We start from the raw sequence: 53,875 nt of genomic DNA, 5'->3' as shown, positions 1-53,875 counted from the left end.
GCCGAGCCGGTGATCCGCGCGGCAGGCCGCGCGGCGGCCGGGCGGCCCGGACCGCGGGCCGGCGGCCTGCCGCGCGGTCCTGCCGCGGGTCCGTGCCGTGCCGGGCGGCCCGGCGCGGTGGTGGACCGGTGGACCGCGGGATCAGGCGTCGCGGAGCATGAAACCGCGCTGTCCGGGACGGCGGTTGGGCACCATGCCGAGCTGGGCCAGCGTCTCGTCGGTGCTCGAGTAGGTCTCGCCGATCTTGTAGATCTTCCGGGCCTCCGCGCCGGTGGCGATGTCGCGGCCGAGCGCCTGGGAGATCTGCACCATCTGCTCGACCTGCTCGACGCTGGACATGCGCTCGCCCTTGCGCCGCCACAGGTTGTCCTCGTTGCCCACCCGGACGTGCACACCGAGCGCGATGCCGATCGCGTTCATGGGCGCCACGGCGCGCATGGAGCTCTCGATGGTGAGGACGGCGCCGTCGGGCACGCGACGGACGAACTCGATCAGGTCGGCGGGGTGGCGGCCCGCGAAACCGCCGCCGATCGCCACGTAGTTGAGGACCAGCGGGCCGGTGTAGACGCCGGACCGGATGAGCCGCTCCACGGTCTCGAGCTGGGCCAGGGTGGCGAGCTGGAAGTGCGGCTGGATACCGCTCTCGCCGAGGCGCTTGAGGTGCTCCAGGTAGAAGTCGGGACCGGCCTCCAGGTACATGTCCCGGTACGCCTTGTAGTAGTCGGGCTTGGCGATCGAGGTGCCCTCCAGATCGTCGTCGGTCATGATCTCGACGATGTTCATCTGGCTGGTGTTGATCGCGATGGTGACCTGGTCCGGCTTCGGGTCCAGGTCGGCGAGCATGTGACGGCTGTCGAAGTCGAGCCACTTGGCCTCGGAGCCCTCGCCCTCCGGGGCGAAGGAGATCGATCCGCCGATCTGCAGGACCATGTCCGGCACGGCCTCGCGCAGTCGGCCTATCAATTCGTTGAACATGGAAAGGCGCTTGGAGCCCTTGCCGTCGAGCTCACGCACGTGGATGTGGAGAACGGTGGCACCGGCGTTGTAGCAGTCGACGGCCGCCTGCACGTGCTCGTCCATCGTCAGGGGAAGGTCGTCGGCGTCGCCGGGAAGCCATTCGGGGCCGTAGGGGGCGGCCTGGATGACGAGTTTTTCCTGGTTCTCGGGGAAGAGCGAGTCGTCGTGGAAGTGCACGGTCCGTCTCCTTCGTCGGATCTTTGATCACTTGCCGGGGGCGTCGTCGCGTGCGGCGCGGGCCTCGGAGGTCCGGCGGGATCGATGCGGGGCACCGGTGACAGCGGGCGCGGGCCGGCCCGCTGCGATCGGCCGGTCCGGAGGGAGCCAGGGGGGAGTGGTTCGGCTCCCTCCGACGGCCGACCGCGTCTTCTGTGCGGTGGTGCAAAGGTAGGGCCGAGTCCAGGGACGTGTTTGTCGTCAGGGGACAGATGATTTGTCATTTGGGGACATCGGCGCTGCGGGACGCCGACGGGGGCGCCGGGGGGCAGGGGAACGGACCCCGCCCGTCCCTCCAGTCGCACAAGGGGAGTTGCTAGGAAGCCCTGCTTCCGCGCCACGCTCGCGGGCTGCATCCGAACTGCTCGCGGAACCACCGCGAGAACCCGCTCAGCGACGAGAACCCCAGGAGGTCGGAGATCTCCGTCAGCGGACGCCGGGGATTCGCGACGAACTGCTCCGCGAGGTGGCGGCGGGTGACGTTGAGGAGCGAGGAGAACGTCTCGCCCGACGCGGCCAGATGGCGGTGGACGGTACGCCGGTCGACGCCCAGGCTGCGCGCGACCTGCTCGATCGAACAGCGCCCCGTCGGCAGCAGGACCTCGATCAGTTCGCGCACCCGGTCCGCGGCGGTGGTGTCCTTCGGGACGGCGATCGCGTCGAAGTACTGGCGGGCGTACTCGCGCATCAGCGGGTCCGCCATGGCGTTGGGCGCGTCGAGGTCGTCGGCGTAGAAGACGATCCCGTCGATCTCGCGGTCGAACTCCACGATCGGCCCGAACGCGTCCTGGTGCGCCGAGGTGTCCGCCGGCGCGGAGTGCCGGAACCAGACGGACAGCGGCTGCCAGCGGGCGTGCAGGAAATCGCTCAGGATGCGGTGGTACGCGGCGACGGCCAGTTCCGTGGCCTGCCGGGACTCCATCGCCTCGCCGAGCCGCAGGTCCACCTTCAGCGTCGCCAGGCCGTCCCCCTCGGACAGCCGGGTGTGCAGTACCTCGTTGTACATGTACTGATGACGGATCAGCATCTCCAGCGCGCTGCGCACGTCCGGTTCCTCGCGGACGACCAGGCTGATGGGGCCGAGCGTGGAGAAGCGGCGGAACTCCGCCAGCAGCACCCCGAAGTCCTCGTGACCGGACTCGGCCGCCGACAGTTCCAGCACCTGCACGGCCGCCGTGCCCGAGATCCACCGGTCCTGGACGGTGAGGGCGGCGGTGTCGAGGCCCACCCGCTTCAGCAGTTCCTGAGGGTCGACCCCGAGGGAGCGGCACAGCTCGACGTAGCCGCTCAGGGCGGCGGTGCGGACCAGAGGTCTCATGGGCACGCTCCAGGGATGTCCCGAAAAGCCAAGTCTCCTGTCCCGCCATGACAAGCGCGGCGGTGGTCGAGGAACCTAGCATGACGCCGTTCACCGGCCGGGCCCGATCGGGGTGACCGCTCCCCGGCAGGTGAACGCGCGACGGATTGGAGGCGAACATGACAGGAACGACGGACGCGGACCGGGCGCCGCGGACGCCCGCGCCCCGCTCGGACACGGACCGGACATCGTCCCCGCCCACGCCCTGCTCGGGCCCCTCGGTGTGGAAGGGGCGCGAGCTCACGCGCCCGGAGGAGTGGCTGCTGCGCCTGTCGGAGGACCGGCTCGCCGAGATCGACTCCGCCCTGCGCGAGGCACGCAGGCGCGACCTCACCCTGCTGAGGCTGGCAGCCGCCGACTTCCCGCTCCCCGGTCTCGCCGCCGACCTGGCGCGCCTCTCCGGTGTCCTCGAGCACGGACGGGGGTTCGCGATCGTCCGGGGCATCCCGGTCGAGCGGCTCGGCGAGACGGCCGCGAGCACCGTCTTCTGGGGGATCGGCCGGCACCTGGGGCACCCGGTGCCGCAGAACGCCGACGGACTCGTCCTCGGCCATGTCCGGGACACCGGCCGGGGCCTGGACGACCCCGCCGCGCGCGGCTACCAGACCCGGGACGCGCTGCCCTTCCACACCGACCCCACCGATCTCCTCGCCGTGCTGCCGCTGCGCGAGCCCCGCACCGGCGGACACCTCTCCCTGGTCAGCTCGGCCGCGGTCCACAACGCGGTCCTCGACCTGCGCCCCGATCTCGCGGGGCGCCTGTACCGCACGTACCACTTCGACCGCCGCGGCGAACACGCCCCCGGCGAGCCGCCCTGCACGAGCGCCCCGCTGGTCTCCCGCCCCGACGGTCTCGCCGGCGCGCCGAGCATGCGGTACAACCGGTGCTATCTCGAATCCGCCCAGCGCTTCCCCGAGGTGCCCCGCCTCGAAGCGGCGGACCGGGAACTCTTCGACCTCATCGACTCCGTGGCCGCCTCCCCGGAGTACCGGCTCGACCTCGACCTCCGGATCGGGGACCTGCTGCTGATCAACACCCACCGGGTGATGCACGCCCGCTCGGCGTTCGAGGACCACCGTCCGCCGGAACCCGGGCGCCACCTGCTGCGTCTGTGGCTGGCCTCACCCCGGGGGACCGGTAGCCAGGACGCACCCCCCTGGGTCACGCTTCGCGATGTGATCCGACCGCGCGCCACCGCCGCGCCCCGCGCGACGAACTCAAGGAGATACCCGGCATGACCGACCTCGTCACCCTTCTGGCCGCCACCGCCTCGGCCCACGGCGAGCGCGTCGCCGTCCGCCACGACGACAGCACGCTCACCTACGCCGAACTCGACGACGCCAGCGCACGGGTGGCCGCGCTGCTGCGGGACCGCGGCGTCGCGCCGGGCGACCGCGTCGCGCTGACCATGCCCAACGTCCCGCTGTTCCCGGTCCTCTACTACGGCATCCTGCGGGCCGGCGGTGTCGTCGTCCCGATGAACCCGCTGCTCAAGGCCCGTGAGGTCGCCTTCACCCTGCGCGACTGCGGAGCGCGCGCCGCACTGGTCTTCCCGCTGTTCGCCGACGAGGTGACGAAGGCCGCCGCCGAGACGGGCACCGACTGCCTGGTGACCGACCCCGAGACCTTCGACGCCCTGCTGCGCGGCCACGAACCCCTGCGCGACACCCCGGACCGGGCCGAGGACGACGCCGCCCTGATCCTCTACACCTCCGGCACCACCGGAACGCCCAAGGGCGCCGAACTGTCCCACCGGAACCTGGCCCTCAACACCCTCACCACGGCCGAGACCCTCCTCCAGGTCGGGCCGGAGGACGTCCTCTTCGGCGGCCTGCCCCTCTTCCACGCCTTCGGCCAGACCTGCGCGCTCAACGTGGCCGTCGCCGCCGGCGCCACGCTGACCCTGCTGCCCCGGTTCGACCCGCGCGCCGCCCTGGAGGTCGTCGCCCGGGACGAGGTCACCGTCTTCCTCGGCGTCCCGACCATGTACGCGGCGCTGCTGCACGCCGACCTTCCCGAGGGCTTCGACGCCGGCCGGCTGCGCCTGGCCGTCTCGGGCGGGGCCGCGCTCCCGGTCGAGGTCCTGCACGGGTTCGAGCGGCGCTTCGGCGCCGCCGTGCTGGAGGGTTACGGGCTGTCCGAGACGTCACCGGTCGCCGCGTTCAACCACCCGGACCGTCCGCGCAAGGCCGGCTCGATCGGCGTGCCCATCCGCGGGGTCGAGATGCGGCTCGTCGCCGAGGACGGCGGCGCGGTCGCGCCCGGAGAGGTCGGCGAGATCGCCATCCGCGGCGAGAACATCATGACCGGGTACTGGAACCGCCCCGACGCCACCGCGGAGGCGATCCGCGACGGATGGTTCCACAGCGGAGACCTGGCCCGCGTCGACGAGGACGGTTTCTACTTCATCGTCGACCGCAAGAAGGACATGATCATCCGCGGCGGCTACAACGTCTACCCGCGCGAGATCGAGGAGGTGCTGTACGAGCACCCCGCCGTGGCCGAGGCCGCCGTCGTGGGGGTGCCGCACCCCCTGCACGGTGAGGAGGTCGCGGCCGTGGTCACGCTCAGGCCCGGCGCCGAGGCCACGGCCGAGGAGATCCGCGCCCACGCCAAGGAGCGGGTCGCGGCGTACAAGTACCCCCGTGTCGTCGAGATCGCGGCCGAGCTGCCCAAGGGACCCACGGGCAAGATCCTCAAGCGCGAGATCGTGGTCGACGGCGCGTGAACCGCTGAGGGGGCGGGCCTCCGGGACGGCGGCGGCGACCCCGCCGCCGTCACCGCTCCCCGCCGCCCCGCCCCCTCTGCCGCGGCCCCGCGAGGATCAGGCTCTCGACGCTCTCGTACGCCCCGCGCTCCCGTTCCGCCGCGCGGCGGCCGGACAGCATGCTGCCGAGCCAGCCGAGGACGAAGCCCAGCGGGATGGACACCAGTCCCGTGGTGGTGAACGGGAACCAGTTGAAGTCGGCGGCGGGGAAGGCGGACGTCGGGGAGCCGGACACCAGTCGGGTGCCGGGCATCAGGACCAGGACGGCGAGGGTGCCGCCGATGAGCGTGCTCAGCAGACCGGCCCGGGTGTAGCGGCGCCAGAAGAGGCTGTAGACCAGGGCCGGGGCGATCGCCGAGGCGCCCACGCAGAAGGACAGGGTGGCCAGCGGCTGGAGGCTCCGGTCCTGGACGAGGACCGCGAGGGCGATCACGGGCGCGCCGACGACCAGGGCCGAGCCGCGGGCGAAGGCCGTCTCGCGCTGGGACGACATGGCGGTGCCGCGGTCCGCGAAGACGTCGTGGGCCAGCGAGTTGGCGCAGGCGAGGGTCATCCCGGCGACCGAGGCGAGCAGGGTGAGGAAGATCGCCGTGGTGACCGTGGTGAACACGAGGGTCTCCGCCCGGGACACCACCGGACCGAACGCGGCCCGTGAGCCCAGGAGGTAGGCGGTGTGCCCGCGCGGATCGGCGGCGGTGACGCCCGCCCGGCCGAGCATCGCCGTGGCGCCGACGGCGACGACGCCCGCCACGAGCATGAACAACGCCACCGAGGACACCGCCCAGGACATCGAACGCCGCACCTGGCGCGCGCTGTTCGCGGTGAACATCCGCATCGTCACATGCGGCAGACAGGCACCGCCGAACACGATGGCGAACTGTGTACTGATCATGTCGAGCCGGGGATGCGGGCCACCGGCGAACTGGAGCCCGCCGTGCAGGAACGCGTCCGGCGCGCCACTGCGCCGCGCGGCCGTGGTGAACAGCTCACCGGGGTTCCAGTGGAACCGGCTGAGGATCAGCACCGAGACGGCGATCCCGGAACCGAGGAGCACGACCATCTTCAGGAGCTGGATCAACGCGGTGCCCCGCATGCCGCCGATGGCCGCGTACGTGATCATCAGGGCGCCGACCCCCACGATGCAGCCCGTCTTCATGGAGCCGTCCGTGAAGCCGAGGATGAACGCCAGCAGCTGCCCCGTACTGGCGAGTTGGACGAGCATCATCGGTACGAGAGCGGTGATCGTGACGGCGCACCCGGTGATCCGTACGGCACGTCCGGGCATCCTGCGGGCCAGTACGTCGCCCATGGTGAACTCGCCCGTGTTCCGCAGGGGTTCGGCCAGCAGGAACATCAGCACCAGCAGGGACAGCAGGGTGCTGAGAGCCAGGACGACACCGTCGAAACCGCACAGGGCGATCACGCCGCCGATGGTCAGCACGGTCGCGGCGGAGATGTAGTCGCCGGCGATGGCGAGTCCGTTGCGCAGCGGGGAGAGCGAGCGGTAGCCGGTGTAGAACTCGGCGAGATCGTCACTGTCGGGGCCGGTCAGCACGCACAGCAGCAGGGTGACCGTGACGGCGATGGAGAAGGCGACGAGGGACCAGGACTCGGTGGAGCCGGCGAAGCCGTTCACCGCTCACGCTCCTGCTCGCCGCCGGCCCAGGGGACACTGCGGTTCACGCGGCGGGCGAGGGGGTCGACATAGCGGCGGGCGGTGCGCTCGTAGACGAGTACGGCGAGCCAGGTGGCGGGGATCTGGGAGAGGGCGATCACCAGGCCCGCCGAGAGGCCTCCGGTGACGGGACGGTCCATCAGGTCGGGACGGCCGGCGCACAGGCCGAGGAAGAGGGTGAAGCAGCCGAGCACCGCGAAGGTGGTCACGCGCCGCTGACGGCGGTAGGCGCGGCGCAGGATGCGCAGATCACGGTGGTGCCCGGTCCGGGCGCGGGGCGATGCCCCGCCGCGTAAGGGTTCCGCCGCGGCGGGGTCCGGGACGTGGTCGGCGAAGGAGTTGTGGTGTCCCCGCGGCGGTCGCGCGGGCCGTGGGTCGGAGCTGTCGTACGACATGCCGGTCTCCTGATGGGTGCGGGCCCGGCGTGCACGGACCGCGGGACGGTGGGGGAACGGCTCGGGTCCTCGCACGCTATTCGGCTCGTCGGTCCGTGCGAAGGGCTTTCCTTCAACTACCTGGTCGGAACGTGTCCACGCCCCTGACCTCGTCTGTTGTCGGAGAAACCGCTGTTGCGCCCGGGCTCGGAGTGAGGACTGAGGTGTGGGTGGGGCGGGCGTGCGGTGCGCGCGGATCCATGGCGGTCCCACCGTGGGGCGGGGCGCCCGGGGCGTGCGCGTCGGTCGACGAGGCGGTCCGGGAAGGAGGTCCGGGAGGAGGTCCGGCGGGGGTGTCCGGTACGGGACCCGCGGGATGCGGGATGCGGGATGCGGGATGCGGGGTGCGGGATGCGGGGTGCGGGGGCCCGTGCGGGCTCAGGGCGAGTCGCCCAGTTCGTTCAGCGGTGTTCCGTGCGCCCAGCGCCGCAGGCACGAGCCGTCGATCAGGCGGACACCGCCCTGGCGCCGCGCCCACTGCACGTCACGCCGGGTGAAGGCCCCGCGGTGCACCACGAGACGGAGCGGCGGGCCGGGTCCGCCCGGACGTCCCGGACGCGAGGGGACGTCCTCGTCGGGCAGCGGCTCGGCCACGGGCCGGAAGGCGACCTCCAGCCGCCGCCCGTGACCGTCCCGCGCGCGGACGCGGACGCGGGCCTCGCTCCTGCGGGGAGGGAGCACGCGCCAGCCGTCCCGGCGCAGCATCCGGGAGACGGCCAGGGCCAGTCCTTGCGTGTCCAGCTCCGCGAGTTCCTCGGGCGTGTAGAAGCCGAGGCGCCGGCGGGCCGGCGGACGGCTCCGCCGCACCGCGACGGAGCCGGTGAGGGCCAGGGCGGCCAGAGCGCCGAGGGGGACGCCGATACCGGCCACGCGGTAACCGACGGCGAGGCCGGCGACGACCGCGCAGAGGACGACGGCGACCGCCGCGAGGGCGGGCAGCACTTCACCGAGTGCGGGTCCGCAGGCCCCTTCCGCGCGTGACCGGCGGACGGCCGACCGCCGCCGCGCGCGTCCTGACAGGTGTTTTCCCGGTGTCCGCCCCCGCCAACTCACTCGGGCCAGCTCCCCCCAACCCCCACACGCTTCGGCGTGTTCGGGTAGGGCTACCCCTCGCGGCGGGGCCGGTCTCCTGGTGTACGGGATCCGGCCACGAATCCGGCCGAACTCTTTCGGGGCCCCGCGACGTGCGGGGCCCGATCGGCTTCGGTGGCCGCGGGGTCCCATGCGGCGGACCGCCGGGCGGGGGCGGTGGGCGCGTCACCCGCCGCCCCCGCCGGCACGTCTCCGCGGGAGGGCCCCGCCACCGGCCGTCGGACGGCTCAGACGGTGCCGCTCTTGGAGACGACGATCTTCTTGGAGGTGGCGCCGGAACCGCTGCCGAGCGCCTCGATCGCCTTCACGACGTCCATGCCCTCGACGACCTCGCCGAAGACGACGTGCTTGCCGTCCAGCCAGCCGGTGACGACGGTGGTGATGAAGAACTGCGAGCCGTTGGTGTTCGGGCCCGCGTTGGCCATCGACAGCAGACCCGGCTTGGTGTGCTTGAGCTTGAAGTTCTCGTCGGCGAACTTCTCACCGTAGATGCTCTTGCCGCCCGTGCCGTTCTGGCGCGTGAAGTCGCCGCCCTGGAGCATGAACTCCGGGATGACGCGATGGAACGGCGAGCCCTCGTAACCGAAACCGTGCTGGCCGGTGGCGAGCTCACGGAAGTTCTGCGCGGTCTTCGGGACGACGTCGTCGTAGAGCTTGAACTCGATGCGGCCCAGCGGCTTGCCGTCGGCGGTGACCTCGAAGAATACGTTCTGGCTCATTGCTCTGCTCCTCATGGATGCGAAGGTTCGCCACCGAGCATAGAGAAGCCGGAGCGGTGGGCGCGTGACCGGGGGTGATCATTCGGCACATGGTCCGGGCGGGCGGGACGACGGGCCGCCGGTGGCACGCGTCCCGGAAACCGCGCGGGACACGGCGGCCCCCGGTGAGCCCGACGGAGTTCGCGACCGCACACGGGAGCGAACCCGGGAAGGCCCCGGCCCCCGGCGTGACACGGGTCGGGGGCCGAAGGGCGCGCCGTCGGCCACCGGCGTGGCCGACGTGCCGGTCTATTCCACTTTCGCCCAGTCGAGCGTGCGCTCCACCGCCTTCTTCCAGTCCGCGTACCCCTGCTGACGCCGGTCCTCGGACCACTCGGGCTCCCAGCGCCTGGACTCCTGCCAGTGGGTGCGCAGTTCGTCGGTGTCCTGCCAGAAGCCGGTGGCCAGGCCCGCCGCGTACGAGGCGCCGAGCGCGGTCGTCTCGGCGACCACGGGACGGCTGACGGGTACGCCGAGGACGTCGGCCTGGATCTGCATGCACAGGTCGTTGGCGGTCACGCCGCCGTCGACCTTGAGCACGTCGAGATGGACTCCGGAGTCCTGCTCCATCGCCTCGACGACGTCGCGGCTCTGGTAGCAGATCGCCTCCAGCGTCGCCCGGGCCAGGTGGGCGTTGCTGTTGTACCTGGCGAGTCCGACGATCGCGCCGCGGGCGTCGGAGCGCCAGTAGGGGGCGAACAGGCCCGAGAACGCCGGGACGAAGTACATCCCGCCGTTGTCCTCCACGGTGCGGGCCAGCGTCTCGCTCTCGGCCGCGTCCTTGATGACCTTCATCTGGTCGCGCAGCCACTGCACCGCGGATCCGGTGACCGCGATGGAGCCCTCCAGTGCGTAGACGGCGGGATCGCCGCCGAACCGGTAGGCCACGGTGGTCAGCAGCCCGTGCTGCGAACGGACCAGCTCCGTACCGGTGTTGAGGACCAGGAAGTTGCCGGTGCCGTACGTGTTCTTGGCCTCGCCGGGCGCGTAGCAGACCTGCCCGACGGTGGCCGCCTGCTGGTCGCCGAGCACCCCGGTGACGGGGATGGGGGCGCGCAGCGGCCTGGAGGTGCGCGCCGTGCCGTACGCCTCGCGGTCGGACGAGGGGTTGATGCTGGGCAGCATGGCCCTCGGCACACCGAAGAAGCCCAGCAGTTCGTCGTCCCAGTCGAGGGTCTCGAGGTCCATCAGCATGGTGCGGCTGGCGTTGGTCACGTCGGTGGCGTGGATGCCGCCGTCGGGGCCGCCGGTCAGGTTCCACAGGACCCAGGCGTCCGTGTTGCCGAACAGGGCGTGCCCCTGCTCCGCCGCCTCGCGGACCCCGTCGACGTTCTCCAGGATCCACTGGATCTTGCCGCCGGAGAAGTAGGTCGCGGGTGGCAGCCCGGCCTTGCGGCGGATGACGTCGCCCTGGCCGGAACGCTCCAGGGCCGCGGCGATGGAGTCGGTCCGGGTGTCCTGCCAGACGATGGCGTTGTAGTAGGGACGGCCGTTGCGCGGGTCCCACACGACGGTGGTCTCCCGCTGGTTGGTGATCCCGATCGCCGCCAGGTCCTCGGCGGCCAGGTTCTTGTGCCGCAGGGCGTTCTGGATCACCGAGTTGGTGCGCTCCCAGATCTCCACCGGGTCGTGCTCGACCCACCCGGAGCGAGGGAGGATCTGGGCGTGTTCCAGTTGGTGCTTCGCCACCTCGTTGCCCGCGTGGTCGAAGATCATGAATCGGGTGCTGGTGGTTCCCTGGTCCACCGCGCCCACGAAGTCAGCCATGAGTTGCCGCCTCTGCCGGGGGTGTCAGTCCTTGGGGACCGGGATGCGTCCCGCGGGCTCGGGTTCCGCCGTCGGCAGGAACCGGCCGACGAAGAGCTTGTACGCGCCTGCGCCGAGCACACCGCCGATCAGCGGACCGATGATCGGCACCCAGAAGTAGAAGTTGCCGTACTGATCTCGCCATGCCCCTCCGTATCCCGTGAGGAAGCTGGCCAGCCGCGGTCCGAAGTCGCGCGCCGGGTTGATCGCGTAGCCCGCGAGGGTGCCCCACGCCATGCCGATGCCCACGACCAGCAGGCCGATGATGAACGGGCCCAGGTTCGCGCCGGGCGGGGTGTTGAGCAGGTCCGTGACGGCCAGGATCACCAGCAGCAGGATCGCGGTGCCGATGATCTGGTCGCGGAACGCGCCCCACTCGTGGACCGGCAGGTTCGGGTTGCCGTTGGCGGGCAACGTGGAGAACACGCCCTGGGTCTTGATGGTGTGGCCGGGGTCGGCCTTCGCCAGGGCCTCCGTGTAGTTCCACCGCACGATCAGGGCCGCCACGAAGGCGCCGATGGTCTGGGCCACCACGTAGGGCGCCACCTTGCGCCACGGGAAGCCTTTGAACGTGGCCAGCGCGAGGGTGACCGCCGGGTTGAGGTGCGCGCCGCTCAGCCGTGCCGCGACGTAGACACCCATCGTGACGCCGATGCCCCAGGCCCACGCGATGCTGTCGTGGTTCCCGAGGCCGCCCGGGGGTGTTGTGAGTGCGCCGCCGGCGACCACCTGGGCCACCACGCCGCAACCGAAGAGGATGAGGATCATCGTGCCGAGGAACTCGGCGGACACTTCGCCGATCAGCCCCGACTTCTTGAACCGCTCAGTCATGGAAGCCCGCTTCCCGCCGGTGCAGGACCGGCCGTTGACCGCCGCCCGCGCCCTCCTCGTATCAGAATAGGATGATCAAGGGCGAAGTGCATTAAAAATAAACAAGTCTCTTCAAATGCTCCATACTCGGACAAAGACGGGAAACGGAGAGGTGTGGAAGGGTTCCCGAGAACTCGTGCCGAAAACTTACCGAGGCTTATCCTTGTCCGTACCTTTTGTCGCCTGTCGGAGAAGGTGAGTTCCGATGGCCACACGCTTCAGCGCCCGGCGCCTGCTCGCCGGTGCGGCCGCGACGGGCCTGCTGGCCTCGGGGGCCGCCCTGGGGGCGTCCGGCGCCGCCGCCGCGACCTCCACGCCCTCGCCCACGCCTTCCGCGACGGCCCCGGCCCATCACGGTCACCACGACCGCTGCGCGTGGGTGAAGGGGCACTGGGAGAAGAGGTGGGTGCCCGGACACTGGGTCAAGAAGTGGGTCCACCAGGATTCCTGGCGTCACGGTCACCACCACCACGGCTGGGTGGTGAAGTGGGTCTACGTCCCCGGCCACTGGGACCACGTCTGGGTCAAGGGCCACTGGGACTGTCGGCACCACCACGGCGGCTGAGCGCGCCGGAAACGTGGTGGAGCGGGGACGATCCCGCCCGTTAGGCTCGCCCGATGACCACACGCACTTTCCGCATCACCGTTCGCGGTGTCTTCGACGGGCTCAGCGCCGACCAGCGCGACGGACTTCTGGCGCGCGCGCCGGAACACGACGTCCTGCGGGCGGCCTTCACCCCCGAGGGGCACCTCAGCTACGACGTGGCCGCCCGCCCGGCCTTCACCTTCCGCTTCCTGGACTCGGGGGAGGCGGAGGAGGACGTCCTGGAGGCGGTCGAGCGCGCCGAGGCCGCGGCGACGGCCTGGCTCGCCGAGCGCGGCTACGGCTTCAAGAGGCTCAAGTCGCAGGCCGAGGATCTTTCCCAGGCCCCCCTCGGCAAACGGCAGCGACGGGCCGCCGCGCAGAACACCCCCTGATCCTCCGTGCTCCGGGAGGGCTTGCGCTCCGGATATGCTTGAGTAGTCAAGGAGATGTCAATGAGCGAAGGGCTGGACGCGGTACTGCGTCTGATGAGGGCGCAGGCCGCCCTGGTGAAGCGGTTCGACGCGAGCCTCGGCGGACTGCACGGAGTGAGCCTCGCCGACTTCACCGTGCTGCTGCGCCTGTCCCAGGCCCCGGGCGACCGCATGCGCCGGGTGGACCTGGCGGAGGCGCTGGGGCTGACCGCTTCCGGTGTCACCCGGGGGCTCGTGCCCCTGGAGCGCATCGGTCTGGTCGGGCGGGACACGGACGCCCGTGACGCGCGGGTGGCCTACGCGGCCCTGACGGAGACCGGCCGGGAACGACTGGCGGACATGCTCGTCACCGCCGGGCACGTCGCCGGCGAGGTCTTCGCCGAACCGGCGTGGACGGAGGAGGAGGTCACGCGACTCGCCGGCCTCCTCGGCCGACTCGGCGGCACCGGGTTCACCCGGCGCGGACCGGTCGGCCCCTGAGCCCGCACCCGCCCGCCGACCGGTCCGGCCCCGGACGGGGCGTCCCGAGGGACGCCCCGTCCGGCACCGGCGCCGCCGGGACGGCCACCGGGCCGGGCGCGGATCCGGGGCCGACGGAACCGTCCCGGGGGTGCGAAGAAGGGGACGGCGAGACGCATGTCCCGGGGCCGGGAAGGCGAGGCGCATGTCCCGGGGCCGGGACGGCGCTCCCTCGCCCCGCCTGCCCGCGAGGGCGCGCCCGAGCCCCGAAAACGACGCGCGCCGTGCGGGCCGCCTTCGGTACGGTCCGGCAATGGCGATCGACGATCAGGACGGCTACTTCGGCGAGCGTGTCGCTGCGGGCTACGACGAGTCGTCGGGGGAGATGTTCGAGCCGGGCGTCATCGGCACGACCGTCGACTTCCTCGCGGACCTGGCCGGAGGCGGCCGGGCGCTCGAACTGGGCATCGGCACGGGGCGCGTCGCGTTGCCCCTGGCGCGACGCGCGGTGCGGGTCCACGGCATCGACCTGTCACGGGCGATGGTCGCCCGGCTGCGCGCCAAGCCCGGCGGTGACGCGATCGGCGTCACGATCGGTGACTTCGCGACGACGAGGGTGGACGGGACGTTCTCCGTCGTCTACCTGCTCTACAACACGATCATGAATCTGACGACGCAGGCGGAGCAGGTGGCCTGTTTCCGCAACGCGGCGGCCCATCTGGAACCCGGGGGCTGCTTCGTCATCGAGGTCATGATCCCCGAACTGCGAAAGCTCCCGGCCGGGCAGAACGTCGTGCCCTTCCACGTGAGCCCGACACGCTGGGCCTTCGACACCTACGACGTCGCCACCCAGGCGACCAGCTCGAACTACGTCGAGGTCGTCGACGGCCGCGGCGAGTACAGGTCGATTCCCTTCCGGTACGTCTGGCCCTCCGAACTCGACCTGATGGCCCAGCTCGCCGGACTGCGGCTGCGCGAGCGGTGGGACGGATGGACGGGGGAGGCCTTCACGAGCGAGAGCGCCCGGCACGTCTCGGTCTGGGAGAAGCCCGCCGGCCGACCGTGATCGTTCGGACCTGGACCCCGGACCCCGGGCCCGCGGAGGCGGCGATCCCGTGAGCGCGGTGGTGGCGGGTGAGCACCGTGTTCCGGCCCGCCGCGGGACGGGGCGGAGGTCCTGTGACGTCTTGCCTGTCCGGGGACCTCGGCGCACGCTGGTGGCATGGGAGCTCGGGACGGGCCCACGCTGATCACCTCCGTTCAGCGGGCCTTCCGTCTGCTGGAGGCGGTGAGCGCGCACGAGAACGGCGCGCCCGCCAAACAGCTGGCACGCGAGACCGAGCTGCCGCTGGCCACCGCCTACCACCTGCTGCGGACCCTCGTCCACGACGGATACGTACGCAAGCTCGACGACGGCGGGTTCATCCTGGGCGACAAGATGCAGACGCTGCAGACCCAGGGCCGCGGACAGGCGCTGCTCAGCCGCGTCCGCCCCACGCTCGCCGCCCTGCGCGACGAGCTCGCCTCGGCCGCCTACCTCACCTTCTACGAGGAGGGCGAGATCAGGGTCGCCGAGATCGTCGACGGACCCAGGGCGCCCCGGGTCGACCTGTGGGTAGGGTTCGAGGACGCCGGACACGCCACCGCGCTGGGCAAGTCCGTGCTGCGGGAACTGGACGAGGAGTCCCGCAACGACTATCTCGCCCGGCACGCCCTCGCCGATCTCACTCCGCGGACGATCACGAGCCGGCGGCAGCTGCTGCGGAGCCTGGCCTCGTCGCCGATGGCCCCGGCCGTCACGGACCTGGAGGAGTACTCTCTCGGGACGGTCTGCGTCGCCGTACCCGTCTACAGCGGGGACACGTTGGGCTCGCTCGGCGTGTCGCTCCCGGCCGAGCGGCTGCCCCGGCTCGACGAGGTCCTGACCCGGCTGATCCCGACCGCGAACCGGGTGACCAGGAGCCTGTCGCTCACTATTTGAAATCCCCGCGCTTGTGGAGCTTGCTCCGAACGTCTTTCCTGAACCAATCGGACATTTCAGCGGATCAACCCAGGTGAGGACTACGCACGCGCATGAGTCGGGCCCGAGAGCACGGTAGCGAGCACTGGCACGGACGGACGTTCAGGAACCGAGCCGCGTGTTTCGGGGCTGCGGGTCGCAAGCACGCGTCCCGTCTCGCCCGCGGCACGTCGATACTCCCCTTTCTGTTCGTCGCCGCCGTCGTGCTCGTCGACCTGGCCGGCGGCGCGGGCATGATCTGGCTGCCGCTGCTGGCCGCCGGACCCGCGCTGGCGGCCACCACCAGCCGGCCGTGCGGGGTCCTGGGCGTCGGCTTCCTCGCCGCGGCGCTGAGCGCGGTACTCGGCATCCGGGACGGCGTTCCGGGCGGCGAACTCACGGCCGTCCTGTCCGCCCTGGGGGCCGTCACCCTGGCGAGCGCCCTGACCAGCGCGCTGCGCTGGCGCCGCGAGCGGGTCCTCGCGGCCGTCCGTTCGGTCGCGGAGGCGGCCCAGCACGCCCTCCTCGCGCCCATACCGGCGAACGTCGGACCCTTCCAGGTGGCCGTCCGCTACAGCGCCGCCGCCGCGGAGGCCCGGATCGGCGGGGACCTCTACGCGCTGGTGCCCACACCGTACGGCGTCAGGATGATCATCGGAGACGTCCGGGGAAAGGGGCTGCCGGCCGTGGGTACGGCCGCGCTCGTGCTCGGTGTCTTCCGCGAGGCCGCCTACGACGAGCCCGACCTCCTCGACGTCGTCGCCAGGATCGAGCGGAGTCTGGCCCGCAACCTGGGCCACGACGACTTCGTGACCGCCGTGGTCGCCGGGTACCCGGAGCCGGGCCGGCTGGAGGTCGTCAACTGCGGACACGCGCCCCCGCTGCACGTCCGCGCGTCCGGGAGCGTCGTGTCGGTCGACCCCGTGGACCCCGCCCCGCCCCTCGGGCTGCGGGCCCTGACGGGGGAGTCCCCGAGCCTACAGGTGCTGCCGCTGGCCGACGGCGACCAGCTCCTGCTGTACACCGACGGGGTCACCGAGGCCCGTGACCACGGCCGCGAGTTCTACGCGCTCGCCGAAGGGCTGGCCCGGCACGTCTCCGACGAGCCGGCGTCCACCCTCGCCGCGCTCGAAGCCGAACTGCAGGACCACGTGGGCGGCCGGCTGCACGACGACGCCGCGCTGCTCCTGCTCCGCAAACCGGCCGCCGCCGATCCGGCACCCGTGGCCGTCGCGGGTGGCGGATCCGTCGTCGTCCCCTCCCCGCCCCAGTCCCCCGCCGCGGGTGTGAGCTGCGGCAGGTGCCCGGGGTAGTCGCGCTCGGAGAAAGAGGGGCGGAGTCCGGCGTGCGACGGCGGGCGGGTCCCGCGGGCCGGCTCAGTGCCGGGCGAACTGGAGCCGGGTCGGCTGCACCGCGTCGGGGCGCAGCGCGATGCCGTCGACGGTCAGGCGTTCACCGTAGATGTCGGTGACCCTGATCGTGCCGCCGCATCCGCCGCCGTCCTCGGCGAGGAAGTAGTTGTAGTCGGTACGGGGCAACCGCCGCCATCCGCCCCCGGCGCGCAGTTCGAGCCGGGCCACCGGATTCCGGTGGCCGAGCACCTGGACCGCGCACCAGTATCGGCTGGACCCCGTCTTGTAGCGGAGTGCGAGCGTGCCGGAGTCGCCGGGGCTCAGCAGCTCCCAGGTGACCGGGATCCGCCCGGCCGCCGGGTCCGCGAGCCGGGCGAACGCCTGGGCGCTGAGGTCGAGCTGCCCGGGGGCGCAGCCCGCCGGGCATTCGTTGGTGATCCGGACGGTGACGGTCGCTCCGCCGGCCGCGCGCACCAGCACGTACGCCCCGCACGCCTTGGACACCTCGTAGTCGGTGTGGTTCATCGCCGCGGTCATGAGGTCGTCGCTCGGACCGTAGGAGCAGGAGCCGCCGTCGCCGGTCCCGGCGTCATAGGTGGTCGCCACTCCCCGGTAGCCGGTCCCCGGGCGGATCCGTCCCGCCAGTGAAGCGGTCGTGGTCGTGGTCCGGGAGGTGCGCGCCGCCGACGGCCGCGCCGGGGCGGCGGAGGGACGGGCCTTCGCGGTCGGAGCCGGGGAGACGTCCGGGCCCGGCGACCGTGTCGCGGCGGGGGACGCGGACGCGGCCGAGGCCGAGGACGCCCGGCCGGGAGCCGCGGTCACCCGCGGACCCGCGACCGCCGTGGCCGTGGTGTGCTCCGCGTCGGCCCGGTGGCCGGGCCGGAACACCACGGCCAGGCAGACCAGGGCGCCTGTCGTGACCAGTGCGGCCGGGACGAGGGCCCACGGCCCCGGCCGGTGTCCACGCCGCCGCGCGGCCTGCCTCGTTTCCTTCATGCGCATCCGTCCGGGAGATCGAGCCGTTCGTGTGCCCGTCAGTGGCCGCCGGGAGCGAAAAGGTTGCCGCCCGCTCTCCGCGGGCGCCGGACCGCACGGGATGCCGAGCCCCGCTTCGGGCACCGGCCGTACCCATGGGGACGGTGGCCGCCCCGCCCCGGGGTCAGTCGCTGTGGGGCGCCCGGGTGCCCGCCACGCCCCGCGCGCTCCTGGCGGGGTGGGGAAGGAGCGCCGCCGCGGTGAGTCCGAGCAGCCCGAGGACGGCGAGGGTGACCATGGCGGCGGCGTACGAGCGAGTGGTGAAGCCGGCCACGAGGATCGTGCCGGCGACGGCGGTGCCCAGCGAGGAGCCGAGGTTCGACACGCTGCGGGACAGGCCGGAGATCTCGCCCTGCCGGTCCTCGGTGAAGCTCGACTGGACGATGTTGACCGAGGGGGTCAGCATCACCCCGAGCCCCAGTCCGACCAGGAGGAGACCGGGCGCGAAGGCCCAGGCGCTGGAGAAGCTGTCGACCATCGCGACGAGGACGACGATGCCGGCGACGGTGACGTCGAAGCCCATGATGATCAGGGTGCGCTGCGGGCGGCGTTCGGCGAGACGCTGGGCGGCCAGGGAGGTCGTGAGCAGACCGAGGGTGGCGGCCGTGAAGATGACACCGGTCTCGATGGCGTCGTAGCCGCGTACCACCTGGAGGTAGGCGGCCACGGTGAACGAGGTGCCCATGAGCAGCAGCCACTGGATGTTCTGGGTGATGAGCCCCAGGTTGGAGGTGCGGTCACGGAACAGGCTGACGGACAGCAGCGGTTCCTCTCCCGCCGACTCGAGGGCGCGTACGTGGCGGAAGAACCACAGCAGGACCAGGGCGCCGAGGACGAGCAGACCGGCCATCAGCCATACGTCGTTGTCTGCGGCCAGGATGCCCATGACGACGAGGACCAGTCCCGCGGCCGACAGCACGGCCCCGACGGTGTCGAAGGACCGTCTCGGGTCCGCCGGCAGGGGGTCCTCGAGATGCCGGCTCAGCACGATGATGAGGGCGATGACCAGGGCCTGGAACACGAAGGCGGCCCGCCAGCTGATCCACGAGGTGATGAGTCCGCCGATCAGCGGACCGGCCGCGGCGCCGATCCCGCCGAGCGCCATGATGGCCCCGAAGGCCCGCGCGCGGGAGGTCATGTCCTCGAAGAGCAGCGTCGTGAGGATGTAGACGGGCGGGATCAGCAGGGCCGTTCCGATGCCCTCGAGGATCGAGTTGCCGAGGATGAGGACGCCGAGCCCGGGGGAGACGGCGCTCAGCAGGGCACCGACGCCGTACACCGTCAGACCGGCGAGGAAGCAGCGCTTGCGGCCGTATCGGTCCGTCAGTTTCCCGCCGGGAATCATCAGCGCGGCCATCACGAGCAGGAAGACCGTGATCGCGACCTGCACGCCCTGCACGGTGGTGTCGAGGTCCTCGCTGATGTCGTTGATCATCACGTTCATGTTGGAGCCGGCGAAGCTGCAGATGAACTGGGCGAGGGCGAGCGGGGCGAGCACGCGGCGCTGCGCCGCCGACGGCCGTTTCGCGGGGCCGGTTCCAGCCATCGTCATCCTTCAGGCCGCCGGACGTGTGGTGTGGGTGTCGGGCTTCTACGCTCATAGCGTGCGCCGGACGCCGGTGGACCGCACGTGGACGGGGCCGACGGCGGACCCCCGCGGGGGTGTTCCGGGCATCGGACGTGCGTCGGTTCCGGGGATGGGACAGAGTGATGCCATGGGTCGTCTGTGGATGACGTGGTCGATCGAAGGCGTCGGATCGGCCGGCCAGAACGTGGCCGACGTGGAAGCGGCCTGCCGCGCTCTGATCGGCTCGGTGGAGCGGTCCCGGCGTGCCTTCGAGGTGCAGGAGCCGTGGGAGGAGCTCCGCGAGTCGGCGCTGATCATCCAGGAGCAGATCCTGGAATCGGGCCGCGAGGCCCTCGACCAGGGCCGGCAGTGGACCTCGACGCTGAAGGGCGTGAGCATCCTGCTGGTTCCGCGCGAGTGAACCGTCCGGGCGCCGGGGCCGGTGCGCGGACCCGGCGCTCGCCGACCGTGCGAGCCCGGCTCACCGGTCCGGCCGTGCGAGCCTGGCTCACCCGCCCGGCCCGACGGGGACGGCGCCCGGCGGTGCGCCGCCCGTCCTGTCCGTTCGTGGGCCGGGCCGGGACCGGCGGACGACGCGTCTCCCGTCCGCCCCGGCAGCCCGTGGCCCCGCCCGGACGCGTGGCGCTCCCCGCCGCCGGGCGTGCCGCGCCCCGGGTCCTGCCGGGAGCGTCAGGCGTCCGCCGTCAGGGGCACCACGTCGTTCCCCCACCGGAAGGCGGGGTGGTCGCCCAGACGGCGTACGTAGTCCTGGAGTCGGGGATACGAGCGGAGGGCGCCCGACCGGACCGGCCCGGTCAGCGCCACCCACACGTCCACGTCCGCCGCCGTCAGGCTGTCGCCCAGCACGTAGGAGTTGCAAGCCAGTTGACGGTCCAGCAGCTCCAGCGCCGCCGCGAGCTCCTGCGGCCGGGCGGACGGAGTGACATCGCGGTCCAGCAGATCGCGCAGGGCCTCGATGTCGGCGCCGAGGGACGGGGGGCGGAGCACGGAAGGACGTGCCGTGGTGTGGCCGGAGAGCAGTCCGGCGAGATCGCGGAGGATGTCGGGCGTGTGGTTGCTGACGATGCGACCGCTCCAGCGGTCGCACAGCGCGGGCGCCGTCAGCGGTCCGTCGAAGTGGTGCTCGGTGGCCTCGTAGGCACGGCGCAGCGAGGCGAAGGCGTCGGGCGTGCGCGCGGGGTCCGCGAGGAGCGTGGTGGCGACCGAGTCCTTCAGGCCCAGCAGCCCGAGGGTGATGGCGATGCGCAGCGAGAGGGGACAGCTCTGCGACAGGTACAGCTCATAGCGGTGCGGAACCGGGTAGAAGCCGCCGGCGAGCCCCACACCGATACGGCTGTGGACACGGTGGGGGAGACCGGGCGACGTCGCCGACGGCTGGAGACGCAGGGTCGAGGGGAGCGAAATCGGCTCACAGGGGCGTGAGTCGGTGGTGCTGGACGTGCGCGAAGCTGTCTCGGGCATGACTCTCCCTGGGGGAAGAAGGAAGCCACCGCCGCGTTGTGGGCACCGGCGGCCGGATGTGGAACGACTGCGCTCGTCGCGCCGGTCCGGATCGAACGGACCGGCCGCGGATCAGTAAGCGCTGGAGACACGCAACAGGTCGATGTGCAGGCGCCTCGTCAAGCCGTTCCTCGGCATTCCCACCGGTCCCCACTCCAGGGCTCGCGAGACGCGAGACCGCGCTTGCCCCGCCGCACCGGCGGGACCTGGTCGTCACCCGGGGCACCCCGTCGCAGCGGAAGGGTTGCCTGCCAGCGGGCCGGGGCCGATGACCACTGGAGGGGGTTCTACCCGCACCGTGGGCGCTGACAATCGTGACCGTCCATGTCAGTCTCGGGGCGCTCTGTTGCGCCGTCAAGAAGGCGGTACGAGCGGTCTCACCTGGTGGGCACGCGCATTGACATTCTTTTCGGGGCGGGCCTAACGTGCGGCCCACCAGGGGATGCCCTCCGACCGGAGAAGAGATGGTGACGGTGACGCACGCTGCTGAGGGGACGGCCGCATGGCGGCGCCTCGGCCGCGATGTGCTGTGCGCCGACCGCTCCGTGGACCTGCTGCGCGTCAACAGCGCGCTGTGTACGGGCCCGTGCCGCTCCCTCAGCCAAGGCTGACGGTTCCTCCGAGTCCTTGACGACCACCGCTGCCGCGGTGCGTCCTTCGCCGTCCAGCCCCCGTCGTACGTGTGACCGCGCACCGCCTCGTGCCGAGCCGTTTCCCGCTCGGCGCGGCGCCGTCCGCCGCACGGACGCGGGGAGTCCGAATCCGCTGGAGCTCTCCATGAGTCAACCTTCCGGCAGCGCCGTGTCCTTCGGACCGGCGACGCCCGCCGAGGCGATCCCCCGCACCGGCTTCCCCGCCCCGCCCGAACCCGTGGCGGCCCAGCGGGTCCTTCCGCTCCGGCGGCCCGGCCGCTGGATCCTCACGGCCGTCGTGCTCGTGCTGGTCGCCCAGATCGCCCACGGCCTGGTGACCAACCCCTTCTACCAGTGGGACCGCTTCCGGTACTGGTTCCTCCGGCCGGCCGTTCTCGACGGCCTGCTCATCACCCTCGAAGTCGCCCTCTACAGCGCCCTTCTGGGCCTGCTGGGCGGGATCCTGCTGGCCCTGGCCAGACTCTCCCCGAGCCCGGTGCTCCGCGCGGTGAGCTGGGTCTACACCTGGCTGTTCCGGTCGGTGCCGCTGATCGTGGTCCTGCTGTTCCTCTACAACTTCAGCGCGCTGTACCAGACGCTGAGCCTGGGTGTTCCGTTCGGGCCCGCCTTCCTCACCTTCGACGAGTCCCGCCTGGCCACCGACATGGCCGTCGCCGTCGTGGGACTGAGCCTGAACGAAGCGGCGTACGCCTCCGAAGTGGTGCGCGGCGGCCTCCTCTCCGTGGACCAGGGGCAGCACGAAGCGGCCTCCGCCCTGGGTCTGCCGAAGCGGTACCGGTTCGTGAGGATCGTCTTCCCGCAGGCGCTGCGCTCCATCGTCCCCAACTACGTGAACCAGCTGATCGGTCTGATCAAGAGCACCTCGCTGGTCTTCTACGTCTCCCTGCTGGACCTGTTCGGCTCCGTGCAAAGCATGGGCAGCACCTACCCCGGCGACATCGTGCCGCTGCTCCTCGTCGCCACCACCTGGTACCTGATCCTCACGAGTGTCGTGTCCGTCGTCCAGTTCCACGTCGAGCGGTACTACTCGCGGGGCGCGCTGCGCACCCTGCCGCCGACCCCGTTGCAGAAGGCGCGAAGCGGTCTGCGTGACCTGCGGGCGCGGGTCCGGAGGGAGACGGCGACATGAGCGGCGCGACGAACGGTCCGCGGCCCGCCGCGGTCGAGGTGCACGACGTCCACAAGTGGTACGGCGCCCAACAGGTCCTGCGCGGTGTCCGGTTGACCGTGCGGCCCGGGGAGGTGACGGTCGTCGTCGGTCCGTCAGGATCCGGCAAGTCCACCCTGCTGCGCGTGATCAACCACCTGGAGAAGCCCGAGGCCGGCCACGTCAGTCTGAACGGCGAGCTCATCGGCGTACGCAGGCAGGGCGAGCACCTGAGGGAGCTGAGCGAGCGGGCCATCCTGACCCAGCGCAGCCGCATCGGGTTCGTGTTCCAGAACTTCAACCTCTTCCCGCACCTGACCGTGCTGGACAACGTGGCCGCGGCTCCGGTGGCGGTCGGCAGGCTCTCCAGGCCCGGGGCCCGGGAGCTGGCACGCGATCTGCTCGCCCGGGTGGGGCTGGCGGACAAGGTCCTCGCCTATCCACGGCAGTTGTCGGGCGGGCAGCAGCAGCGTGTGGCCATCGCCCGCGCCCTCGCCCTGCGGCCCGGGGTCATCCTCTTCGACGAACCGACGTCGGCGCTCGACCCCGAACTCGTCGGCGAAGTGCTCGCCGTCATCAAGGACCTGGCCCACAGCGGCACCACTCTCGTCATCGTCACCCACGAGATCGGCTTCGCCCGTGAGATCGCCGACCGGGTGGTCTTCATGGACGACGGCCGGATCGTCGAACAGGGCACGCCCGCGGAGGTGTTGGACCATCCGCGACAGGAACGGACCAGGGACTTCCTGAGCAAGGTGCTCTGAGCCCGCGCGGGACGAGGCGTCCCGCCCGAAGAACCGCGGCCCGCCGGGACCGCGCCCCCACATCCCACCGCACACCCCAGAAGGACAGTCATGCGCGCCATCAGCCCGAACAGCAGAGTCCTCCGCGGCGTCACGGCCGCCGTCGCCGTCGCCTCCCTCGCCGTCTCGCTCGCCGCCTGCGGGGGAGACAGCGACGCCGCCACCCGGACGCGGACCGACGCGGCCGGAACCGTGACCGTGGGCGCGCTCTCCAACGGGGCCGCGGAGGAGACCACGCTGAAGGTGTCCGAGGTGAAGTCGATCAGCGCCGAGCTGCCCAGGTCCATAGCCGAGAAGGGAACGTTGGTGGTGGGAATCGGCGCGCTGCCCGCCGGCTCGCCGCCGTTGAACTTCGTCGGCGAGGACCAGAAGACGCTCACCGGCAGCGAACCCGACCTCGGCAGACTGGTCGCCGCCGTCCTCGGGCTGAAGCCGGTGGTCAAGAACTCGACCTGGGAGAACCTGTTCGTCGGGATCGACAGCGGCAAGGTCGACGTCGCCTTCTCCAACGTGACCGACACCGAGGAGCGCAAGAGGAAATACGAGTTCGCCTCCTACCGTCAGGACAACCTCGCCTTCGAGGTGCTGAAGAAGAGCTCCTGGAATTTCGCCGGCGACTACCGGAACCTGGCGGGCAGGACGATCGCGGTGGGCGCCGGCACCAACCAGGAGAAGATCCTCCTGGAGTGGAAGACGAAGCTGGCCGAGGAGGGCAAGAAGCTCACCGTCAAGTACTACCAGGACAACAACGCCACGGCCCTGGCCCTCAGGAGCGGGAAGATCGACGCCTCGTTCGGCCCCAACCCCGCCGTCGCCTACCACGTCACCCAGAACGCCAAGTCCCCCGCCCCGACCCGCAACGCGGGTCAGTTCTCGGGCGCGGGCGCGACGATCCAGGGACTGATCGCGGCCACCGCGAAGAAGGACAGCGGGCTCGCCGAGCCGGTCGCCGACGCCATCGACCACCTCATCGAGAACGGTCAGTACGCCAAGTGGCTGGCCGCCTGGAACCTCTCGAACGAGGCCGTGAAGACCTCCGAGGTCAACCCGCCCGGCCTGCCGCTCGACAACTCCTGAACCACCGTCCGCACATCGATCCGCCGCGGGTCGCCGGCGCGCTCTGCCGCCCCTGACCCGTTCCCACGCGGCCGCGCCCCGCTCGCCGGGGCGGGCTTCCCCGTACGGTCGATCAGGAAGGCACCCCGTGTCCTCGTCATCCTCCCCCCTGCACCTCGCCGTCGCGCTGGACGGCGCCGGCTGGCATCCGGCGGCCTGGCGCGAGCCCGTGGCCCGCCCCCACGACCTGCTGACCGCCGGCTACTGGGCCGACCTGGTCACCGAGGCCGAGCGCGGTCTGCTCGACTTCGTCACCATCGAGGACGGGCTCGGCCTCCAGTCCTCCTCGCCCACCGGACCCGACGGGCGCACGGACCAGGTCCGCGGCCGCCTGGACGCCGTCCTCGTCGCGTCGCGGGTTGCGCCGCTGACACGCCGCATCGGCCTGGTGCCGACCGTCGTGGCCACCCACACCGAGCCGTTCCACATATCCAAGGCGATCGCCACCCTCGACTACGTGAGTTCCGGCCGTGCGGGCCTGCGCGTGCAGGTCAGCGCGCGCCAGAACGAGGCCGCGCACTTCGGGCGGCGCACCTTCCCGCCGTTCCGCTTCGAGGACCACGACACGCCCGCCGCGCAGGAGCTGGTGACCGAGCTCTTCGACGAGGCCGCCGACCACGTCGAGGTCGTGCGCAGGCTCTGGGACAGCTGGGAGGACGACGCCGAGATCCGGGACGCCGCCACCGGCCGCTTCATCGACCGAGAAAAACTGCACTACATCGACTTCGAGGGCAGGAACTTCCGCGTCAAGGGTCCCTCGATCACGCCCCGGCCCCCGCAGGGACAGCCGATCGTCAGCGCCCTGGCCCACGCCACCGTCCCGTACCGGCTGGTGGCCCGGGCCGCCGACGTCGGCTACGTCACCCCGCACGACGCCGGCCAGGCCCGTGCCGTCGTCGAGGAGATCCGTGCCGAGCAGACCGCGGCAGGCCGGGCGGACGAGACCCTGCACGTCTTCGGCGACCTCGTGGTCTTCCTGGACGACGCTCCCGGTGCCGCCGAGGCCCGCCGCGAGCGACTGGACGCCCTCGCGGGTCGCCCGTACCCGAGCGACGCCCGGATCTTCACCGGAACACCGGTCCAACTCGCCGATCTGCTCCAGGAGTTGAGTGAGGCGGGGCTGTCCGGCTTCCGGCTGCGCCCTGCTGTCGCCGGGCACGACCTCCCCGCGGTCACCCGCGCCCTGGTGCCCGAACTCCAGCGCCGGGGCGCGTTCCGGCGGGCCTACGAGGCCGACACCCTGCGCGGGCTGCTCGGACTGCCCCGTCCCGCGAACCGCTACGCCACGACCGCCTGAGCCGGAAGGACCCCGACCCATGAGCAAGCCGCTCAAGCAGATCCACCTCGCGGCGCACTTCCCCGGCGTCAACAACACCACCGTGTGGAGCGATCCCGAGGCCGGCAGCCACATCGAGTTCAGCTCGTTCGCGCACTTCGCGCGGACCGCCGAGCGCGCCAAGTTCGACTTCCTGTTCCTCGCCGAAGGACTGCGGCTGCGCGAACAGGGCGGAAAGATCTACGACTTGGACGTCGTGGGCCGGCCCGACACCTTCACCGTCCTCGCCGCGCTCGCCGCCGTCACCGAACACCTCGGTCTGACCGGCACCATCAACTCCACCTTCAACGAGCCCTACGAGGTGGCCCGCCAGTTCGCCAGCCTCGACCACCTCTCCGGCGGACGCGCCGCCTGGAACGTCGTCACCTCCTGGGACGCCTTCACCGGCGAGAACTTCCGCCGCGGCGGCTTCCTGCCGCAGGAGGAGCGCTACTCCCGGGCCAAGGAGTTCCTGAGCACGGCGAACGAACTCTTCGACTCCTGGCGCGGCGACGAGATCGTCGCGGACCAGGGGACGGGAACCTTCCTGAGCGACGCCAAGGCCGGAGCCTTCGTCCACGGGGGCCGGCACTTCGACATCGAGGGGCAGTTCGACGTTCCGCGCTCCCCGCAGGGCCGCCCGGTGATCTTCCAGGCCGGCGACTCCGAGGAGGGCCGCGAGTTCGCGGCGTCGAGCGCCGACGCGATCTTCAGCCGGTACTCCACCCTCGAGGAGGGCCAGGCCTTCTACGCCGACGTCAAGGCACGCCTCGCCCGCCACGGCCGCCGCCCGGACCAGCTGCTGATCCTGCCCGCCGCGACCTTCGTGCTCGGGGACACCGACGCCGAGGCCGAGGAACACGCCCGCGAGGTGCGACGCCTCCAGGTCAGCGGCGCCACCGCCATCAAGCACCTGGAGTTCGTCTGGAACCGCGACCTGTCCGCGTACGACCCGGACGGACCGCTGCCCGAGATCGATCCCGACCTCGGCGAACACACCGTCTCCCGCGGTCGCGCCCAGGTCCGCATGTACCGCGACCCGCTGGCCACCGCCCGGGAGTGGCGGGAGCGGGCGGCCGCCAACAACTGGTCCATCCGCGACCTCGTCATCGAGACCGGGAGCCGGCAGGCCTTCGTGGGCAGCCCGGAGACGGTCGCCCGGACCATCGACCACTTCGTCCAGGCCGACGCCTCCGACGGCTTCATCCTCGTCCCGCACATCACGCCGGGCGGCCTGGACGCCTTCGCCGACACCGTCGTCCCGCTGCTCCAGGAGCGCGGCGTCCACCGCACCGAGTACGAGGGCGCCACCCTGCGCGACCACCTCGGCCTCGCCCACCCCGACGCCGGGACCCCGGCCGACCGGGTCGCCTCATGAGGCTCCCCGCCCTCACCCGGGATCCACAGCGCGGCAGCCCCGGACCACCGCTCACCACCGCACCCCTGTCCGCCGACCGCTGAGGAGGCCCCAGCACATGTCCGACATCCCACTCGGCGTACTCGACCTGGTTCCGGTCTCCTCGGGTTCCACGGCCGGTGACGCGCTGCGCAACTCCGTCGACCTGGCCCGGCGGGCCGAGAGCCTCGGGTACGCCCGCTACTGGTTCGCCGAACACCATCTCAACCCCGGCGTCGCCGGCACCTCGCCCGCCGTCGTCATCGCGCTGACCGCCGCCGCGACCTCGACCATCAGGCTCGGTGCCGGTGCCGTGCAACTCGGCCACCGCACCGCCCTGTCCACCGTCGAGGAGTTCGGCCTGATCGACGCGCTGCACCCCGGGCGCCTCGACCTCGGCCTCGGGCGCTCCGGCGGCCGGCCGTCCGGCAGGCCGGCCGCCTCACCCGCGACCGTGACCCCGGTGGTCGACGGCCGGGCCCCGAACGGGCTCCGCATCCCGCCCCGGTTCTCCTTCGAGCACCTTCTCGGCTCACCGCGGGTCGCCCTGCAGCGCACCCTCCTCCAGCAGCCCGGCGCCGAGTCGCAGGAATACGGCGAGCAGGTCGACGACATCCTCGCGCTGCTCGCGGGCACCTACCGCTCGGCGGAGGGCGTCGAGGCGCACGTCGTCCCCGGCGAGGGCGCCGACCTGGAGGTGTGGATCCTGGGCAGCAGCGGCGGCCGGAGCGCCGAGGTGGCGGGCCGGGGCGGGCTCCGGTTCGCGGCGAACTACCACGTCAGCCCGGGCACCGTACTGGAGGCGGTGGACGGCTACCGCGCCGCCTTCCAGCCCTCCGACGTCCTGGAGAAGCCGTACGTCAGCGTCTCCGCGGACGTCGTGGTCGCCGAGGACGACGAGAAGGCCCGCGAACTCGCCACGGGATACGGCCCCTGGGTCCGCAGCATCCGCACCGCCGAGGGAGCCATCCCGTTCCCCACCCCGGACGAGGCACGCGCCCATGTCTGGTCGGAGGCCGACCGGGCGCTCGTCCAGGACCGCCTCGACACCCGGTTCGTCGGCTCGCCCCGGCGCGTCGCCGACCACCTGGCACAGCTCCAAGAGGCCACTGGCGCCGACGAGTTGCTCATCACCACGATCACCCATGGACACGAGGACCGGGTGCGGTCGTACGAGCTGCTGGCCGAGGAGTGGCACCGACGCTGAGCGGCCGGCCCCGTCGGCCCTCCCATGATCGTCTCCCAACCGGTAGCGTGCGCCCATGTTCTGGCAGAGACCGACTTATCGGACGGTGGACGGAGAGAGGATCGACGGGGCCTGGTGTCACGTCTGGCGGCGGCACCGGCTCGACAGCCGTCACCACGTGGAGGACTTGACCGTCTACGCGGACGGGACGATCAGCTGCGGAGGGCGCACGGACCTGGACGGCCTCGGGAAGCTGCTGGCGAAGGGCCTGCTGGCGGTGACCGACCCCGAGGCGCCGCCGTTCCCGCGGGAACCCTCGAAGTGGGCTTCCCGGAGCGGTGAACCGCTGACACCGGAGGGGTTCCTCCAGGAGGTCTCCGACTGCGTCGAGGAGCTCAACGGGCGGCCGACCGCCGCGCAGCGCTGCCGGGACGCGATCCGGAGTTTCCAGCGAGAGCCGGGCGAGGCCGGCCGTGAACGTCTCCGGGCGGCCTATCTGGCGGTCCCGCCGCACCTTCGGATCTATGTCCTCGGCGACATGGACCGCCAGGACCGGCCCCTGCGGATCCTTTTCACGGACGTCGGAGAGCGGGCCGACGGCGACGGCCCCGTGGTGACGGCGGAGATGCACCAAGGGGTCCTGGAGTACTTCGACCAAGGAGACCGGGGAGTCGAGAGCGAGCGGGAGCGGCGAGCCGTCCAGCATTCCGACGACCCGTCAGGGCCCGGCCGGCCGGCAGTCGTCTCCCACGAGACCGTCCACCCCCGCGGCCGGCCCGAGGAGCCGGGGCTGTTCATGCTCCGCAACGACTTCCCGGCGCGGATCGAGTTTGCCGGCGCCTCGTACGCCTCCGTCGTGCACGCCTACTGGGCGCTGGCGGCGGCCGAGGACGCGGACAGGGAGAGGATCGGCGGGGCGGCCACCGGACACGAGGCACGGGACCTGGGCGGTGCGGTGAGGCACCGGAGCGACTGGGCGGACGTTCGCCTCGCGGTCATGGCGGGGCTCCTGCGCGCGAAGTACACCCAGCATCCCGGACTCGCCCGGGTCTTGCTCTCCACCGGCGACGCCAGGATCAGCTACACCGGCCTGTGGGACGCCCCCTTCTGGAGGGACGTCCCCGACGGCCGGGGACGGAACTGGGTGGGGCGGCTGCTCGAACTGACCCGCGCCGAACTCCTCGCGGAGCAACTGTTCCGCTCCGAGGAGCCCGGCGCGGCCGCCCCCTAGCGGTCCGCCCGGGCCCTGGAACGCGGTGGAGGTTTCGTGCCGTCGGGCCGGTTCAGGCGGTCGACGCGAGCGCGGTGGTGCGGCCTCCCAGCGCGGCCGAGAAGGTGTCCGTCACCTGTTCCAGGGCCCGGGCGGAGGCGGGCGCGATGACAGGGGTGCCGTCGGCGCCGAGCGTGACGTCCTTGTCGAGCGTGAACCAGCCCGGAACGATGTGGGACGCGCCCATGGAACTCAGCACGGGACGCAACGCGTAGTCGATGGCGAGGACATGGGCGGTGCTGCCGCCGGTGGCGAGGGGCAGCACCGTCTTGCCGGCCAGTGCGTACTGCGGGAGCAGGTCGAGGAGCGACTTCAGCAGGCCGGAGTAGGCCGCCTTGTAGACCGGAGTGCCGATCACGACACCGTCGGCACCCTCGAACAGGGCCGCCGTCTCGACGATCGCCGGATGCCGGAAGTCGGCGCCGAGCAGCGCGTGGGCGGGCAGCGTACGCACCTCCAAGGGGGTGACCTCGTGCCCCTGGCGGCGCAGCCGCTCGTCGAGGTGGCGCAGCAGCCTGGTGGTGCGGGAGGTGGGAGAGGGACTTCCGGAGACGGACACGATCGTGGCCATGGGGGACCTTCCGGGTCGGGACGCGGATACGTGAAGCAGGAAGAAGGACTGCGGCGGAAGAGAGGGGAACCGTCACCAGGCGCTCGACCGCACGGTGATCAGCGGCCGCGGGTCACCGCCCCGCAGTGCTTCGAGGAAGGTGACGATCTCGGCCGCCACCGAGCGGTGCTGGAGGTCGTTGAGGACGTCGTGGTGGGCGCCGCGCACGACCGAGAGACGGGCCAGGGGCAGGGACTTGACCAGGCGGGCGAGCGCTTCGTGGTCGGCGAGGGGATCGGAATCGCCGACGAGCAGCAGGGTGGGGAGCGATGCCCCGCTGTCGTAGGCGGCGCCGAGCACGGGGCGCGGGACCGGGGCGTCGAGCGACCCGCGCCGTACCTCGGGGTCCTGGGTGAGACTGCCCCGATGGGTGGGGCACGAGGTGCGGACGTCGAGCTCGTCGTCCCACGTGCCGACGGCGGTGCCGGTCTCCGCGGACGGGCCGGGAAGGCCGGCGAGGACCAGGGCGTCCGGCGCCCAGGCGGCCGGAGCGCGGTCCCCGCCGAGGAGCGCGGCGAGCGCGGCGGCCCCCGAGTCGGCCCCGACGAGGACGACCGGCCGTACGACACCGTCCGTCGAGACGGTGTCCTCGACGGCCTCGGCGAGCCGGGCCTCCAGTTCGGTCAGGGACGCGGCCGGGTCCCCGGCGTCGAGGTCCGGGGGGTCGATCACCCGGACGCGGTAGGCGTCGGCGGCGAGCCTCGCGCCGAGGCGCGCGTAGGTCGCCCGGCTCTCGCCGCGACCGGGCACCACGAGGATCGTGCCGCGGACCAGCAGGCCCTCGGGGCCGTGGTGGTCGCTGTGCTGGGTCATCTCATACTCCTGCGGATGCGGGATCGTCCGTTGCGTTGCGTTGCGTTGGGTGCGGGCGTCCGGGTGTGCCGGGCGGGGCGGAGGACCGGACCGGGGCGGGGGTGCGCCCGCCCCGGTCGCCGGGGGCCTCAGCCGTCCGCGAGCCGCGGCTCGCGGGTGTGCCGGTTGGCCGGGACGGGCAGGCCGAGGTTGCCGCGCAGCGTGTCGGCCGCGTACTCGGTGCGGAACAGCCCGCGCTTCTGGAGGATCGGGACGACGCCGTCGACGAAGAGGTCCAGTTCGTCCTCGGTGCGGAAGGCGAGGTTGATGCCGTCGAAGGTGCCGGCGTCGAACCACTTCTCGATCGTGTCGGCGACGGTCCCGGGCGCACCCACGAACGGCGAGCCACGGAACTGATTGACGGACTCGGCGACCTGGCGCAGCGTCAGGTTCTCCGTCCGGGCCCGCTCGATGAGGGCCGCGGCGCCGGTGCGGCCCCCCTTCTCGGCGAGGTGCGCGACATCGGGGAACGGCGCGTCCAGGTCGTGCGCGCCGAAGTCGTAGGCGCCGAAGGAGCGGCCGAGCAGGGCGAGGTTGCGTTCGAAGTCGTTGTCCTCCTCGAAGATCTCCCGCTCGCGGCGCCGGGCTGCCTCGTCGGTGGCGGCGACGACCGGGCCCCCGTGGATGAAGATCTTGACGTGGTCGGGGTCGCGGCCGTAGGAGGCGGTGCGCTTCTTGATGTCGGCGTAGTACTCCTGGGCCTGCTGGAGCGTGCCGCCCGGGGCGTAGATGCCCTCGGCCACCCGCGCCGCGAGGTCGCGTCCCTCCTCGGAGACACCGGCCTGGAAGATCACCGGCTGTCCCTGCGGGGAGCGGGAGAGGTTCAGCGGTCCCGCCACCTTGAAGTGCTCGCCCTCGTGGTCGAGCGCGTGCAGCTTCGCCGGGTCGAGGAAGACGCCCCGCTCCACGTCCGCGGGGAAGGCGTCGTCCTCGTAGGAGTCCCACAGGCCCCGGGCCACCCGGACGAACTCCAGCGCGCGTCCGTACCGGGCCGTGTAGTCGAGGTGCTCGTCGAGGCCGAAGTTCCGGGACGTACCGGTGTCGAAGCTGGTGACGACGTTCCAGCCGGCCCGGCCGCCGCTGATGTGGTCCAGGGAGGCGAAGCGGCGGGCCAGGTTGAAGGGCGAGTTGTAGGTCGAACTCGCCGTGCCGACCAGGCCGATGTGCCGGGTGTGGGTGGCGACCGCGGACAACAGGGTCAGCGGTTCCAGGCGGTTGAGGTAATGCGCCGGATAGGTGGCGTTGATGAACTGGCTGTCGACGATGAACAGGGCGTCGAACAGGGCGTGTTCGGCCGCCTTGGCCAGCCGGATGTAGTAGTCGATGTCGATGCTGGCGTTCTTCGCGACGCGCGGGTCCTTCCACAGCCCGTGCTGGCCGGGCCCGCCGACGCCGTAGGGGTGCAGGGCGAGATGGATGGTTCGGGTCATGGCTCTTCTTCCTGTCTTTCGAGGCTTCAGGCGGGCAGCAGGGCGCGCAGGGCCGCGCGTTCGGCCCGGTCGGCCGGGGCGGAGCGCAGCGTCGGGGCGGAGCGGACGAGCAGCCGCGTGTAGGGGTGCCGGGGCCGGCCGATGACCTCGCGGGCGGCCCCGGTCTCGACCAGTTCACCCCGGTACAGCACGGCGATCCGGTCGGCGATTCCGGCGACGGAACCGAGGTCGTGGGAGATGAAGACGAGGGACACGCCGTCGTCGCGCAGTTCCTCGAGGATCCTCAGGATCTGGACGCGGTTGGCGGCGTCCAGGGCGCTCACCGGTTCGTCGAGGATGACCAGCCGGGGTTCGGTGACCAACGCCCGTGCCACCGCCACGCGTTGGCGCTGTCCGCCGGAGAGCTCACCGGGCAGCCGGCCGAGCAGGTCCTCGGTGAGGTGGACCCGGGCGAGGAAGGCGCGGACCCGCCGCGCGGTCTCGGCGCGGGACACACCCCGCACGAGCAGGGGTTCGCCCAGCGAGGCCTCGACGGTGAGATCGGGGTCCAGGCTGCGCAGGGGGTCCTGGAAGACGTACTGGACCACGCCCCGGCGGCGCAGCGCGCGCCACTGCCGACCGCCGTGGGCGGTCACGTCCTCGCCGTCGAGGACCACGGACCCCGCCGAGGCGCGCACCAGACCGAGCACGGCCCGGGCCAGGGTGGACTTGCCCGAACCCGTCTCGCCGATGATCCCGACGGTCTCGCCCGGCGCGACGCTCAGCGAGACGCCGCGCAGCGCGTGCCGGCGGCGTCGGCGCGGTCCGTAGCGCACCTCGAGGCCGCGGACCTCCAGGACGGGCCGGGTCGCAGGCTCGGAGCCGGTGGTCTCCGGGGCCGGACCGAACCCGGCGGTGTCGTTGCTCATGCGTCCTCCTCGGGCGTGCGGAACTTCTCCAGGCCGTACTGCTCGTGTTCGGCGATCAGCAGCCGGGTGTACTCGTGCCGCGGGTGGTGCAGCACGTCCTCGGCCGAGCCCTGTTCGACCACCTCGCCGTGGCGCATGACGAGGACCTCGTCGCACAGCTGGGCGACGACGGCCAGGTCGTGGGAGACCACGACGAGGGCCAGTCCGGTCCGCTCGCGCAGGTCGGCCAGCAGGTCGAGGATCTCGGCCTGGACGGTGACGTCGAGCGCGGTGGTGGCCTCGTCGGCGATGAGGATCCGCGGTCCCGCGGCGATGGCCACGGCGATCAGGACCCGCTGGAGCATGCCGCCGGACAGCTCGTGCGGGTACTGGGAGGAGACGAGTTCCGGATCGCGCAGCTGCACCGACCGCAGCAGTTCGACCGCGCGGCGCCGTGCCGCGCGCCGGCTCCGTCCCTGCTTGACCCGGACCACCTCGGCAATCTGGGCCCCCACGCGGATCGAGGGGTTGAGGTAGGAGGCGGGGTCCTGGAAGACGGCGCTGATCGTGGCGCCCCGCAGGTCCGTCCACCGGGCGGGGAACAGGCCGGCGATGTCGTGCCCGTCGATCTCCACCGAGCCGCCGGTGACCTCGAACGGGGCGGGCAGGATGCCCAGCGCGGCCCGGCAGGTGAGGGTCTTTCCGCTGCCGGACTCGCCGACGATGCCGACGGCGCTGCCGGGTGTGAGCGTGAGACTCACACCGTGGACGATCTCCCGGCCGCCGGCCCGGTCCCCGATGCGCACGTCGCGCAGGGCCAGCACCGGGGACGGCGGACCGGACGGGCTCGCGGGACCTGCGCCGGCGGTCCGCGCGGCCTCGGTGGCCTTCGGGGTCTTCTCCTGAGCCCGCTCGGCCCGCTCGGCCTTCGCGGTCCCGGTGAGGAGCTTCTCGGACAGGGGTGGCATCACACACCTCCGGAGGGAGCGGGGGCGGTCTCGGAACGCTGGTCGGGGCGTGCCCCGGGGCGGCCGGTCAGTGCGCGGCCCGCCTCGCCGGAGACGTCACGGACGGCGTCGGCGAGGAGGTTGCAGGCCCAGACGGTGACCATGATCAGCAGGGCGGGGGCGAGCGGCGCCCACGGCTGGTGGCCGAGGTAGCCCAGATCCGAGGCGAGCAGACCGCCCCAGGTGGGTGCGGGAGGCTGCACCCCGATGCCGAGGAAGGTCAGGCTCGACACGATGACGAAGCCGACGCCGACGGTCTGGGCGAGCGCGACCGCGATCGGCGGGAGCACCTTGGCCCACACGTGACGGCGTACGATCCAGCCGGTCGAGGCGCCCGAGACGATCGCGGCCTCCACGTACGGCGAACGGGCGACGGCCAGGGTGGCGGCGCGGGCCACGCGGTAGAACAGGGGCGACACCAGGGCGCCCGTGACCAGCATCGCCTGGGTGAGCCCGTTGCCGAGCAGCGCCACCACGGCGACGGCGAACAGCAGGAACGGCAGGGCGACGAGGGTGTCGGCGAGCCGGAGGGTGACCCATTCGAAGACCCGGCCGAGGTGGACCGACAGGATGCCGGGGACCGCGCCGACGGCCAGGGCCGTGAACGCGACCTCGAGCGAGCCGAGGACGCTGACGCGCGAACCGTCCAGGAGCCGGCTCAGCACGTCACGGCCGAGGTAGTCCGTGCCCAGCCAGTGGGCGCCGGAGGCGCCGGCCAGCGGGTGGTCGCCGGTGGCCAGGGGGTCGTGCGGGGCGAGCAGGGGCCCGAACAGGGCGAGCACGGCGATCGCGGCGAGCACGGCTGCGGCGATCCGGCCGGAGGCGAGGGCGAGAACACGGCGCGTCATGCTCACACCCCCCGCCGCGAGGCCGGCGTGACGCGCGCCAGCACCAGGTCGACGAGCAGGTTGAAGGCGACGACCAGGACGATCGACACCACGAGGACGCCCTGCACTGCCGGTACGTCACCGGCCTGCGCGGAGTCGTTGGCGAACCGTCCGAATCCCTGGAGCCCGAAGATCCACTCCGTGACGACGGAGGCGCCGACCAGGGCGGGGAACTTCAGTCCGAGGGTGGCGAGCGCGGGCCCTAGGCCGTTGCGCAGCACATGGCCGAAGAAGATCCGGCGCGGGCTCAGCCCGCGGACCACCGCGCCCGTCACGTAGTTCTCGCGGTAGGCCCCGACGAGGCTGCCGCGCAGCTGGCGGGCGACGTCGGCGACGACGTCGAAGCTGAGCGCCACGGCGGGGAGGGTGATGTGGGCGAGCCAGGGCCCCAGTCCCTGCTCCGCCGGGACGTACCCGGCGGAGGGGAACAGGTGCAGTCCCACCGAGAAGACGGTGACGAGCACGATGCCGACGACGAAGGCCGGCATCACCGAGATCACCGTGACGAAACCGGTGATCGCGCGGTCGACCCAGGTGGTGCGGCGCAGTGCCGCGACCGTGCCGAGGGCGAAACCCGCGACGACGCCGATGAGCAGCGCGAAGGCCGCCACCGACAGGCTCACGGCGAGGCCCAGGCCGATGAGGGTGGAGATGTCGGCGCCGTTGGTCCAGCTCGTGCCGAGCCGCCCGTGCAGGACGTCGCCGAACCAGTCCCCGTACTGGACGAGGAAGGGCCGGTCGAGACCCCACTGCGCCTCGACGCGGGCGACCGCCTCGGGCGTCGCCTCCTCGCCCAGCTGGATGCGGGCCGGGCTCAGCCCGCTCAGCGACCGCAGGGCGAAGGTCACGAACGTCGCGACCAGGAAGACGGGCACGAAGATCGCGGCCGACCGGGCGAGGGCGGCCAGGACGCGGCCCAGGGTGTGCCGGGTCCGGGCCGCGACGGCCGGGAGTGGGACGCCGTACGGGGCCGGTGCCTCCGTCGTCGTCATGGGTTGCCCCCTCTCTGTCGTGGGCGGGGTGTCAGCTGCCGCCGGCGATGGTCACGCCGGTCCAGTCGATGTGGGCGGGGTTCTTCGGCAGGGCGGAGACGGACTTGCTCTTGGCGATGAGGTTGGGCGAGGAGTACGTGAACACCAGCGCCTTGCTCTTGAGACCGGCCCGGGTCGCCGCCTGGAGGACCTCCGCGTAGTCCGGCGAGTCCAGCGGGGTGCGGCGGACCTTGGCGATGGCCGCCTCGAAGCCGGCCGGCTCGTAGGGCGAGCTGAGGTTGAGCGGACCGTCCGGGCCGAAGTGCGCGGTGAGGGTCTGCGCCGCGGAGTCACGGCCCGTGGTGCCGTACAGGGAGAACGTCAGGTCCTTGGCGAAGAACGGTGTGGCCCAGTTCTTGTCGATCTTGATGGTGACCTTGATGCCGACCTTCGCCAGCTGCGCCTGGACGATCTCGGCCTGGGGGTCCTCGGCCGGGACGACCAGGTCCAGCTTCAGGGAGCCCGGCTTGTGACCGGCCTCGCTCAGCAGCTTCTTCGCCTTCGCGGGATCGTGGGCGTACGCGTCCTCGGACCGCGGGTCGTAGGCGACGTACCCCTTCGGGAAGGGCTGGTCGGTCACCGAGCCGTAGCCGAACGTCAGCTTGTCGACGAACTCCTGACGGTCGATCGCGTAACGGACCGCGTCGACGACCTTGTCGTCGTCGAACGGCGCCTTGTTGGTGTTGAGGCTGAGGTTGGAGGCGTTGAAGCCGGGCTGCACGAAGACGTCGAGCCCGGCCTTCTTGGCCGCCTCGGCCTGACTCGGGGCTATGTCGGCGAAGTTGTAGACGCCGGTCTGGAGTCCGGAGACGACGGTGGAGGCGTCGGGGGCGGAGCTCAGTTCGACGTGGTCGATGTGGATGTTCTTCGCGTCCCAGTAGTCCGGGTTCTTCTCCAGGACCGCCTTGGTGCCCGGGACGAGCTGGGTGACGATGAACGGTCCGGCGCCGACCGGGTTCTGGTCCAGCTTTCCGGGGGACGCCGCCGCCTTGGGACTGGCGATCTGGAGGACGCGCTCGCCCAGCAGCTGGGGGATCTGGTAGTCGACCTGGCTCAGGTGGATCACCGTGTCGAGCCCCTTGGCGTCCACCGTCTTTATGGACGTCAGGTCCCCGAACAGGGCGGAGTTCTTCTGCTTCTTGGCCCGCTCGATGGCGGCCTTGACCGCGTCGGCGTCGACCGGTGTGCCGTCGCTGAACTTCAGGTGGGGGCGCAGATGGAAGGTGATCACATCGCCCCGGGCGTTGTAGTCCCAGCTCTCGGCCAGGTCCGGCACGGCCTTTCCGTCCTCGTCCGTCCGCGTCAACGAGGCGTAGACCAGGGCCAGTTCACGGAACTGGGCGCCGCTGCCGCTGACGACCGGATCCCAGTGGGCGGGAAAGTAGGAGGAGGTCCATTTCAGGGCGGCGGAGGAACCGCCGGCCGAACCTGCCTCGCCGCCGCAGGCGCTGAGCGCGGGGACGAGCACCGAGGCGAGGGCGGTTCCCAGGGCGGCGGCGCGCAGCCGGCCGGGCCGCCGGGCGGGGCGGAAGGTGTCTGCGGGGGTGCGGGGCGTGAGGCGTCCGGGCATCGGATTGCTTTCTGCGAGGGCTCCGGCCCGCGTCGGGGCGGCGGGCGGGGGAGCGGAGGACGGCACGTCCTCGCGGCCGGTGACGCGCAGCCCGAAAACGGACATGCCGGCGTGGGCTTCGGTGCGCACGGGGGCAGGCCGGGTTCAGGGCAGGAGGCGTCGGCGGACCGCGGGGAGGGCCGGGAGGCCGGGCGAGCGGAGGCGACGGGGCACGAGGAGGGCGGCGCGCGACGACGGGGGCCGGGCGGTGGTGCGGCGCGTGGCCGGTGCCGGCGGAAGTGGAGTCAGGCGCCTGGGAGCCGTGGGCGGCGGGCGGTCAGCGACAGAGAGCGCTACAGGTGCGCCGCAGGTCCACGTAGCGGCACACCACGCCGGGGTGCGTCGTGAGCATGGTGCACATCCTGGGGCCGGTTCTCGGCGGCTGTCAATGGACACCAATTGGTGTCTCATTGGGCGGGACGAGCCCTGACCTCCGATCAGGAACGGCCGCGGGGAGTGGTGGCACGGCGGCCGTCGTGCCTGAGTGACGGCCGGTCAGGGCCGGTCGGGGCGGGCGGGAAGCGTGCCCGGGGCTCGCCCCGCCGTCCTGACGGTCACTCAGGAATGTGGCGTGGCACGGTGGGAGCGCCATGGACGGCCGGATGCACGGCGGCCTCCTCGGGGTGCAGCCACAGGGGGCCGTTGCCGGTCTCGACGCGGACGGCGTCGGCCGGAGGCCAGAGACCGGCGGTCAGCGCCGCGCGTTCCGGGCCGGTCAGGCTCCGGTACCGCGCGAGCGCCCGAGGGGGAGCCGGCCGCACGGGCTCCGTCAGCAGCCCGGGGCTCAGTTCGTCGAAGGCCGCCGCGTACTCCTCGTACGGCCGCCAGCCCGGTACGGCGCGACACCCCGCGGGAGCGCGGACCAGCAGGGTCGGCAGCGCGTAGCGGTGTCCGCCGTCCGCGGTCTCCTTGGCGGCGCCGGGATGGGGTGAGTCACCGCGCGCGGACAGCACCTCGCGGACCGGTCGGCGCGCCTCCGCGCGGTCGGCGCGCACCGCCTCCGACAGCGCCGCCGACGCCGCGTCGGCGGCCAGCCGCGCGAGATCGAGGCCGGGCACACCCCGGACCGCGGAAAGCGCCAGCGCGGGGGTGTCCGCCGGTTCGCCGAGCACGAACACGCTCTCCCGCAGCCGCCGCAGAACCCGCTCGGACACCTCCTCGCCCTGCCCCTCCGCCGCCTTGGCGACCAGGGAGGACGGCCATGAACTCGCCGCGACGCGGCTCAGCCGCCGCGCCCGCGGGGCCCCCGTGTGAGCGCTGATGCCCTCGACGTAGCGCGCGTACCAGGCGGTCTCGGCCTCCGGGTCGGGTGCCGGGTCGTCGTCGTGGTCGAACAGGACGCAGTACGCGCGTCGCCAGCGGACCCGGCCCGCCAGCGCGGCGCGGAGCCTGCGGAACACCGGCTCCGACCCCCAGGCCCAGGGGCACAGCGGGTCGGTGTACTCCACCACCTCCACCACTGCCATCGTTTCTGCCTCCACGGCTCGCCCCGCCGGCCGGCCGGACGCGGTCACGCGGCGCCCTTGCGGGCCGGCTGCCCGGCCGTCCCCGGGGGCAGCAACGCGGCCAGGGTCGTCCCGCCCAGGAGTGCCGCGGCGTCCGCCTCGATACGGCGCCAGATCCCGGGAAGTCCGGCGGCGGCCCCCGGGTAGTCGAGCCCGGCCAGTGGCTCGCCGCGCAAGGTGATCAGCTCACCGTCCACGGCGCGCACGACGTCCAGCAGGGTGATCTCGTCGGCGGGCCGGCCGAGCCAGTACCCGCCCTCGCAGCCGCGCTGGCTGCGCACCAGACCGGCCCGGCGCAACTCGCCCACCACGGACTTCAGGAACCGGAACGGAACGTGCTGTGAGGAGGCCATGGCCTCGCAGGTGAGCGGGCGGGCCGGTTCGCGGGCGAGCTCCAGCAGGGCCCGCGTGGCGTAGTCCGCCTTCGCGGAGATATGCATGCGCACATGATGCCCGACCCGGTGTCCGCCGACGGGGTTTCTCTCGCTTCCCCGCATACATTGCGGGAACATTGCCGCAGGTGAACGGCAATGGACACCTCTTGACATCCTTTTCCGGGCCGCTCTAGCGTCCCCCTCCATGAGCGAGCCGACCACGACCCCCGGCGAAGGTTTCCACCCCCGTCTCCCGGACGCCGCAGCACAGTCCGGACGCCCCCTGCGCACTCGCCTGCACCACGTCCGCGCCGACGCCCTCGACGGCGACACGGCGCAGACCGGGGGCATGCGCAGATTCGCCGCGGTCAGCGGCACCACCGTCGGCTCCGAGAAGCTGTGGATGGGCCAGACCCACGTCGCCCCCGCCACCGCCTCCTCGGACCACCACCACGGAGAGTCCGAGACCGCCATCCACGTGGTCAGCGGGCACCCCGAGTTCGTCTTCGTCGACGACTCGGGGGACGAACCCGAGGAGGTACGTCTGCGCACCTCACCCGGCGACTACATCTTCGTGCCCCCGTTCGTGCCGCACCGCGAGGAGAACCCGGACCCCACCGAGGAGGCCGTCGTCGTCATCGCCCGCAGCACCCAGGAGGCGATCGTGGTCAACCTGCCGCGGCTGTACCCGCTGCGGCCGGGGAAGGAGGCCTGACGCGCGGGGCCGGGTCACCCGGTGGGTACGGTGGCGAGGAGATCGTCGTGACCGGCGAACCGACCGGACCGTGGAAGGAACCACCGAGATCATGCGCGTCGTCGTGGCCCGTCGGCTGACGGATGTGTCCGGATGAACGGCACCGAGGCACCCGGTGCCGGGGATCCCGTCCTGCTGCACACCGAGGGGCGGGCCGCCCGCCTCACCCTCAACCGGCCCAGGGCGCTGAACGCCCTGAACCACGAGATGGTGCGCCGGATCGACGAGGCGCTCACCGCCTGGGAACACGACCCGGCCGTCGAGACCGTCGTCGTCACCGGTGCCGGGGAACGCGGACTGTGCGCGGGCGGCGACATCCGTGTCGTCCACGACGACGCGCGCGACGGGGACGGCACCGCGTCCGCCGCGTTCTGGCGGGACGAGTACCGCCTCAACGCCCGCATCGCCCGCTACCCCAAGCCGTACGTGGCGGTCATGGACGGCATCGTCATGGGCGGCGGCGTCGGTGTCTCTGCGCACGGCAGCGTCCGGATCGTCACCGAACGCTCGCGTGTCGCCATGCCCGAGACCGGCATCGGTTTCGTCCCCGACGTCGGCGGCACCCGTCTGCTCGGCCTCGCCCCGGGCGAACTCGGCACCCACCTCGCCCTGACGGGCGCCTCGATCGGCGCCGGGGACGCGCTGCTGTGCGGCCTCGCCGACCACTACGTGCCGTCCGCCGCGCTCCCGCGGCTGCTGTCCGACCTCGCCGACCGGCCCGTGGCCGAGGCCCTGGCCGCGCACGAGCGGCCCGCGCCCCCGGCGGAACTCACGGAGCGGCGCGAATGGATCGACGCCTGCTACGGCGCCGGCACGGTCGAGGAGATCGTCCAGCGGCTGCTCGCGGCCGGCGACCCGGCCGCGAAGGAGACGGCGGAGATCCTCCTCGGCAACTCGCCCACCGCCCTGAAGGTCACGCTGGCCGCCCTGCGCCGAGCCCGGCGGCTCGGCTCGCTGGAGCGGGTGCTGGACCAGGAGTACCGCGTGTCCTGCGCGGCCCTGTCCGCCCCCGACCTGGTGGAGGGCGTCCGGGCCCAGATCATCGACAAGGACCGCGAGCCGCGCTGGTCCCCGGCCACGCTCGCCGAGGTCACCGACGCCGACGTCGAACGCTTCTTCGCCCCGCTCGGCGAGCGTGAACTCGGGCTGTCCGACGGCGCCTTGTGACCACCGTGAGGACCCGCCACCTGGGACGAGAGGAAGATCACCCCGGTCGGCGCGGTCTTGGCCAGGTACGCGGCACGCGGTACGGTCGGTCCGATATCGATGACGTCAAGACGGAAGCCGGCGGAAATCCGGCACGGTCGCGCCACTGTGAGCGAGACGCCCCAGCCACGCTGGGCGCCCCGTGAGTCAGACCCGTAGGCGTCATCCTGTGCACCACCGAGATGGGACGCGAACTCCCGAGGAGGTCCTGCCATGGCGCAGACCGTCGCTCAGCCGACAGCCACCACCCCCGCCGTTCCCGCCACGCTGCCGCTGAAGGCGATCGCCCCCTGGGCCGTCTTCTTCGGCGTCCTGATGCTGGTCCTGCTGTACTTCGTCGGCGCCGAACAGGGCGCCACCTCCGTCGTCTCCGGCGAGGACGTCCACGAGTGGGTGCACGACGCCCGCCACCTGCTCGGCTTCCCCTGCCACTGACCCGAGGGGACCGCGCACACCCATGAACTCCGCAACGGTAAGAAACCTCCTCGTCCGCGGCATGCTCGCCGGCCTCGCGGCCGGTGTACTCGCCCTGGTCGTCGCCTACTTCCTCGGCGAACCGAGCGTCGACAGCGCCATCGGCTTCGAGGAGGCCCACGCGCACGAACACGGGCACGAGGTCGAACTCGTCTCCCGCAGCCTCCAGTCCACCGCGGGCCTGGCCACCGGTGTCCTGGTCTACGGGGTCGCCTTCGGCGGCATCGCCGCGCTCGCCTACTGCTTCGCACTCGGCCGGGTGGGCCGCTTCGGCCCGCGCGCGACCGCGCTCCTGCTGTCCGGGACCGCGCTGCTGGCCGTGTACGTCGTGCCGTTCCTGAAGTACCCGGCCAACCCGCCGTCGGTCGGCGACGGCGACACCATCGCCAAGCGGACCACCCTGTACTTCCTGATGATGGTCCTCAGCGTGCTCCTCGCGGTGGGTGCCGTCATCCTCGGCAAGCGCCTCGCACCGAGCCTCGGCAACTGGTACGCCACCGTCACCGCGGTGGCCGCCTTCGCCGTCGCGATCGGACTCGCCTACCAGTTCCTGCCCGTGGTCAACGAGGTCCCGAAGGACTTCCCGGCCACCCTGCTGTGGCGGTTCAGGCTCTCCGCACTGGCCATCCAGACCGCCCTGTGGGGCGGATTCGGCCTGGTCTTCGGTGAGTTGGCCGAGCGCATGCTCAACCCCCGGCCCGCGAAGGCACCTTCGGGCCGGTCGGTCCCGGCCGCGAACTGAACCCTCCGGCACCGACGCCAGGGGCCCCCGGATCACTCCGGGGGCCCCTGGCGTTCACGCGGGTCACCGCGGGGTATGAGCGGTGGCCGGGCTCCGACCTGCCCCGCCACCGCCGTCCGAGTCAGCGGCCTTCGCCGCCGAACACCTTCAGGATGCGCTCCGCCGCGAGGGTGGCCGTCAACCCGCCCTCGCGGACCTGCCGTTCGAGCTCGGGGGCGAGAGCCCGTACGGCCCGGTCGGAGTGCAGCCGGCCGAGCAGCTCGTCCCGGACCATGTTCCAGGTCCAGTCCACCTGCTGGTCACGGCGCTTCTCGGCGAGAGCGCCGGTCGAGTCGAGCAGCGTCCGGTGCTGTTCCAGCCGCTCCCACAGGGTGTCCAGACCAGCCGACTCGCGGGCGCTGCAACTGAGCACCGGCGGCGTCCAGACGGCGTCCTTGCCGTGCATCAGCCGCAGCGCGCCCGCCAGTTCACGCGCCGCCGACTTCGCGTCGCGCTCGTGCGGGCCGTCCGCCTTGTTGACCGCGATCACGTCCGCGAGCTCCAGGACGCCCTTCTTGATGCCCTGCAACTGGTCCCCGGTACGCGCCAGCGTGAGCAGCAGGAAGGAGTCGACCATGTTCGCGACCGCGGTCTCCGACTGGCCGACGCCGACCGTCTCCACCAGCACCACGTCGTAGCCGGCCGCCTCCATCACCACGATCGACTCACGGGTCGCCTTCGCCACCCCGCCGAGCGTGCCGGCGGTGGGGGAGGGGCGGATGAACGCGGCCGGATCCACCGCGAGCCGCTCCATCCGGGTCTTGTCACCCAGGATGGAGCCGCCCGTACGGCTGGACGACGGGTCGACGGCGAGCACCGCGACCCGGTGACCGAGCGAGGTCAGCATCGTGCCGAACGCGTCGATGAAGGTCGACTTGCCCACGCCCGGCACCCCGCTGACGCCGATCCGCCGGGCCTTCCCGCTGTACGGCAGCAGCTCGGTCAGCAACTCCTGCGCCAGCGCCCGGTGCTGGGGCCGGGTGGACTCGACGAGCGTGATGGCGCGGGCGACCAGCGCCCGCTTCCCGTCGAGCACACCCTTGACATAGGTGTCGAGTGGGATCACAGGTCGTGCCCGAGGTCGGCAGAGAGCCGCTGGACGAGGTCGTACGCCGCGTCCGGGATCACCGTCCCCGGCGGGAAGACCGCCGCCGCGCCCATCTCCAGCAGCGTCGGCACGTCCTGCGGCGGGATGACCCCGCCGACCACGATCATGATGTCCTCACGCCCCTCCGCCGCCAGCTCCTCGCGCAGCGCCGGTACGAGGGTGAGGTGTCCGGCGGCCAGCGACGAGACGCCCACGATGTGCACGTCCGCCTCGACCGCCTGCCGGGCCACCTCGCCCGGCGTCTGGAACAGCGGGCCCACGTCGACGTCGAAGCCGAGGTCGGCGAAGGCGGTCGCGATCACCTTCTGGCCGCGGTCGTGACCGTCCTGGCCCATCTTGGCGACCAGGATGCGCGGGCGCCGGCCCTCGGCCTCCTCGAACGCGTCCACCAGCGCGCGGGTGCGGTCCACGGAAGGGGACTCCCCTGCCTCGTTGCGGTACACCCCGGAGATCGTACGGATCTGGCCGGCGTGGCGGCCGTAGACCTTCTCCAGGGCGTCGGAGATCTCGCCGACGGTGGCCTTCGCGCGGGCCGCGCGCACCGCCAGTTCCAGCAGGTTGCCCTCACCGGCGGCCGCCCGCGTCAGGTCCTCCAGCGCGGCCCGGACCTCCTGGCCGTCGCGCTCGGCCCGCAGCCGGCGCAGCTTCTCGATCTGCTGCGCGCGCACCGAGGAGTTGTCGACCTTGAGCACGTCGATCTGCTCGTCGGACTCCACGCGGTACTTGTTGACGCCGATGACCGGCTGACGGCCGGAGTCGATGCGAGCCTGGGTGCGGGCCGCCGCCTCCTCGATCCGGAGCTTGGGGATGCCGGCGTCGATGGCCTGCGCCATGCCGCCCGCCGCCTCGACCTCCTCGATGTGCTGCCAGGCACGCCGGGCGAGGTCGTAGGTCAGCTTCTCCAGGTACGCGCTGCCGCCCCACGGGTCGATGACCCGGGTCGTGCCCGACTCCTGCTGGATCAGCAGCTGCGTGTTGCGGGCGATCCGCGCGGAGAAGTCGGTGGGCAGGGCGAGCGCCTCGTCGAGCGCGTTGGTGTGCAGCGACTGGGTGTGGCCCTGGGTGGCGGCCATGGCCTCCACACACGTACGCGTCACGTTGTTGAACACGTCCTGCGCGGTCAGCGACCAGCCGGACGTCTGCGAATGGGTGCGCAGGGAGAGAGACTTGGAGTTCTTCGGGTCGAACTGCTTCACCATCTTCGCCCACAGCAGGCGCGCCGCCCGCATCTTGGCGATCTCCATGAAGAAGTTCATGCCGATCGCCCAGAAGAACGAGAGCCGGGGCGCGAACGCGTCCACGTCCAGGCCCGCCTCCCGGCCCGCCCGGATGTACTCCACACCGTCCGCGAGGGTGTACGCCAGCTCCAGGTCGGCCGTCGCGCCCGCCTCCTGGATGTGGTACCCGGAGATGGAGATGGAGTTGTAGCGCGGCATCCGCTGCGAGGTGTACGCGAAGATGTCGGAGATGATCCGCATCGACGGCTTCGGCGGATAGATGTAGGTGTTGCGGACCATGAACTCCTTCAGAATGTCGTTCTGAATGGTTCCGGCCAGCTTCTCGGGCGGTACGCCCTGTTCCTCCGCCGCCACGATGTAGAGCGCCAGCACCGGCAGCACGGCGCCGTTCATCGTCATCGACACGGTCATCTTGTCCAGCGGGATGCCGTCGAAGAGCTGCCGCATGTCGTAGATGGAGTCGATGGCCACGCCCGCCATGCCGACGTCGCCCGTCACCCGGGGGTGGTCGCTGTCGTAACCGCGGTGCGTGGGCAGGTCGAAGGCGATCGACAGGCCCTTCTGGCCCGCGGCGAGGTTGCGGCGGTAGAAGGCGTTGGACTCCTCGGCCGTGGAGAAGCCCGCGTACTGGCGGATCGTCCAGGGCTGGTTGACGTACATCGTCGGGTACGGGCCGCGAAGGTACGGCGCCACGCCCGGGTACGTCTCCAGGAAGTCCAGGCCCTCCGTGTCACGGCCGGTGTACAGCGGCTTGACCGCGATGCCCTCCGGGGTCTCCCAGAACGCGTCGCCGGTGCCGGCGGCCTTCCCGGCGGCGGCCTTCCACTCGTCGGCGGTGCCTTCGGCGGTGGGCGTCCCCAGGTCGATCCCGGAGAAGTCGGGGATTCCCATCAGGAGGACACTCCCATGCGGTCGAGGGTGGAGGAGAGGACGGCGACGGCGTCGCAGCCCGCGAAGACGTAGGAGTCGACACCGGCGTACTGCGCGGGTCGCCCGGCCAGGAAGACGTGCCGGGCCCCGGCCGCAGCGAGGGCTTCGGCCGTGCTCACGGCCTGCTCCTCGTACAGCGCGTCGCTGGAGCACAGGACGGCCTCGGTGGCGCCGCTGTCCTCGAACGAGCCCTCCGTGACCGGCTCGATGCCACCGGCCTGGAACAGGTTCGCCACGAAGGTGCTGCGCGCGGTGTGCGCGGCGGCGGAGCCGATCGTGGCCAGATAGATCCGGGGACGGGCCCCGGTGGCGGCGAGATGCGCGTCGGACCGGGCCCGCAGCGCCTCGTACGCCTCGTCGCGCCGCACCCGCGGCAGACCGCCGGACGGTGCCTCGGGGGCGGGCTCGCGCTCCACCGGGCGCTCCGCCAGGTGCGGGAACTCGCTGACGCCGGTGATCGGTTCGCGCCGCTTGGCGAGCTTCACCGAACGGGCGGCCCAGGTGTCCGCCAGGTCGCGTGCCAGCCGGCCCGAGCGCAGGACCGCGGCCTGGCCGCCGTCCCGCTCGATGCCCTGGAAGAACTCCCAGCCCGCGTGGGCGAGTTCGTCGGTCAGCTGCTCCACGTACCAGGAGCCGCCCGCCGGGTCGATCACCCGGGACAGGTGCGACTCCTCGATGAGGATCGTCGAGGTGTTGCGGGCGATGCGCCGCGCGAACGCGTCCGGCAGACCGAGCGCGTGGTCGAAGGGCAGGACGGTGACGGAGTCGGCGCCGCCGACACCGGCCGCGAGCGTCGCGATCGTCGCGCGCAGCATGTTCACCCACGGGTCGCGGCGCGACATCATCACCGGCGAGGTCACGGCGTGCTGTGCCTGTCCGCCCGCGCCCGGCGCCCCGCACACCTCGGCGACCCGCGCCCACAGCCTGCGCGCCGCCCGCAGCTTGGCGATCGTCAGGAACTGGTCCGCGGTCGCCGCGTAGCGGAACTCCAGCTGCGCGCAGGCCTGTTCGACGGACAGCCCGGCCTCGGTCAGCTCGCGCAGATAGGCGACACCGGTCGCCAGCGAGGCGCCCAGCTCCTGCGCGGCCGAGCCGCCGGCCTCGTGGTACGGGAGCGCGTCCACGGTCAGCGCCCGCAGCCCCGGGTACTCGCCGGCGCACCGCAGCGCGAGCGGGACGACCGCCGCGAAGTCCGTCGCGGTCCCCGTACGGGCCTCGTGGCCGAGCGGGTCCGCGCCGAGGTTGCCGCGCACGGCGTCCGCCGCGACACCACGCGCCGCGTACAGCCGCAGCAACTCCCCGGCCGCCGCCTCGACGTCACCTCCCGCGTCGAGGACGACCGGAGCCAGATCGAGGTACACGCCGTCCAGGACCGCCTCGAGCGAGGAGAGCGGGATGCCGCCCTCGCCGACCGCGAGCCACAGCGACGTGACGCCGTTCTCCAGGTCACCGAGGACCAGGGCGTTGTCCGCCGCCGTGTGCCGCTGCCGTACGTCCCAGCCGCCCGTGGTGTTGCCCTCGGGCCTGCTGCCCCGGACGAAGGGGGCGAAGCCGGGGAAACCGGTGTCGGCGGCCGTGTCGCGCGCGGTGTAGAGGGGCCTGGTGGCGAGTCCGTCCTCGAGCGCGGTGGACAGCGCGTCTTCGGCTGCCGCGCCCGAGGCCTCCTTGCCCGATTTGCGCAGCACGCCTTCTACCAGGAGTTGCCACTGGTCATGGGTCGCGGAAGGGAACTCGGCGGCCAGCGCGAGCCCGTCGTTGGGCAGGACTGTCATGCTCGGATGCTAGGTCAGAGTGCTAGAGCGACAGCAGAGGCCAAGCCTGTGACCTTGGCCTCTCGGTAGCGGTGATCCAGATCTCTCTGCCAGGGTGAGGCGATGCGGATACCCAGGCAGGCAGCCAGAGTCGCGGTGCTGGACCCGGAGGGCGCCGTCTTCATGTTCCGGTACGACAACGAGGAGGTCGGCGTCCACTGGGCGCTGCCCGGCGGTGGACTGGACCCGGGGGAGACCCCGCTCCAGGCCGCCGTGCGCGAGGTGCGGGAGGAGACCGGCTGGACGGACATCGAACCCGACGGTACGACGTTGTGCTTCTGGGAACACGACTTCACCCGCGTGGGTGTCCCCGTGCGGCAGTACGAGCACATCTTCCTCGCGTACGGGCCGCGCAGGGAGCCGGCGGACGAACTGGGCGCGTCGCAGGCGGCGGAAGGCATCCTCGGCGGGAGATGGTGGTCGCCGCAAGACCTGTCGGACCTGGCGGAGCCGCTGTGGCCGCCCCGGCTTCCGGAACTGCTGGCCGCCGTACGACGGGACGGCCCGCCCGCGACCCCCGTCGACCTCGGCTTCACGCCGAGCGGCGGCCTCGCGCCCTGAGCCGGGAGCGGGGCCGGGGCGACGGACGTCCGCCACCCCGGGCCCGGCTCCCGAGGCCGGGGTCCGTCCCGGTCAGTACACGTCGCGGACGTACCGCTTCTCGGCCGCGAGCTGCTTGACGTAGGCGGCGGCGCCGTCCGCGCTGTGACCGCCGTGGGTCACGGCGATGTCCCGCAGGGCCTGGTCGACGTCCTTGGCCATGCGGGACGCGTCGCCGCACACGTAGAAGTGCGCGCCGTCCCGGAGCCAGGACCACAGCTGGGGACCGTGCTCGCGCATCCGGTCCTGGACGTAGACCTTGGCCCGCTGGTCGCGGGAGAAGGCCGTGTCGAGGCGGTCGAGGGTGCCGTCGGCGAGGAAACCGGTCAGCTCCTCCTCGTAGTAGAAGTCGGTGGCCCGGTGCTGCTCCCCGAAGAACAGCCAGTTGGGCGCGCGGTGGCCGAGAGCGCGGCGTTCGTGCAGGAAACCGATGAAGGGCGCGATCCCTGTGCCGGGGCCCACCATCACCATGGGGGTGGCGGGGTCGGCCGGCGGCCTGAACCTCGGGGAGGGCTGGACGAACACCGGTACCGGTGTGCCGAGGGGCGCGTCGGCGAGGAAGGGCGAGCAGACGCCCTGGCGCGGTCGTCCGCCGGGGCTCTCGTAGCGGACGACGGAGACCGTGAGCGAGACGAGACCGGGGTCGGTCAGCGGGCTGGACGATATGGAGTACAGCCGGGGCTGGAGCGGCCTCAGGACCTCGGCCCATTCCTGGGCGTCGGCCCGGACCGGGTGTTCGGCGACGAGGTCGACCGCCTGACGGCCCCAGGACCACCGGGCCAGCTCGTCCTTGTTGTCGGGGCGCAGCAGCTTCTTCAGCACCCGGTCGTGGGTGCGTTCGGCGACGAAGCGCAGCAGTCCGGGGGTGATCCGGGTGATGTCCAGCTGCCGGTGCAGGGCGTCGTGGAACGGGATCTCCCCGCCTCCTTCCAGACGCACGGTGGCGTCCGGCGCGAGTCCGGTGGTGGCCAGCCACTCCGCGACGAGTTCCGGGGAGTTGACGGGGCGTACGCCGAGGGCGTCGCCCGCCCGGTAGACGAGCGGGGTCCCGCTGTCGCGGGTGTCGAAGGTGAAGCGCCGGACCTCCTTGCCCGCCCCGGGCAGACTGAGCAGCTCGTTTCCGGCCAGGCGGGCGATGACGGGGCCCGGCTTCCCCGGCTGGGCGGCGGACGGGGGCGCCGGGGGAGCGGGTGTCCGTGGCGCGGCCGTCTCCGTGCCGTCGGTCAGGGAGGCGAGGACCTGGTCGAGCCAGGCCGTGGCCGAGGGCCCGTAGTCGGGTTCGCAGTCCGTGCGCGGCGCGAGCCGCACGGCGCCCAGTTCGTCCAGGCGCTGGTCGAGGCGGCGGCCGTGCCCGCAGAAGTCGTCGTAGGAGGAGTCGCCGAACGCGAGGACCGCGTAGCGCAGGCCGTCCAGCCGGGGGGTGTCGGGCGCGGCCAGGGCGTCCCAGAACCCGGAGCCGTTGTCCGGGGCGTCGCCGTCGCCGAAGGTGCTGGTGATCAGCAGGACGTCGGCGCCGGCGGGCAGTTCCCCCGGGTGGGCGTCGTGCATGCCGACCAGGGTGGCCCTGTGCCCCGTGGTGGTGAGCCGGTCGGCGGCGGCCGTGGCGAACTCCTCGGCGTTGCCGGTCTGCGAGGCCCACAGGACGACGACCTCCCGGACGGGACCGGCGGGTGCCGGGGCCGGGGACGGTGTTCCCGGCGTGGCCCGCGAGTACATGCCGGCGAGCACCCCGTTCACCCACAGGGCGTGCTCGGGGCTGAACGGGGCGCCCGGCGGCAGCACCGGCACGCCCGGAGCGCCCGGTTCGATGCCGGCGAGGAACCCGATCAGGTACCGGCGCTCGTGCTCGGCCAGGACCGGCGGCGGAGCGGGCCGGAGCCCGAAGACGTCCGCGGGTCCCGCGGACGGGGAGGCGGCCGGGGCGGGTCCCCAGGGAACGGCGGCCACCGCGAGGGCGGCACCCGCACCGGACCCTGCCCCTGCCCCTGCCCCGGCGGTGCCGGTGCCGGTGCCGGTGGCGGTGGCGGTGGCCGGTGTCGCCACGGACACCGGGGTCGCCACCTTCGTCAGGGACACCGCGCAGACCTTGAACTCCGGCTGGAAGGACAACGGGTCGACGGCGTCACTGGTGACGGCGTTGACACTCAGGTACTCACCGAACAGGTCGTTCCAGTGGAAGGGCGCGAAACAGCAGCCCGGCCGCACCCGGTCGGTCACCACGGCGGGCAGCACCGCCCGGCCGCGCCGCGAGGCGACCTCCACCGAGTCGCCGTCGGCGACACCGAGCCCGGCGGCGTCGTCCGGGTGCAGTTCCACGAAGGGACCGGGGTTCAGCTTGTTGAGCTTGGCGACCCTGCCCGTCTTGGTGAGGGTGTGCCACTGGTGCTGCACCCGGCCGGTGTTCAGGACGTAGGGGTAGTCGTCGTCCGGCATCTCGGCGGGGGGCAGGTGCGGGCGGGCGTGGAACACCGCGCGGCCGCTCGCCGTGGGGAAGACCGGACCCGCGCCGTTCTCGTCCACGTACCGGATCGGGTTGCGGTCGGGGCCGTCCTCGCGCGCCGACGGCCACTGCACCGGGGTCGAGCGCAGCCTCTCGTAGCTGACGCCCCGCAGGTCGTAGCCGGTCCTCGGGTTGTGGGCGCGCTTGATCTCCTCGAAGACGTCCTCCGCGCTGTCGTACGAGAAGCCCCGTTCGTAGCCCATCGCGCGGGCGACGGCGGCGATGATCCGCCAGTCGGCCGTCGCCTCCCCGGGCGGGTCCACGGCGGGCCGGGCGAGGGTCACGTTGCGCTCGCTGTTGACGAGGACGCCCTCGGTCTCGGTCCACAGCGCTCCCGGCAGGACGACGTCCGCGTACGCGTTGGTCTCCGTCTCGGCGAACACGTCCTGGGCGACGACGAACTCGGCCCGCTCCAGGCCCTCGATCACCGTCCTGCGGTTGGCCACGGAGGCGACCGGGTTGGTGCAGATGATCCAGCAGGCCTTGATCTCCCCGTCGGCCATCCTCCGGAACATCTCGACGGTGCCCTGACCGGATCCGTCCTCGCGCAGGGTGCCGGGGGACAGCTCCCACAGGTCCTCGACGAAGGCGCGGTCCTCGGCGGCCAGCACCGAGCGCTGGCCGGGAAGCCCCGGGCCCATGTACCCCATCTCCCGGCCGCCCATGGCGTTCGGCTGGCCGGTCAGGGAGAACGGACCGCTGCCGGTACGGCAGATCGCCCCGGTCGCCAGGTGCAGATTGACGAGCGCGTTGGTGTTCCAGGTGCCGTGCGTGGACTGGTTGAGGCCCATCGTCCAGCAGCTCATCCACTCCCCGGCCTCGCCGATGAGCCGGGCCGCCTCGCGCAGGTCCTCCTCCGGGACGCCCGTGACGGCGGCGACCGCGGCGGGCGGGTAGTCGGCCAGGAACTCCGGCATCGCCTCCCAGCCCTCGGTGTGCGCGGTGATGAACGCGGGGTCGGTGTGGTCGTTCTCGTGCAGCAGGTGCAGCAGCCCGTTGAGGAGCGCCAGGTCCGTTCCCGGCCGGACCGGCAGGAACAGGTCGGCCTTGTCGGCGGTCGCGGTGCGCCGCGGGTCGACGACGATCAGCTTGGCGCCGCCCGACTTGACCCGGTCCATCATCCGCAGGAACAGGACGGGGTGGCAGTCGGCCATGTTGGAGCCGATCACCAGGAAGACGTCGGCGTGCTCGAAGTCCTGGTACGAGCCGGGCGGGCCGTCCGCGCCGAGCGACAGCTTGTATCCGGTGCCCGCGCTGGCCATGCACAGCCGGGAGTTCGACTCGATCTGGTTGGTGCCGACGAACCCCTTGGCCAGCTTGTTCGCCAGGTACTGGGCCTCCAGGCTCATCTGCCCGGACACGTAGAACGCGAAGGCGTCCGGACCGTGCTCGTCGATCACCGCCCGCAGCCGCCGGGCCGTCTCGGCGATCGCGGTGTTCAGCGGGGCGGGCTCGGCCTCCGCGCCGCGTTCGGCCCGCACGAGGGCCGAGGCCAGCCGCCCGGGTGCGGCGAGCATGTCGGCCGTGGTCGCGCCCTTGGTGCACAGGCGCCCGAAGTTGGCGGGGTGCGCCTTGTCGCCGGACGCCTTCAGGACCGTACGCCGTCCGTCGGGCCCCGTACCGATGTCGAGGACCATCCCGCAGCCGACACCGCAGTACGAGCAGACCGTCCGCACCTGCTGGGTGGTCGTGGTCACGAGCGGTCCTCCGTGTGATCGGTGCCTTCTCCACCGACGCTACGAAGGGCCCATTACGCGGTTGTCACACCGCTCGATCACCGGGGGTTACGCGCTCCACACACCGGGGCCACGGCGCCTGTGAGGTGGGTCCGTGAGGCGTGGCCTGCGGCGACGGCGGACGCCCGGCCCGGTGCCGGGTGCCCGCCGTCGCCTCAGTAGCCGAAGCTCGAGGTGGTGTACGCACACTCCGTGTAGACGTAGCCCGGAGAGAGCTTGGCGGTGTCCGAGGCGGGGGACTTCCCGGCGCCGCTCCGGGACTTGTGCACGAAGTAGGTGGTGCCGACGGGCAGGTGGATGGTCCGCTGCGGGTAGTTCTTGCCGCTGCTGCACGGCTTGAAGCCGATCCCCAGGGTGCTGCCGAGCGAGTACGAGGTGCAGCTCCCACAGGCCTTGAGGTCGAAGCTCCCGGTCACCGGTCCCGTGTAGAGGACCGTGATGTCGTCGGGGCTGTCGTTCTTGACCGTGACGGCGATGCCGCCGCCCGAGGCCGTGGTCGGCAGACGCTTGCCGGCCGCGGGCACCGTCTGCGCGACCTCCGCGGCGATGGCGATCTTTCGGGCACGGGCCCGGTTCTTGTGGTGCGGGTTGTTCTTGGCGAAGTCGTTCATGGTGGTGACGGCGTCACCGAACTTCTTGTCCTTGTACTGGTCGACACCGCAGGCGTACGCGCCCGAACGCGCGTTGTCCGAGGCCCGGTCGGCGTCCTTGCCGAGG

General features: G+C 72.2%; 49 protein-coding genes and 2 riboswitches (1 of these 51 running past the window's edge). Of the genes, 22 read left to right on the top strand and 27 right to left on the bottom strand.

Annotated features, from left to right (window positions below):
• Window positions 1–141 precede the first annotated feature (141 nt).
• Window positions 142–1,194 carry a beta-keto acid cleavage family enzyme gene (locus CW362_RS11655; protein WP_103549317.1) on the bottom strand — a complete coding sequence of 351 codons (1,053 nt, stop codon included), beginning with the start codon at window positions 1,192–1,194 and terminating at the stop codon, window positions 142–144.
• A 355-nt stretch (window positions 1,195–1,549) separates the two neighbouring features.
• Window positions 1,550–2,551 carry an AraC family transcriptional regulator gene (locus CW362_RS11650; RefSeq protein ID WP_103549316.1) on the bottom strand — a complete coding sequence of 334 codons (1,002 nt, stop codon included), beginning with the start codon at window positions 2,549–2,551 and terminating at the stop codon, window positions 1,550–1,552.
• A 158-nt stretch (window positions 2,552–2,709) separates the two neighbouring features.
• On the opposite strand from CW362_RS11650, the gene CW362_RS11645 reads away from it, so the two are divergent.
• Both CW362_RS11645 and CW362_RS11640 read left to right on the top strand, forming a co-directional pair.
• Window positions 2,710–3,828 (top strand): TauD/TfdA family dioxygenase, encoded by a 1,119-nt coding sequence (locus tag CW362_RS11645; RefSeq protein WP_103549315.1) that lies wholly within the window; start codon window positions 2,710–2,712, stop codon window positions 3,826–3,828.
• Window positions 3,825–5,318 (top strand): long-chain-fatty-acid--CoA ligase, encoded by a 1,494-nt coding sequence (locus tag CW362_RS11640; RefSeq protein ID WP_103549314.1) that lies wholly within the window; start codon window positions 3,825–3,827, stop codon window positions 5,316–5,318. The genes CW362_RS11645 and CW362_RS11640 overlap by 4 nt, the downstream gene beginning before the upstream one ends.
• 49 nt (window positions 5,319–5,367) lie before the next feature.
• On the opposite strand, the gene CW362_RS11635 is transcribed toward CW362_RS11640, so the two are convergent.
• The 6 genes from CW362_RS11635 to CW362_RS11610 form a co-directional block, all read right to left on the bottom strand.
• Window positions 5,368–6,993, bottom strand: coding sequence for a sodium/solute symporter (locus CW362_RS11635; RefSeq protein WP_103549313.1), 1,626 nt, complete (start codon window positions 6,991–6,993; stop codon window positions 5,368–5,370).
• Window positions 6,990–7,427: a DUF485 domain-containing protein gene (locus tag CW362_RS11630; RefSeq protein ID WP_103549312.1), complete on the bottom strand. Its 438-nt coding sequence runs from the start codon at window positions 7,425–7,427 to the stop codon at window positions 6,990–6,992. The genes CW362_RS11635 and CW362_RS11630 overlap by 4 nt, the downstream gene beginning before the upstream one ends.
• A 417-nt stretch (window positions 7,428–7,844) precedes the next feature.
• Window positions 7,845–8,408, bottom strand: coding sequence for a hypothetical protein (locus CW362_RS11625; protein ID WP_103549311.1), 564 nt, complete (start codon window positions 8,406–8,408; stop codon window positions 7,845–7,847).
• A gap of 377 nt (window positions 8,409–8,785) precedes the next feature.
• Window positions 8,786–9,277 (bottom strand): peptidylprolyl isomerase, encoded by a 492-nt coding sequence (locus tag CW362_RS11620; protein WP_103549310.1) that lies wholly within the window; start codon window positions 9,275–9,277, stop codon window positions 8,786–8,788.
• A 288-nt stretch (window positions 9,278–9,565) separates the two neighbouring features.
• Complete coding sequence (glpK, locus tag CW362_RS11615; RefSeq protein WP_103549309.1) at window positions 9,566–11,083, bottom strand: glycerol kinase GlpK; 1,518 nt, start codon at window positions 11,081–11,083, stop codon at window positions 9,566–9,568.
• A gap of 24 nt (window positions 11,084–11,107) precedes the next feature.
• Entirely contained in the window at window positions 11,108–11,953 is an 846-nt protein-coding gene (locus CW362_RS11610) for an MIP/aquaporin family protein (RefSeq protein ID WP_103549308.1), read from the bottom strand.
• A 244-nt stretch (window positions 11,954–12,197) separates the two neighbouring features.
• On the opposite strand from CW362_RS11610, the gene CW362_RS11605 reads away from it, so the two are divergent.
• From CW362_RS11605 to CW362_RS11580, 6 genes are all read left to right on the top strand, one after another.
• Window positions 12,198–12,557 (top strand): hypothetical protein, encoded by a 360-nt coding sequence (locus CW362_RS11605; RefSeq protein WP_103549307.1) that lies wholly within the window; start codon window positions 12,198–12,200, stop codon window positions 12,555–12,557.
• 53 nt (window positions 12,558–12,610) lie between these two features.
• On the top strand, window positions 12,611–12,970 hold the full coding sequence (locus CW362_RS11600) for a DUF6204 family protein (RefSeq protein WP_103549306.1): 360 nt from the start codon (window positions 12,611–12,613) through the stop codon (window positions 12,968–12,970).
• A gap of 60 nt (window positions 12,971–13,030) precedes the next feature.
• Window positions 13,031–13,489 (top strand): MarR family winged helix-turn-helix transcriptional regulator, encoded by a 459-nt coding sequence (locus CW362_RS11595; protein WP_103549305.1) that lies wholly within the window; start codon window positions 13,031–13,033, stop codon window positions 13,487–13,489.
• 292 nt (window positions 13,490–13,781) lie between these two features.
• On the top strand, window positions 13,782–14,534 hold the full coding sequence (locus tag CW362_RS11590) for a class I SAM-dependent DNA methyltransferase (RefSeq protein WP_376450924.1): 753 nt from the start codon (window positions 13,782–13,784) through the stop codon (window positions 14,532–14,534).
• Between the two features lie 156 nt (window positions 14,535–14,690).
• Window positions 14,691–15,449 carry an IclR family transcriptional regulator gene (locus tag CW362_RS11585; RefSeq protein ID WP_103549304.1) on the top strand — a complete coding sequence of 253 codons (759 nt, stop codon included), beginning with the start codon at window positions 14,691–14,693 and terminating at the stop codon, window positions 15,447–15,449.
• 272 nt (window positions 15,450–15,721) lie between these two features.
• A complete protein-coding gene (locus CW362_RS11580; RefSeq protein WP_376451056.1) occupies window positions 15,722–16,780 on the top strand; it encodes a PP2C family protein-serine/threonine phosphatase in 1,059 nt (352 codons plus the stop codon).
• A 63-nt stretch (window positions 16,781–16,843) separates the two neighbouring features.
• Here the strand turns inward: CW362_RS11580 and CW362_RS11575 are convergent, their stop codons facing one another.
• Window positions 16,844–17,815 carry an expansin EXLX1 family cellulose-binding protein gene (locus CW362_RS11575; protein ID WP_240657753.1) on the bottom strand — a complete coding sequence of 324 codons (972 nt, stop codon included), beginning with the start codon at window positions 17,813–17,815 and terminating at the stop codon, window positions 16,844–16,846.
• A 163-nt stretch (window positions 17,816–17,978) separates the two neighbouring features.
• Complete coding sequence (locus CW362_RS11570) at window positions 17,979–19,400, bottom strand: MFS transporter (RefSeq protein ID WP_103549301.1); 1,422 nt, start codon at window positions 19,398–19,400, stop codon at window positions 17,979–17,981.
• A 169-nt stretch (window positions 19,401–19,569) separates the two neighbouring features.
• Here CW362_RS11570 and CW362_RS11565 point away from each other — a divergent pair, with 169 nt between their 5' ends.
• Window positions 19,570–19,842, top strand: a complete 273-nt coding sequence (locus CW362_RS11565) for a hypothetical protein (RefSeq protein ID WP_162684045.1) — start codon at window positions 19,570–19,572, stop codon at window positions 19,840–19,842.
• A 269-nt stretch (window positions 19,843–20,111) separates the two neighbouring features.
• Here CW362_RS11565 and CW362_RS11560 read toward each other — a convergent pair whose 3' ends face one another.
• Together CW362_RS11560 and CW362_RS45595 are read right to left on the bottom strand one after the other, a co-directional pair.
• Entirely contained in the window at window positions 20,112–20,903 is a 792-nt protein-coding gene (locus CW362_RS11560) for a glutathione S-transferase C-terminal domain-containing protein (RefSeq protein ID WP_103549299.1), read from the bottom strand.
• Window positions 20,904–21,014: 111 nt separating this feature from the next.
• Complete coding sequence (locus tag CW362_RS45595; protein ID WP_351121255.1) at window positions 21,015–21,080, bottom strand: putative leader peptide; 66 nt, start codon at window positions 21,078–21,080, stop codon at window positions 21,015–21,017.
• Between the two features lie 36 nt (window positions 21,081–21,116).
• Window positions 21,117–21,262: riboswitch (SAM riboswitch) on the bottom strand.
• 153 nt (window positions 21,263–21,415) lie between these two features.
• Between CW362_RS45595 and CW362_RS43250 the strand changes: the two genes are divergently transcribed.
• From CW362_RS43250 to CW362_RS11525, 8 genes are all read left to right on the top strand, one after another.
• On the top strand, window positions 21,416–21,553 hold the full coding sequence (locus CW362_RS43250) for a hypothetical protein (RefSeq protein WP_162684044.1): 138 nt from the start codon (window positions 21,416–21,418) through the stop codon (window positions 21,551–21,553).
• Window positions 21,554–21,719: 166 nt separating this feature from the next.
• Window positions 21,720–22,724: an amino acid ABC transporter permease gene (locus CW362_RS11555; RefSeq protein WP_103549298.1), complete on the top strand. Its 1,005-nt coding sequence runs from the start codon at window positions 21,720–21,722 to the stop codon at window positions 22,722–22,724.
• Window positions 22,721–23,506 carry an amino acid ABC transporter ATP-binding protein gene (locus CW362_RS11550; RefSeq protein WP_103549297.1) on the top strand — a complete coding sequence of 262 codons (786 nt, stop codon included), beginning with the start codon at window positions 22,721–22,723 and terminating at the stop codon, window positions 23,504–23,506. The genes CW362_RS11555 and CW362_RS11550 overlap by 4 nt, the downstream gene beginning before the upstream one ends.
• A gap of 90 nt (window positions 23,507–23,596) precedes the next feature.
• Complete coding sequence (locus tag CW362_RS11545) at window positions 23,597–24,622, top strand: ABC transporter substrate-binding protein (protein WP_103549296.1); 1,026 nt, start codon at window positions 23,597–23,599, stop codon at window positions 24,620–24,622.
• A 127-nt stretch (window positions 24,623–24,749) separates the two neighbouring features.
• Complete coding sequence (locus CW362_RS11540) at window positions 24,750–25,958, top strand: LLM class flavin-dependent oxidoreductase (protein ID WP_103549295.1); 1,209 nt, start codon at window positions 24,750–24,752, stop codon at window positions 25,956–25,958.
• Window positions 25,959–25,977: 19 nt separating this feature from the next.
• Window positions 25,978–27,354 carry an NtaA/DmoA family FMN-dependent monooxygenase gene (locus tag CW362_RS11535; RefSeq protein ID WP_103549294.1) on the top strand — a complete coding sequence of 459 codons (1,377 nt, stop codon included), beginning with the start codon at window positions 25,978–25,980 and terminating at the stop codon, window positions 27,352–27,354.
• Window positions 27,355–27,451: 97 nt separating this feature from the next.
• The gene (locus CW362_RS11530) at window positions 27,452–28,579 is read left to right on the top strand and encodes an LLM class flavin-dependent oxidoreductase (RefSeq protein ID WP_103549293.1); all 1,128 of its coding nucleotides are present in this window, start codon (window positions 27,452–27,454) and stop codon (window positions 28,577–28,579) included.
• Between the two features lie 55 nt (window positions 28,580–28,634).
• Entirely contained in the window at window positions 28,635–29,789 is a 1,155-nt protein-coding gene (locus CW362_RS11525) for an NADAR family protein (protein WP_103549292.1), read from the top strand.
• A 52-nt stretch (window positions 29,790–29,841) separates the two neighbouring features.
• Here CW362_RS11525 and ssuE read toward each other — a convergent pair whose 3' ends face one another.
• The 10 genes from ssuE to CW362_RS11475 all read right to left on the bottom strand — a co-directional run bounded on the left by ssuE (window position 29,842) and on the right by CW362_RS11475 (window position 40,086).
• A complete protein-coding gene (gene ssuE / locus CW362_RS11520) occupies window positions 29,842–30,399 on the bottom strand; it encodes an NADPH-dependent FMN reductase (protein ID WP_103549291.1) in 558 nt (185 codons plus the stop codon).
• Window positions 30,400–30,471: 72 nt separating this feature from the next.
• Entirely contained in the window at window positions 30,472–31,251 is a 780-nt protein-coding gene (locus tag CW362_RS11515; RefSeq protein ID WP_103549290.1) for an alpha/beta hydrolase, read from the bottom strand.
• A 128-nt stretch (window positions 31,252–31,379) separates the two neighbouring features.
• Complete coding sequence (locus tag CW362_RS11510; protein WP_103549289.1) at window positions 31,380–32,720, bottom strand: LLM class flavin-dependent oxidoreductase; 1,341 nt, start codon at window positions 32,718–32,720, stop codon at window positions 31,380–31,382.
• Between the two features lie 26 nt (window positions 32,721–32,746).
• Window positions 32,747–33,628 carry an ABC transporter ATP-binding protein gene (locus tag CW362_RS11505; protein ID WP_103549288.1) on the bottom strand — a complete coding sequence of 294 codons (882 nt, stop codon included), beginning with the start codon at window positions 33,626–33,628 and terminating at the stop codon, window positions 32,747–32,749.
• Entirely contained in the window at window positions 33,625–34,575 is a 951-nt protein-coding gene (locus CW362_RS11500) for an ABC transporter ATP-binding protein (RefSeq protein ID WP_103549287.1), read from the bottom strand. The genes CW362_RS11505 and CW362_RS11500 overlap by 4 nt, the downstream gene beginning before the upstream one ends.
• Window positions 34,575–35,462, bottom strand: a complete 888-nt coding sequence (locus CW362_RS11495; protein ID WP_103549286.1) for an ABC transporter permease — start codon at window positions 35,460–35,462, stop codon at window positions 34,575–34,577. Before CW362_RS11495 ends, CW362_RS11500 begins: the two co-directional genes overlap by 1 nt.
• 2 nt (window positions 35,463–35,464) lie before the next feature.
• Window positions 35,465–36,493: an ABC transporter permease gene (locus CW362_RS11490; RefSeq protein ID WP_103549285.1), complete on the bottom strand. Its 1,029-nt coding sequence runs from the start codon at window positions 36,491–36,493 to the stop codon at window positions 35,465–35,467.
• 31 nt (window positions 36,494–36,524) lie between these two features.
• The gene (locus tag CW362_RS11485) at window positions 36,525–38,102 is read right to left on the bottom strand and encodes an ABC transporter substrate-binding protein (protein ID WP_103549326.1); all 1,578 of its coding nucleotides are present in this window, start codon (window positions 38,100–38,102) and stop codon (window positions 36,525–36,527) included.
• A gap of 593 nt (window positions 38,103–38,695) precedes the next feature.
• A complete protein-coding gene (locus CW362_RS11480; RefSeq protein WP_103549284.1) occupies window positions 38,696–39,607 on the bottom strand; it encodes a DsbA family oxidoreductase in 912 nt (303 codons plus the stop codon).
• Window positions 39,608–39,651: 44 nt separating this feature from the next.
• The gene (locus tag CW362_RS11475) at window positions 39,652–40,086 is read right to left on the bottom strand and encodes an RrF2 family transcriptional regulator (RefSeq protein WP_103549283.1); all 435 of its coding nucleotides are present in this window, start codon (window positions 40,084–40,086) and stop codon (window positions 39,652–39,654) included.
• Between the two features lie 139 nt (window positions 40,087–40,225).
• Between CW362_RS11475 and CW362_RS11470 the strand changes: the two genes are divergently transcribed.
• From CW362_RS11470 to CW362_RS11455, 4 genes are all read left to right on the top strand, one after another.
• The gene (locus tag CW362_RS11470; RefSeq protein ID WP_103549282.1) at window positions 40,226–40,735 is read left to right on the top strand and encodes a cupin domain-containing protein; all 510 of its coding nucleotides are present in this window, start codon (window positions 40,226–40,228) and stop codon (window positions 40,733–40,735) included.
• Between the two features lie 132 nt (window positions 40,736–40,867).
• Complete coding sequence (locus CW362_RS11465; RefSeq protein ID WP_103549281.1) at window positions 40,868–41,941, top strand: enoyl-CoA hydratase/isomerase family protein; 1,074 nt, start codon at window positions 40,868–40,870, stop codon at window positions 41,939–41,941.
• A 65-nt stretch (window positions 41,942–42,006) separates the two neighbouring features.
• Window positions 42,007–42,159: riboswitch (cobalamin riboswitch) on the top strand.
• Between the two features lie 34 nt (window positions 42,160–42,193).
• A complete protein-coding gene (locus CW362_RS11460) occupies window positions 42,194–42,415 on the top strand; it encodes a CbtB domain-containing protein (RefSeq protein ID WP_103549280.1) in 222 nt (73 codons plus the stop codon).
• A gap of 22 nt (window positions 42,416–42,437) precedes the next feature.
• Entirely contained in the window at window positions 42,438–43,196 is a 759-nt protein-coding gene (locus CW362_RS11455; protein ID WP_103549279.1) for a CbtA family protein, read from the top strand.
• Window positions 43,197–43,317: 121 nt separating this feature from the next.
• Here the strand turns inward: CW362_RS11455 and meaB are convergent, their stop codons facing one another.
• Genes meaB through CW362_RS11440 form a run of 3 tightly spaced genes read right to left on the bottom strand, consistent with a single transcriptional unit; the run spans window position 43,318 to window position 48,283 of the window.
• Window positions 43,318–44,301, bottom strand: coding sequence for a methylmalonyl Co-A mutase-associated GTPase MeaB (meaB, locus tag CW362_RS11450; protein ID WP_103549278.1), 984 nt, complete (start codon window positions 44,299–44,301; stop codon window positions 43,318–43,320).
• Complete coding sequence (scpA, locus tag CW362_RS11445) at window positions 44,298–46,472, bottom strand: methylmalonyl-CoA mutase (protein WP_103549277.1); 2,175 nt, start codon at window positions 46,470–46,472, stop codon at window positions 44,298–44,300. Before scpA ends, meaB begins: the two co-directional genes overlap by 4 nt.
• Entirely contained in the window at window positions 46,472–48,283 is a 1,812-nt protein-coding gene (locus tag CW362_RS11440) for a methylmalonyl-CoA mutase family protein (RefSeq protein ID WP_103549276.1), read from the bottom strand. The genes scpA and CW362_RS11440 overlap by 1 nt, the downstream gene beginning before the upstream one ends.
• 102 nt (window positions 48,284–48,385) lie before the next feature.
• On the opposite strand from CW362_RS11440, the gene CW362_RS11435 reads away from it, so the two are divergent.
• The gene (locus CW362_RS11435; protein WP_103549275.1) at window positions 48,386–48,883 is read left to right on the top strand and encodes an NUDIX hydrolase; all 498 of its coding nucleotides are present in this window, start codon (window positions 48,386–48,388) and stop codon (window positions 48,881–48,883) included.
• A gap of 72 nt (window positions 48,884–48,955) precedes the next feature.
• Here the strand turns inward: CW362_RS11435 and CW362_RS11430 are convergent, their stop codons facing one another.
• Together CW362_RS11430 and CW362_RS11425 are read right to left on the bottom strand one after the other, a co-directional pair.
• Complete coding sequence (locus CW362_RS11430) at window positions 48,956–53,059, bottom strand: bifunctional nitrate reductase/sulfite reductase flavoprotein subunit alpha (protein ID WP_103549325.1); 4,104 nt, start codon at window positions 53,057–53,059, stop codon at window positions 48,956–48,958.
• Window positions 53,060–53,313: 254 nt separating this feature from the next.
• Window positions 53,314–53,875, bottom strand: partial view of a hypothetical protein gene (locus CW362_RS11425; RefSeq protein WP_103549274.1) — the end only. Its footprint extends 995 nt past the window's final position; 562 of the gene's 1,557 nt are visible here — the last part of the coding sequence; the start codon falls outside the window, past its right edge; it ends in the stop codon at window positions 53,314–53,316.

Origin of the sequence: Streptomyces populi, assembly GCF_002911015.1 — a bacterium.
Classification (GTDB): Bacteria; Actinomycetota; Actinomycetes; order Streptomycetales; family Streptomycetaceae; genus Streptomyces; species Streptomyces populi.
The sequence above is the reverse complement of the archived record's forward strand: the minus strand, read 5'-3'. Positions and strand labels throughout refer to the sequence as shown.

Excerpts from the sequence above, each read along its gene's own strand:
- CW362_RS11580 (WP_376451056.1), top strand. The coding sequence starts at position 15,722 with ATGATCTGGCTGCCGCTGCTGGCCGCCGGACCCGCGCTGGCGGCCACC.
- CW362_RS11590 (WP_376450924.1), top strand. The coding sequence starts at position 13,782 with ATGGCGATCGACGATCAGGACGGCTACTTCGGCGAGCGTGTCGCTGCG.
- CW362_RS11565 (WP_162684045.1), top strand. The coding sequence starts at position 19,570 with ATGGGTCGTCTGTGGATGACGTGGTCGATCGAAGGCGTCGGATCGGCC.
- CW362_RS11620 (WP_103549310.1), bottom strand. The coding sequence starts at position 9,277 with ATGAGCCAGAACGTATTCTTCGAGGTCACCGCCGACGGCAAGCCGCTG.
- CW362_RS11575 (WP_240657753.1), bottom strand. The coding sequence starts at position 17,815 with ATGAAGGAAACGAGGCAGGCCGCGCGGCGGCGTGGACACCGGCCGGGG.
- CW362_RS11495 (WP_103549286.1), bottom strand. The coding sequence starts at position 35,462 with ATGACGCGCCGTGTTCTCGCCCTCGCCTCCGGCCGGATCGCCGCAGCC.
- ssuE (WP_103549291.1), bottom strand. The coding sequence starts at position 30,399 with ATGGCCACGATCGTGTCCGTCTCCGGAAGTCCCTCTCCCACCTCCCGC.
- CW362_RS11500 (WP_103549287.1), bottom strand. The coding sequence starts at position 34,575 with ATGCCACCCCTGTCCGAGAAGCTCCTCACCGGGACCGCGAAGGCCGAG.
- CW362_RS11460 (WP_103549280.1), top strand. The coding sequence starts at position 42,194 with ATGGCGCAGACCGTCGCTCAGCCGACAGCCACCACCCCCGCCGTTCCC.
- scpA (WP_103549277.1), bottom strand. The coding sequence starts at position 46,472 with ATGGGAATCCCCGACTTCTCCGGGATCGACCTGGGGACGCCCACCGCC.
- CW362_RS11605 (WP_103549307.1), top strand. The coding sequence starts at position 12,198 with ATGGCCACACGCTTCAGCGCCCGGCGCCTGCTCGCCGGTGCGGCCGCG.
- CW362_RS11480 (WP_103549284.1), bottom strand. The coding sequence starts at position 39,607 with ATGGCAGTGGTGGAGGTGGTGGAGTACACCGACCCGCTGTGCCCCTGG.
- CW362_RS11475 (WP_103549283.1), bottom strand. The coding sequence starts at position 40,086 with ATGCATATCTCCGCGAAGGCGGACTACGCCACGCGGGCCCTGCTGGAG.
- CW362_RS11595 (WP_103549305.1), top strand. The coding sequence starts at position 13,031 with ATGAGCGAAGGGCTGGACGCGGTACTGCGTCTGATGAGGGCGCAGGCC.
- CW362_RS11650 (WP_103549316.1), bottom strand. The coding sequence starts at position 2,551 with ATGAGACCTCTGGTCCGCACCGCCGCCCTGAGCGGCTACGTCGAGCTG.
- CW362_RS11550 (WP_103549297.1), top strand. The coding sequence starts at position 22,721 with ATGAGCGGCGCGACGAACGGTCCGCGGCCCGCCGCGGTCGAGGTGCAC.
- CW362_RS11430 (WP_103549325.1), bottom strand. The coding sequence starts at position 53,059 with ATGGTCCTCGACATCGGTACGGGGCCCGACGGACGGCGTACGGTCCTG.
- CW362_RS11505 (WP_103549288.1), bottom strand. The coding sequence starts at position 33,628 with ATGAGCAACGACACCGCCGGGTTCGGTCCGGCCCCGGAGACCACCGGC.
- CW362_RS11470 (WP_103549282.1), top strand. The coding sequence starts at position 40,226 with ATGAGCGAGCCGACCACGACCCCCGGCGAAGGTTTCCACCCCCGTCTC.
- CW362_RS11640 (WP_103549314.1), top strand. The coding sequence starts at position 3,825 with ATGACCGACCTCGTCACCCTTCTGGCCGCCACCGCCTCGGCCCACGGC.
- CW362_RS11490 (WP_103549285.1), bottom strand. The coding sequence starts at position 36,493 with ATGACGACGACGGAGGCACCGGCCCCGTACGGCGTCCCACTCCCGGCC.
- CW362_RS11515 (WP_103549290.1), bottom strand. The coding sequence starts at position 31,251 with ATGACCCAGCACAGCGACCACCACGGCCCCGAGGGCCTGCTGGTCCGC.
- CW362_RS11645 (WP_103549315.1), top strand. The coding sequence starts at position 2,710 with ATGACAGGAACGACGGACGCGGACCGGGCGCCGCGGACGCCCGCGCCC.
- CW362_RS11600 (WP_103549306.1), top strand. The coding sequence starts at position 12,611 with ATGACCACACGCACTTTCCGCATCACCGTTCGCGGTGTCTTCGACGGG.
- CW362_RS11535 (WP_103549294.1), top strand. The coding sequence starts at position 25,978 with ATGAGCAAGCCGCTCAAGCAGATCCACCTCGCGGCGCACTTCCCCGGC.
- CW362_RS11455 (WP_103549279.1), top strand. The coding sequence starts at position 42,438 with ATGAACTCCGCAACGGTAAGAAACCTCCTCGTCCGCGGCATGCTCGCC.
- CW362_RS11465 (WP_103549281.1), top strand. The coding sequence starts at position 40,868 with ATGAACGGCACCGAGGCACCCGGTGCCGGGGATCCCGTCCTGCTGCAC.
- CW362_RS11525 (WP_103549292.1), top strand. The coding sequence starts at position 28,635 with ATGTTCTGGCAGAGACCGACTTATCGGACGGTGGACGGAGAGAGGATC.
- CW362_RS11570 (WP_103549301.1), bottom strand. The coding sequence starts at position 19,400 with ATGGCTGGAACCGGCCCCGCGAAACGGCCGTCGGCGGCGCAGCGCCGC.
- CW362_RS11585 (WP_103549304.1), top strand. The coding sequence starts at position 14,691 with ATGGGAGCTCGGGACGGGCCCACGCTGATCACCTCCGTTCAGCGGGCC.
- CW362_RS11530 (WP_103549293.1), top strand. The coding sequence starts at position 27,452 with ATGTCCGACATCCCACTCGGCGTACTCGACCTGGTTCCGGTCTCCTCG.
- CW362_RS11560 (WP_103549299.1), bottom strand. The coding sequence starts at position 20,903 with ATGCCCGAGACAGCTTCGCGCACGTCCAGCACCACCGACTCACGCCCC.
- CW362_RS11510 (WP_103549289.1), bottom strand. The coding sequence starts at position 32,720 with ATGACCCGAACCATCCATCTCGCCCTGCACCCCTACGGCGTCGGCGGG.
- CW362_RS11630 (WP_103549312.1), bottom strand. The coding sequence starts at position 7,427 with ATGTCGTACGACAGCTCCGACCCACGGCCCGCGCGACCGCCGCGGGGA.
- CW362_RS11555 (WP_103549298.1), top strand. The coding sequence starts at position 21,720 with ATGAGTCAACCTTCCGGCAGCGCCGTGTCCTTCGGACCGGCGACGCCC.
- CW362_RS11435 (WP_103549275.1), top strand. The coding sequence starts at position 48,386 with ATGCGGATACCCAGGCAGGCAGCCAGAGTCGCGGTGCTGGACCCGGAG.
- CW362_RS11610 (WP_103549308.1), bottom strand. The coding sequence starts at position 11,953 with ATGACTGAGCGGTTCAAGAAGTCGGGGCTGATCGGCGAAGTGTCCGCC.
- CW362_RS11485 (WP_103549326.1), bottom strand. The coding sequence starts at position 38,102 with ATGCCCGGACGCCTCACGCCCCGCACCCCCGCAGACACCTTCCGCCCC.
- CW362_RS11545 (WP_103549296.1), top strand. The coding sequence starts at position 23,597 with ATGCGCGCCATCAGCCCGAACAGCAGAGTCCTCCGCGGCGTCACGGCC.
- CW362_RS11440 (WP_103549276.1), bottom strand. The coding sequence starts at position 48,283 with ATGACAGTCCTGCCCAACGACGGGCTCGCGCTGGCCGCCGAGTTCCCT.
- glpK (WP_103549309.1), bottom strand. The coding sequence starts at position 11,083 with ATGGCTGACTTCGTGGGCGCGGTGGACCAGGGAACCACCAGCACCCGA.